The 44,044-nt window shown below is 66.2% G+C and carries 48 protein-coding genes and 1 tRNA gene; 11 read left to right on the top strand and 38 right to left on the bottom strand.

All coding sequences use genetic code 11. The annotated features are described in order from the left end of the window. The 4 genes from VF643_RS00655 to VF643_RS00640 all read right to left on the bottom strand — a co-directional run. Positions 1 to 424, bottom strand: a 424-nt coding sequence (locus VF643_RS00655) for a biotin/lipoyl-containing protein (protein ID WP_331041430.1), incomplete at its 3' end; no start/stop codon positions are given. After that, positions 424 to 1,434: an alpha-ketoacid dehydrogenase subunit beta gene (locus VF643_RS00650; RefSeq protein WP_331041432.1), complete on the bottom strand. Its 1,011-nt coding sequence runs from the start codon at positions 1,432 to 1,434 to the stop codon at positions 424 to 426. The genes VF643_RS00655 and VF643_RS00650, both read right to left, overlap by 1 nt. A 166-nt stretch (positions 1,435 to 1,600) precedes the next feature. Beyond that, complete coding sequence (locus VF643_RS00645; RefSeq protein ID WP_331041429.1) at positions 1,601 to 2,884, bottom strand: 3-methyl-2-oxobutanoate dehydrogenase (2-methylpropanoyl-transferring) subunit alpha; 1,284 nt, start codon at positions 2,882 to 2,884, stop codon at positions 1,601 to 1,603. 92 nt (positions 2,885 to 2,976) lie between these two features. Then, entirely contained in the window at positions 2,977 to 3,978 is a 1,002-nt protein-coding gene (locus tag VF643_RS00640) for a fumarylacetoacetate hydrolase family protein (protein WP_331041428.1), read from the bottom strand. A 132-nt stretch (positions 3,979 to 4,110) separates the two neighbouring features. Between VF643_RS00640 and VF643_RS00635 the strand changes: the two genes are divergently transcribed. From VF643_RS00635 to VF643_RS00625, 3 genes are all read left to right on the top strand, one after another. Then, the gene (locus tag VF643_RS00635) at positions 4,111 to 5,265 is read left to right on the top strand and encodes an acyl-CoA dehydrogenase family protein (protein WP_331041427.1); all 1,155 of its coding nucleotides are present in this window, start codon (positions 4,111 to 4,113) and stop codon (positions 5,263 to 5,265) included. A gap of 86 nt (positions 5,266 to 5,351) precedes the next feature. Then, complete coding sequence (locus VF643_RS00630) at positions 5,352 to 6,638, top strand: M20/M25/M40 family metallo-hydrolase (protein WP_331041426.1); 1,287 nt, start codon at positions 5,352 to 5,354, stop codon at positions 6,636 to 6,638. A gap of 119 nt (positions 6,639 to 6,757) precedes the next feature. Next, the gene (locus VF643_RS00625; RefSeq protein WP_331041425.1) at positions 6,758 to 7,966 is read left to right on the top strand and encodes a DUF5694 domain-containing protein; all 1,209 of its coding nucleotides are present in this window, start codon (positions 6,758 to 6,760) and stop codon (positions 7,964 to 7,966) included. Positions 7,967 to 8,285: 319 nt separating this feature from the next. Here VF643_RS00625 and VF643_RS00620 read toward each other — a convergent pair whose 3' ends face one another. After that, complete coding sequence (locus tag VF643_RS00620; protein WP_331041424.1) at positions 8,286 to 9,263, bottom strand: quinone oxidoreductase; 978 nt, start codon at positions 9,261 to 9,263, stop codon at positions 8,286 to 8,288. An 86-nt stretch (positions 9,264 to 9,349) separates the two neighbouring features. On the opposite strand from VF643_RS00620, the gene VF643_RS00615 reads away from it, so the two are divergent. Beyond that, on the top strand, positions 9,350 to 10,774 hold the full coding sequence (locus VF643_RS00615; RefSeq protein WP_331041423.1) for an aldehyde dehydrogenase family protein: 1,425 nt from the start codon (positions 9,350 to 9,352) through the stop codon (positions 10,772 to 10,774). 25 nt (positions 10,775 to 10,799) lie between these two features. On the opposite strand, the gene VF643_RS00610 is transcribed toward VF643_RS00615, so the two are convergent. The 31 genes from VF643_RS00610 to rpsL all read right to left on the bottom strand — a co-directional run bounded on the left by VF643_RS00610 (position 10,800) and on the right by rpsL (position 36,444). Continuing rightward, positions 10,800 to 14,915, bottom strand: a complete 4,116-nt coding sequence (locus tag VF643_RS00610; protein WP_331041422.1) for a translocation/assembly module TamB domain-containing protein — start codon at positions 14,913 to 14,915, stop codon at positions 10,800 to 10,802. Then, positions 14,912 to 16,855 (bottom strand): autotransporter assembly complex family protein, encoded by a 1,944-nt coding sequence (locus VF643_RS00605; protein ID WP_331041421.1) that lies wholly within the window; start codon positions 16,853 to 16,855, stop codon positions 14,912 to 14,914. Before VF643_RS00605 ends, VF643_RS00610 begins: the two co-directional genes overlap by 4 nt. A 93-nt stretch (positions 16,856 to 16,948) precedes the next feature. After that, complete coding sequence (locus VF643_RS00600) at positions 16,949 to 18,292, bottom strand: HAMP domain-containing sensor histidine kinase (protein ID WP_331041420.1); 1,344 nt, start codon at positions 18,290 to 18,292, stop codon at positions 16,949 to 16,951. 6 nt (positions 18,293 to 18,298) lie between these two features. Next, entirely contained in the window at positions 18,299 to 18,991 is a 693-nt protein-coding gene (locus VF643_RS00595; RefSeq protein ID WP_331041419.1) for a response regulator transcription factor, read from the bottom strand. Between the two features lie 3 nt (positions 18,992 to 18,994). Continuing rightward, positions 18,995 to 19,645: an adenylate kinase gene (locus VF643_RS00590; RefSeq protein WP_331041418.1), complete on the bottom strand. Its 651-nt coding sequence runs from the start codon at positions 19,643 to 19,645 to the stop codon at positions 18,995 to 18,997. 43 nt (positions 19,646 to 19,688) lie between these two features. Next, a complete protein-coding gene (gene secY / locus VF643_RS00585) occupies positions 19,689 to 21,035 on the bottom strand; it encodes a preprotein translocase subunit SecY (protein ID WP_331041417.1) in 1,347 nt (448 codons plus the stop codon). A 219-nt stretch (positions 21,036 to 21,254) separates the two neighbouring features. After that, positions 21,255 to 21,797, bottom strand: coding sequence for a 50S ribosomal protein L15 (gene rplO, locus VF643_RS00580; RefSeq protein WP_331041416.1), 543 nt, complete (start codon positions 21,795 to 21,797; stop codon positions 21,255 to 21,257). 225 nt (positions 21,798 to 22,022) lie between these two features. After that, positions 22,023 to 22,199: a 50S ribosomal protein L30 gene (rpmD, locus tag VF643_RS00575; protein ID WP_331041415.1), complete on the bottom strand. Its 177-nt coding sequence runs from the start codon at positions 22,197 to 22,199 to the stop codon at positions 22,023 to 22,025. Between the two features lie 5 nt (positions 22,200 to 22,204). Further along, positions 22,205 to 23,005 (bottom strand): 30S ribosomal protein S5, encoded by an 801-nt coding sequence (gene rpsE, locus VF643_RS00570; protein ID WP_331041414.1) that lies wholly within the window; start codon positions 23,003 to 23,005, stop codon positions 22,205 to 22,207. A 3-nt stretch (positions 23,006 to 23,008) separates the two neighbouring features. Further along, complete coding sequence (rplR, locus tag VF643_RS00565) at positions 23,009 to 23,365, bottom strand: 50S ribosomal protein L18 (RefSeq protein ID WP_331041413.1); 357 nt, start codon at positions 23,363 to 23,365, stop codon at positions 23,009 to 23,011. Continuing rightward, positions 23,365 to 23,898, bottom strand: coding sequence for a 50S ribosomal protein L6 (gene rplF, locus VF643_RS00560; RefSeq protein WP_331041412.1), 534 nt, complete (start codon positions 23,896 to 23,898; stop codon positions 23,365 to 23,367). The genes rplR and rplF overlap by 1 nt, the downstream gene beginning before the upstream one ends. After that, complete coding sequence (rpsH, locus tag VF643_RS00555) at positions 23,898 to 24,293, bottom strand: 30S ribosomal protein S8 (RefSeq protein WP_331041411.1); 396 nt, start codon at positions 24,291 to 24,293, stop codon at positions 23,898 to 23,900. Before rpsH ends, rplF begins: the two co-directional genes overlap by 1 nt. 10 nt (positions 24,294 to 24,303) lie before the next feature. Beyond that, complete coding sequence (gene rpsN / locus VF643_RS00550) at positions 24,304 to 24,609, bottom strand: 30S ribosomal protein S14 (RefSeq protein ID WP_331041410.1); 306 nt, start codon at positions 24,607 to 24,609, stop codon at positions 24,304 to 24,306. Between the two features lie 133 nt (positions 24,610 to 24,742). Beyond that, complete coding sequence (gene rplE, locus VF643_RS00545) at positions 24,743 to 25,324, bottom strand: 50S ribosomal protein L5 (protein ID WP_331041409.1); 582 nt, start codon at positions 25,322 to 25,324, stop codon at positions 24,743 to 24,745. Further along, positions 25,317 to 25,625, bottom strand: coding sequence for a 50S ribosomal protein L24 (rplX, locus tag VF643_RS00540; protein ID WP_331041431.1), 309 nt, complete (start codon positions 25,623 to 25,625; stop codon positions 25,317 to 25,319). The genes rplE and rplX overlap by 8 nt, the downstream gene beginning before the upstream one ends. A 38-nt stretch (positions 25,626 to 25,663) precedes the next feature. Further along, on the bottom strand, positions 25,664 to 26,032 hold the full coding sequence (gene rplN / locus VF643_RS00535; RefSeq protein ID WP_258890479.1) for a 50S ribosomal protein L14: 369 nt from the start codon (positions 26,030 to 26,032) through the stop codon (positions 25,664 to 25,666). 245 nt (positions 26,033 to 26,277) lie between these two features. Further along, a complete protein-coding gene (gene rpsQ / locus VF643_RS00530; protein ID WP_331041408.1) occupies positions 26,278 to 26,550 on the bottom strand; it encodes a 30S ribosomal protein S17 in 273 nt (90 codons plus the stop codon). A 10-nt stretch (positions 26,551 to 26,560) separates the two neighbouring features. Further along, positions 26,561 to 26,767 (bottom strand): 50S ribosomal protein L29, encoded by a 207-nt coding sequence (gene rpmC / locus VF643_RS00525; RefSeq protein ID WP_331041407.1) that lies wholly within the window; start codon positions 26,765 to 26,767, stop codon positions 26,561 to 26,563. A 1-nt stretch (position 26,768) separates the two neighbouring features. After that, positions 26,769 to 27,203: a 50S ribosomal protein L16 gene (gene rplP, locus VF643_RS00520; RefSeq protein ID WP_331041406.1), complete on the bottom strand. Its 435-nt coding sequence runs from the start codon at positions 27,201 to 27,203 to the stop codon at positions 26,769 to 26,771. 11 nt (positions 27,204 to 27,214) lie between these two features. Continuing rightward, positions 27,215 to 27,922 (bottom strand): 30S ribosomal protein S3, encoded by a 708-nt coding sequence (rpsC, locus tag VF643_RS00515; protein ID WP_331041405.1) that lies wholly within the window; start codon positions 27,920 to 27,922, stop codon positions 27,215 to 27,217. Further along, on the bottom strand, positions 27,922 to 28,299 hold the full coding sequence (gene rplV / locus VF643_RS00510; RefSeq protein WP_331041404.1) for a 50S ribosomal protein L22: 378 nt from the start codon (positions 28,297 to 28,299) through the stop codon (positions 27,922 to 27,924). Before rplV ends, rpsC begins: the two co-directional genes overlap by 1 nt. Beyond that, positions 28,299 to 28,574, bottom strand: a complete 276-nt coding sequence (gene rpsS / locus VF643_RS00505; protein WP_331041403.1) for a 30S ribosomal protein S19 — start codon at positions 28,572 to 28,574, stop codon at positions 28,299 to 28,301. The genes rplV and rpsS overlap by 1 nt, the downstream gene beginning before the upstream one ends. 1 nt (position 28,575) lies before the next feature. Next, positions 28,576 to 29,445, bottom strand: a complete 870-nt coding sequence (gene rplB, locus VF643_RS00500) for a 50S ribosomal protein L2 (protein ID WP_331041402.1) — start codon at positions 29,443 to 29,445, stop codon at positions 28,576 to 28,578. Positions 29,446 to 29,449: 4 nt separating this feature from the next. Beyond that, entirely contained in the window at positions 29,450 to 29,776 is a 327-nt protein-coding gene (locus tag VF643_RS00495; RefSeq protein ID WP_331041401.1) for a 50S ribosomal protein L23, read from the bottom strand. Further along, positions 29,769 to 30,395 (bottom strand): 50S ribosomal protein L4, encoded by a 627-nt coding sequence (rplD, locus tag VF643_RS00490; RefSeq protein WP_331041400.1) that lies wholly within the window; start codon positions 30,393 to 30,395, stop codon positions 29,769 to 29,771. Before rplD ends, VF643_RS00495 begins: the two co-directional genes overlap by 8 nt. A gap of 3 nt (positions 30,396 to 30,398) precedes the next feature. Continuing rightward, positions 30,399 to 31,151 (bottom strand): 50S ribosomal protein L3, encoded by a 753-nt coding sequence (rplC, locus tag VF643_RS00485; RefSeq protein WP_331041399.1) that lies wholly within the window; start codon positions 31,149 to 31,151, stop codon positions 30,399 to 30,401. Between the two features lie 203 nt (positions 31,152 to 31,354). Beyond that, entirely contained in the window at positions 31,355 to 31,663 is a 309-nt protein-coding gene (rpsJ, locus tag VF643_RS00480; RefSeq protein ID WP_095999177.1) for a 30S ribosomal protein S10, read from the bottom strand. Positions 31,664 to 31,867: 204 nt separating this feature from the next. Continuing rightward, complete coding sequence (gene tuf / locus VF643_RS00475) at positions 31,868 to 33,058, bottom strand: elongation factor Tu (protein ID WP_331041398.1); 1,191 nt, start codon at positions 33,056 to 33,058, stop codon at positions 31,868 to 31,870. A 238-nt stretch (positions 33,059 to 33,296) separates the two neighbouring features. Further along, entirely contained in the window at positions 33,297 to 35,372 is a 2,076-nt protein-coding gene (gene fusA / locus VF643_RS00470; RefSeq protein WP_331041397.1) for an elongation factor G, read from the bottom strand. Between the two features lie 98 nt (positions 35,373 to 35,470). Further along, complete coding sequence (gene rpsG, locus VF643_RS00465) at positions 35,471 to 35,941, bottom strand: 30S ribosomal protein S7 (RefSeq protein ID WP_331041396.1); 471 nt, start codon at positions 35,939 to 35,941, stop codon at positions 35,471 to 35,473. Positions 35,942 to 36,072: 131 nt separating this feature from the next. Then, the gene (gene rpsL, locus VF643_RS00460; RefSeq protein WP_029936467.1) at positions 36,073 to 36,444 is read right to left on the bottom strand and encodes a 30S ribosomal protein S12; all 372 of its coding nucleotides are present in this window, start codon (positions 36,442 to 36,444) and stop codon (positions 36,073 to 36,075) included. A 291-nt stretch (positions 36,445 to 36,735) separates the two neighbouring features. Here rpsL and VF643_RS00455 point away from each other — a divergent pair. The 3 genes from VF643_RS00455 to nusG all read left to right on the top strand — a co-directional run bounded on the left by VF643_RS00455 (position 36,736) and on the right by nusG (position 37,757). Continuing rightward, positions 36,736 to 36,812, top strand: a tRNA-Trp gene (locus VF643_RS00455). A gap of 179 nt (positions 36,813 to 36,991) precedes the next feature. Further along, positions 36,992 to 37,195, top strand: a complete 204-nt coding sequence (gene secE / locus VF643_RS00450; RefSeq protein WP_331041395.1) for a preprotein translocase subunit SecE — start codon at positions 36,992 to 36,994, stop codon at positions 37,193 to 37,195. Between the two features lie 25 nt (positions 37,196 to 37,220). Next, positions 37,221 to 37,757 carry a transcription termination/antitermination protein NusG gene (nusG, locus tag VF643_RS00445; protein ID WP_331041394.1) on the top strand — a complete coding sequence of 179 codons (537 nt, stop codon included), beginning with the start codon at positions 37,221 to 37,223 and terminating at the stop codon, positions 37,755 to 37,757. 22 nt (positions 37,758 to 37,779) lie between these two features. Here nusG and VF643_RS00440 read toward each other — a convergent pair whose 3' ends face one another. Beyond that, a complete protein-coding gene (locus VF643_RS00440; RefSeq protein ID WP_331041393.1) occupies positions 37,780 to 39,111 on the bottom strand; it encodes an AarF/ABC1/UbiB kinase family protein in 1,332 nt (443 codons plus the stop codon). A 142-nt stretch (positions 39,112 to 39,253) separates the two neighbouring features. On the opposite strand from VF643_RS00440, the gene rplK reads away from it, so the two are divergent. The 4 genes from rplK to VF643_RS00420 all read left to right on the top strand — a co-directional run bounded on the left by rplK (position 39,254) and on the right by VF643_RS00420 (position 42,382). Further along, entirely contained in the window at positions 39,254 to 39,685 is a 432-nt protein-coding gene (rplK, locus tag VF643_RS00435) for a 50S ribosomal protein L11 (protein WP_331041392.1), read from the top strand. Positions 39,686 to 39,688: 3 nt separating this feature from the next. Continuing rightward, on the top strand, positions 39,689 to 40,381 hold the full coding sequence (rplA, locus tag VF643_RS00430) for a 50S ribosomal protein L1 (protein ID WP_331041391.1): 693 nt from the start codon (positions 39,689 to 39,691) through the stop codon (positions 40,379 to 40,381). A gap of 145 nt (positions 40,382 to 40,526) precedes the next feature. Beyond that, a complete protein-coding gene (locus tag VF643_RS00425; RefSeq protein ID WP_331041390.1) occupies positions 40,527 to 41,777 on the top strand; it encodes an arsenic transporter in 1,251 nt (416 codons plus the stop codon). Between the two features lie 125 nt (positions 41,778 to 41,902). Then, complete coding sequence (locus tag VF643_RS00420; RefSeq protein WP_331041389.1) at positions 41,903 to 42,382, top strand: RcnB family protein; 480 nt, start codon at positions 41,903 to 41,905, stop codon at positions 42,380 to 42,382. Between the two features lie 104 nt (positions 42,383 to 42,486). On the opposite strand, the gene VF643_RS00415 is transcribed toward VF643_RS00420, so the two are convergent. Continuing rightward, positions 42,487 to 44,001, bottom strand: a complete 1,515-nt coding sequence (locus VF643_RS00415; RefSeq protein WP_331041388.1) for a transglutaminase family protein — start codon at positions 43,999 to 44,001, stop codon at positions 42,487 to 42,489. Positions 44,002 to 44,044: the final 43 nt, after the last annotated feature.

The following is a 44,044-nucleotide window of genomic DNA, read 5'->3' as shown; positions in this document are numbered from 1 at the left end:
CCCCCGCAACGGGCGACCCGCTTGGGGCTGCCCCTCCACCACTCGCTTCGCGAGCGGTCCCCCTCCCCGTATCGGGGAGGATTTGCGCCTCCTCCACCCCCGGATTCTCCGCCTCATATTGCTCGGCCATCTCCGCCTGCGCATCGCTCGGCGGCGCCGCCACCACCTCGCCGCCCTCGGCGGCATCGGTCTCGATCACCACCAACGTCGCCCCGATCGCCACCTGATCGCCGACCTCGCCCGCCAGTTCGACAACCACGCCAGACACCGGCGATTCCATCTCGACGGTCGCCTTGTCGGTCATCATGTCCGCGATCTGCTGGTCTTCCTCGATCCGCTCGCCGACGGCCACGTGCCAGGCGACGATCTCGGCCTCGGAAATGCCCTCGCCGATATCGGGCAGGCGAAAGGAAAAGCGAGCCATCAGGCGGCGTCCTTCATGATCTTCTTGAGCGCCTCGCCGATGCGGACGGGGCCGGGGAAATAGGCCCATTCCAGGCTGTGCGGATAGGGCGTGTCGAAGCCGGTGACACGCTCGATCGACGCCTCCAGGTGATAGAAGCACCGCTCCTGCACCAGCGCCGAAAGTTCCGCGCCGAAACCGCCGGTGCGCGTCGCCTCGTGGACGATCATGCAGCGCCCGGTCTTCTTCACCGACGCCTCGATCGTCTCGATGTCGAGCGGGATCAGCGTGCGCAGGTCGACGATCTCGGCGTCGATGCCCATTTCCGCGACCACCGCGGTGCAGACGTGGACCATCGTGCCATAGCACAGGATGGTCAGTGCCTCGCCCGCGCGCACCACCTTGGCGGTGCCCAGGTCGATACGGTAATAGCCGGCCGGCACCTCGCCCGCGGGATGTTTCGACCAATTCTGCGCCGGCCGTTCCCAGTAGCCGTCGAACGGACCGTTATAGATCCGCTTCGGCTCGAAGAAGAGCACCGGGTCATTGTCCTCGATCGACGCGATCAGCAGCCCCTTGGCGTCATAGGGCGTCGACGGGATCACCGTCTTGATCCCCGAGACGTGGGTGAAGATGCCCTCGGGCGATTGCGAATGCGTCTGGCCGCCGAAGATGCCGCCGCCGAACGGCGAGCGCACCGTGATCGGCGCGGTGAACTCGCCGCCCGAGCGATAGCGCAATCGCGCCGCCTCGCTCACCAGCTGGTCGAGCGCGGGGTAGATGTAATCGGCGAACTGGATTTCGGGCACCGGGCGCAGGCCGTATGCGCCCATGCCGATTGCGACGCCGATGATCCCGGTCTCGGTGATCGGCGTGTCGAACACGCGCGTCTTGCCGAATTTCGCCTGCAAGCCCGCGGTCGCGCGAAAGACGCCGCCGAAATAGCCGACGTCCTCGCCCATGACGAGCACGTCGGGGTCGCGCTCCATCATCACCTCCAGCGCGGAATTGATCGCCTGGATCATGTTCATGCGGGTGGTGTCGGTCACAATCCCTCTCCCGTCGGGAGAGGGAGGGAGCAGCCGAAGGCTGCGGAAGGGTGAGGGCAACGAGCGATGCGCATATGGCCGCCCTCACCCTTCCCACTCGGCTGCGCCGAGCGGGCCCCTTCCCTCTCTCGCGGGGAGAGGGAGATACTTACTTGTCCCACGGCCGTCCGCTCGCTGTCTCTTCCGCCATCATCTGCGCCTGCTGTTCGCGCAAGTGCCAGGGCATCTCCTCGAACACGCCGTCGAACAAGGTGTCGAGCGGCTGGTGCAGCCCGTGGCCGAGGATGCCGTTCTTCTCGGCCTCCTTCTGCGCGGCCCTCACCTCCTCGGCGAGTTCCTTGTCCTGTGCCGCATGCCGCTCCTCGTCCCATTCCCGAATCGCGATCAGATGATCCTTCAGCCGCCGGACCGGGTCTCCCAAAGGCCAGGCGTTGGGCTCGCCCGCGCTGCGATACTGGCCGGGGTCGTCGGAGGTCGAATGCCCTTCCGCGCGATAGGTGAAATGCTCGATCAGCGTCGGTCCCTGGTTCGTCCGCGCGCGCTCCGCCGCCCAGGACGTCGCCGCATAAACCGCCAGCGCATCGTTGCCGTCGACCCTGAGCCCCGCCAGCCCGTAACCGATCGCGCGCGCCGCAAAGGTCGTCGCCTCGGCGCCTGCGAAGCCCGAGAAGCTGGAGATCGCCCATTGGTTGTTGACCACGTTCATCACCACCGGCGCACGATAGACGCTGGCGAAGGTGCATGCGGAGTGGAAATCGCCCTCCGCGGTCGATCCCTCGCCGCACCATACCGCGGCGATGCGGGTGTCGCCCTTGGCAGCACTCGCCATCGCCCAGCCGACGGCCTGGGGATATTGCGTGGTGAGATTGCCCGAGATCGAGAAGAACCCGGCCTCCTTCACCGAATACATGATCGGCAGCTGCTTGCCCTGCAGCCGGTCGGCGGTGTTGGAGTAGATCTGGTTCATCATGTCGACCATCGACCAGCCACGCGCGATCAGCAGCCCCTGCTGCCGGTACGACGGGAAGCACATGTCGTCGCGATCGAGCGCATAGGCCGCGGCGACCGCCACCGCCTCCTCGCCCGTCGCCTTCATATAGAAGCTGGTCTTGCCCTGCCGCTGCGCCCGGAACATGCGCTCGTCGAACGCGCGCAGCAGCACCATGCTGCGCAGCATACGCCGCAGCATGTCGGGCGAGAGCCGCGGGTTCCACGGGCCGACGGCCTGCCCATCATCATCAAGGACACGCACCAAAGTATAGGCCAGATCGGTGAAGGCGCGCGCCGGCTCGGCGGTATCGGGGCGGCGCACGGACCCGGCGGCCGGCACCTCGACCTCCGCGAAATCCACCGCGTCGCCGGGCCGGAAGCGCGGCTCGGGCACGTGCAGCGTCAGCGGCGGCAGATTGGCACGGCGGTGGTCGCTCGCCACGGGTTTCTCCTTCGGCGCGTCGATGCTTCTCGGCTCCAACGCTTCCTGCCCTCTCTCGCCCCCGCGTAATTAAATTACAAGCATCTTTGCGCTCAGCCGACCACCTGCTCGATCACCCCGAAGATCGGATGATGGCGATCGTCTTCCGCCCAGATGCGCACGATATCGCCCCGCTTCAGGAACGGTGTAACCGCCGCGCCGCCCGCGATCGTCTCGACGGTGCGCACCTCCGCCAGGCAGGAATAGCCTACCCCGCCATCGGCGATCGCCTTGCCCGGCCCGCCATCGGCGCCGCGGTTCGACACCGTGCCCGACCCCACGATCGTCCCCGCCCCCAGCGCCCGCGTCTTCGCCGCATGCGCGATCAGCGTGCCGAAATCAAAGGTCATGTCCTCGCCCGCCTCGGCGCGGCCGAACGGCTTGCCATTCAGATCGACCATCACCTTGCGGTGCAGCTTGCCGTCCCGCCACCAGTGCCCAAGCGAATCGGGGGTGACGAACACCGGCGAGAAAGCCGATGGCGGCTTCGACTGGAAAAAGCCGAAGCCCTTGGCCAGTTCGGCCGGGATCAGGTTGCGCAGCGAAACGTCGTTGGTCAGCCCGACCAGCCGCACCGCCGCCAGCGCCTCCTCGCGCGACGCGCCGGCCGCGACGTCGCCGGTGACGACCACCACCTCGGCCTCCAGGTCGCAGCCCCAGGCTTCATCCGCCAGCGGGATGGCGTCGCGCGGGCCCAGGAACCCGTCGGATCCGCCTTGGTACATCAGCGGGTCGTGCCAGAACGTTTCGGGCATATCCGCTCCGCGCGCCTGCCGCACCAGCGCGACGTGATTGACGTAGGCCGAACCGTCCGCCCATTGATACGCCCGCGGCAAGGGTGCGGCGGCATCATGTTCGTGGAAGCGCTCGCGCGGGATCGCCGCATGGTCGAGATCGGTCGCCAGATTCGCCAGCGCCGGCGCCAGCATGTCCCAATCGTCGAGCGCTGCCTGCAAGGTCAGCGCGATGTGACCGGCGTCGGCATAATAGGCCAGGTCGCTCGACACGACGACCAGCCGGCCGTCACGGCCGTGCTTCAGGCTTGCCAGTTTCATGTGCGTCCTCTCGTTTTCGTTTCCTCCTCTTACGCCTTCGTTTTGCGCGAAGTCGAGCCATTCCCCGATGCGTCTCGACTTCCGGCGATACGAACGGATAGGGTGCGCAAAAAGCCATCAAGGAGAGGCGCATTGACGCTCGACAGCATCCCCGGCCGCTTCGCCTATGACGAAGATCACGAGGCCTTCCGTCGCACGGTCCGCAGCTTCCTCGCCAAGGAGGGCGTGCCGCACGTCGCCGAGTGGGAAGAACAGCGGCTCGTTCCGAAGTCGTTCTGGCGCGCGGCAGGCGAGGTCGGGATGCTTTGCCCGACGGTGCCCCAAGAATACGGCGGCCTGGGCCTTGATTTCGGCTACAATTCGATCGTCAACGAGGAAATGGCCTACGCCGGCGTCCCCGCCGGATTCGCCCTCCAATCCGATATCGTCGCGGGCTATGTCGAACATTACGGCAGCCCCGAGCAAAAGGCCGAATGGCTCCCCAAGATGGTATCGGGAGAAATCGTCACCGCCATCGCGATGACCGAACCCGGCACCGGTTCCGACCTGCAATCCATCCGCACGACCGCGAAGAAGGACGGCAACCACTACGTCATCGACGGCTCGAAGACCTACATCACCAACGGCCAGAACGCCGATCTGGTGCTGGTCGTCGCCAAGACCGATCCCGATGCCAAGCCGGCCTGGAAGGGCATGTCGATCATCCTGGTCGAAGCCGACCGCGAAGGCTATCGCCGCGGTCGCAAGCTCGACAAGATCGGTCAGGACGCCGCCGATACCAGCGAATTGTTCTTTGCCGACGTCCGCGTGCCGATGACCAACTGCCTGGGCGCCGAGGGTCAGGGCTTCATCCAGCTGATGAGCCAATTGCCGCAGGAGCGGCTGTCGATCGCGGTCGGCGTGCAGGCCTCCGCCCAGAAGGCGTTCGACGAAACCGTCGCCTTCACCAAGGATCGCAAGGCGTTTGCAGGGGTCGTCTTCGATTTCCAGAACACGCGCTTCGTGCTGGCGACGCTCAAGACCAAGCTCCAGGTCGGCTGGGCGCATCTCGACTGGGCGATCAAACGCCATCTGGCGGGCGAACTGACCAACGAGGAAGGCGCCGCGGCAAAGCTCTGGCACACCGAATTGCAATGGGAGGTGATGGACGCCTGCCTCCAGCTGCATGGCGGCGCGGGCTATATGAACGAATATCCGATCGCCCGCAGCTGGCGCGCCGCACGCGTATCGCGCATCTATGGCGGCACCAGCGAGATCATGCGCGAAGTGATCGGCCGCAAATTGTGAGGGCACAAATTTTGATGGCATCGACCGACCCTTCATCCGTTCGTGCTGAGCGAAGTCGAAGCACAAGCGCCGGGATCAACGGCATCATGTTCGCCCTGGCCGCGCTCTCCCTCACCACCCCCGCCACTGCGAAACTTAATCCCGCCGAGGTCAAGATGCAGGCCGCGGTCGCCGCCGATGCCGCCCGGCACGAGGCGCTGCTGGAGCGTCTCGTCCTCCAGAACAGCGGCACGCTGAACCTCGACGGCGTGCGCACGGTCGGCGACATGGTCCGCGCCGAACTGGAACCGCTGGGCTTCAAGGTCCGCTGGATCGACATGACCGAAACCGGCCGCGCCGGTCACCTCGTCGCGGTCCACAAGGGCAACGGCCGCGGCAAGCGCGTGCTGCTGATCGCCCACCTCGACACGGTATTCGAACCGTCCTCGCCATTCACCGGCTGGAAGCGGGAAGGCACGCGCGCGATCGGGCCGGGTTCCGGCGACGACAAGGGCGGCATTGTCGTCGTGATCGCCGCCATGCGCGCCATGCAGGCCGCGGGCACGCTGAAGGCCGCCGATATCGAGATCGTGATGACCGGCGACGAGGAACGCTCGGGCAAGCCGCTCGCCATCGCCCGCCGCGATCTGATCGCCGCGGGCAAGCGCGCCGACGTCGCGCTGGAATATGAGAACCTCGCCACCGAGCAGGGGCGCGAATACGGCTCCACCGCGCGGCGCAGCTCGACCGATTGGACGCTGACCACGACCGGAAATTCCGGCCATAGCAGCGGCGTGTTCGGCCCCTCCCTCGGTTATGGTGCGATCTACGAACTGGCGCGCATCATCGACCAGTTCCGCCGCGACCTGCCCGAACCGAACCTCACCTACAACGTCGGCGTCATGGCCGGCGGCACGCCCGGCGCCTTCGACAAGGACCAGCTCGTCGCCACCGCCACCGGCAAGCCCAACATCACCGCCGCCAGCGCCGTCGCCCGCGGCGACATCCGCGCGCTCACCCCCGAACAGAATGCGCGGGTGATGGCGAAGATGCAGGCGATCGTGGAGCAACACCTGCCCGGCACCGGCGCGACGATCGCCTTCTCCGACGGCTACCCGCCGATGGCCCCGACCGCAGGCAACCGCGCCGTCCTCGCCAGGCTGAACGAAGTGAACCGCGACCTGGCCTTACCCGAAATGACCGAATTCGACCCCGCCAAACGCGGCGCCGCCGACAGCAGCTTCGTCGCGGCGGACGTCGACACACTGGCCGGCATGGGTCCGGTCAGCGGCAACGCGCATGCGGAGGGCGAATGGGTCGACCTGGCGAGCGTGCCGAGGCAGGCGTTGCGGAGCGCGGTGCTGATCTCGCGGTACGCGAGCGAGAAGAGGTAATTGGGCGCACGACGACTTGGCACGCTGTTGATCCGATGAATGAAGAGGACTTAATCGACGTACTGCATCGATGATTTCGGTGCGGCCAACGATAGCGGTCGTGGCCCACTGGCGCATCCGTGGCATTTCAATTAGCGGAGCGGGTGCGCCCCACCGGGCAGCTAAGCCATGAACGGATTGGGACAGCAAACATGCGCCACCTGACTGCAGCGATGCGCACCTTTGCGTCTGGATTGGCCATGATCGGCATGGTTGAACCGGGTGTCGCCCTGTCGGCGGGACGTGCGGTGGAGCCCGTCCATACCCGTCAACGAATGGCGCTTCCGCCCACGCAGGTCATGGTGCTCGGCCTGAGTCATCTCGATGGTGCCGCCAAGGATTTCGAAACGGCGTGGCTGGAGCCGGTACTCTGCCGATTGCGCGCCTATCGCCCCACCGTCGTGCTGAGCGAGGCGATGTCCGGGGAAGAGGTCATGCACCTGGATTCCTATGTCGCCTATCACGGGACCGATCCCGGCAGATATGCCGGGCCGACCTTGAAACAGGCCCGGATCGCCCAAGCCAATCTCGAGATGAGCGCCCCGCAGGCGCTGGTGGCCGCCAATACGCTGGCGATCAAGCATCCCGCCACCCCAGCCGAGCGACGTCGGCTAGCGATATTGTTCGTCGCTGCCGGAGAGCCCTTAGCGGCATCGGTGCAGTGGCTGCGTCTTGCCCCCGGCGAACGCCTGGCAAAGGACGGCGTTGACCTCTCCACCGCCGCGTCCCTCGACCGGTTCCTGTCGAGCCGGAGCGAGCTCATGTCTCTCGCCACGCGCACCGCGGCGGACGCGGGACTTGAGCGGGTCCACAGCGCCGGATCGCACGCCAGCGACGTCGTGCAACCTGCCTGGGACGAGTTCACCAAGGTTTTCGAGGCGGCGCCCGGTCAGAAGGAGAAGGCCAATCACGAGGATGCGCGCTGGCGCAACATGTCTGCCGATCGTCTGACCCTGAAGTCCGCCGACGAAGTCATGCCCGCCTTCAAGATAAGGAATTCTCCCGCTTTCGCGCGGATGGACGCCGACGGTCAGTGGCTGTCGATGCTGCGCAACCCCGCCATGGGCAAGACCGGTCGGCAGTGGGTCGCGGCATGGGAGGCGCAGAATCTGCGCATGGCGCTCGCCATTCGCGAGGCGACGGCGGCCGATCCCGGTGGTCGCGCCCTGCTGATCGTCGGCGCCTCGCACAAGCCGTTCATCGAATCATATCTGCGGCAGCTCGTGGACCTGGAAGTGGTCGATGTGCCGACCATGCTGAACGCCAAACCTGCTGGATGCACGATTTAGGCGCGTCCGCGGCCGACCGCTGAACTTCACCTGCACGTCCATGATTTTCAGGCGTCAGCAGGGCCGCCGGACGGCCATATCGAAGCTGCCTGCCCATTTCCCTTTGTCCTTCGCCGCAAACCCCTGTCCTACAGGCAGCGACCTGTGCCAACCTCGCTCCCGATGTCGATCTCTCTTCCGCTCCATCCGCATGTCGTCGTAAAAGAGTCGGCATCGAGCCGGACAAACGTGTTCGTGACAATGGGATGCGTTTCGCCGGGAATTACCGTCACCTTCGTTACCTTTGAAGCCGCTTAACGGGCCACGGATCTTCCGCGCCTCACACGATCAGCACGTTGCTCCCATGCGTCTCCCCCGCCTCCAGCGCCCGGTGCGCCTCCGCGGCGTTCTCCAGCGCAAACGTCCGCCCGATTTCCGGCCGGATCGCGCCGCGCGCCAGCATGGCGAAGACGCGATCGACCATCGCCTGCTTCTCCGCGCGGCCGATCGCATAATCGAACAGCGTCGGCCGCGTGACGAACAGCGATCCCTTGGCCGCCAGCACGCCCAGATTCACGCCCTCGACCGTCCCGCTGGCATTGCCGTAGCTGACGATCAGCCCGCGCCGTGCCGCCGAGCCAAGGCTGGCCGCCCAAGTCACTCGGCCGACGCCGTCGAACACCACCGGCACGCCCTCACCGCCCGTGATCTCTCGCACCCGTGCGGCAATGTCCTCCTCACGGCTCAGCAGGACGTGCGCCGCGCCCGCCGCCTTGGCGCGCTCGGCCTTCTCCGGCGTGCCCGCCGTGCCGATGACGGTCGCCCCCGCCGCGGCGAGCCAGCCGGTGAGCAACTGGCCGACCCCGCCCGCCGCGGCGTGGACCAGCACGGTCTGGCCACGCTCCACCTTCGCGCAGCGTTCGACCAGGAACTCCGCGGTACATCCTTTCAGCAGCAGCGCCGCCGCGGTGCGCGCATCGACCGCATCGGGCAGGTGGACCAGTTCGTCCGCGCTCACGTTGCGCGCGGTCGCATAGGCGCCACGCGACGGGCCGAACGTCCCCACCCGGTCGCCCGCCACGAAGCCGCTGACCCCCTCGCCCACCGCCACGACGACGCCCGCGGCTTCCGAACCCAGGCCGGCGGGAAAGGCGACGGGATAGACGCCCGTGCGGTGATAGATGTCGATGAAGTTCAGCCCGACCGCCTCGTGGCGGACCGTCACCTCGCCCGCCCCCGGCGGCGGCAGGTCGACGTCGTGCCAGGTGATGACTTCCGGCCCGCCGATCCGGTCGATGCGCGCTACCCTTGCCTGCATGGCGACATGCTCCCTTCGGCGATTCCGGTTGCCAGGCGGGTGCCCGCGCAATACCCGATCTTCAAAGCATAATGCGGAGTGCGGTGATGAACAGCTACCTGAACCACTATATCGGCGGCGCCTGGGTTGCGAGCGAGGGCGGCACGACCCATCACGTCATCGACCCCGCTACCGAACAGCCGGTCACCGAGATCACGCTCGGCACCGCCGCCGACGTCGACAAGGCCGTCGCTGCCGCGCGCCGCGCCTTCGAGACCTTCTCGCAGACCAGCGTCGCCGATCGCCAGGCGCTGCTGAGCCGGATCATCGCGGTCTACAAGACCCGCATCCCCGATCTGGCGCGCGCGATCAGCCAGGAGATGGGCGCGCCGATCGGCCTGGCCTCGGCCGCGCAGGCGCCGGCCGGCCTCGCCCATTTCGCCGCGACACTGAAGGCGCTGGGCGAATTCACCTTCGAGGAGACGATCGGCAAGGCGCGCGTCGTCCACGAGCCGCTCGGCGTCGTCGCGATGATAACGCCGTGGAACTGGCCGCTCAATCAGATCTGCGCCAAGGTCGCGCCCGCGCTGGCCGCCGGCGACACGATGATCCTGAAACCCTCGGAGGAAGCGCCCGGCTGCGCCGCGATCCTGGCCGAGATCCTCGACGCGGCGGGGGTGCCCGCGGGGGTGTTCAACCTGGTGCAAGGCGATGGCCCCGGTGTCGGCGCGGCGCTCAGTGCCCACCGTGACGTCGACATGGTCAGCTTCACCGGCTCCACCCGCGCCGGCATCGCGATCGCGCAGAGTGCTGCGGCGACGGTCAAGCGCGTCCACCAGGAACTCGGCGGCAAGGCCGCAAACCTGGTACTCGAAGGCGCCGATCTCGCCACCGTCCTGCCGCCCACCGTCTCGGGCGTGCTCGCGAATTCGGGGCAGAGCTGCATCGCCCCCACCCGCCTGTTGGTCCATGATAGCCAGGTCGCCGAGGCGACCGCCTTCGTAAAGGCCATGATGGAGCAGACCAAGACCGGCGACCCCGCCGAAATGGGCATGCACATCGGCCCCGTCGTGAACAAGGCGCAGTTCGACAAGATACAGGGCCTGATCCAGTCCGCGATCGACGAGGGCGCGACGCTCGTCACCGGCGGCGTCGGCCGCCCCGACGGCCGCAACGCCGGCTTCTACATCCGGCCGACGTTGTTCGCAGACGTCACCCCGGACATGCGCATCGCGCAGGAGGAGGTATTTGGCCCCGTCGCCACGATCACCGCTTATGGCGATCTGGACGAGGGCGTCCGCATCGCCAACGATACAGCCTACGGCCTGTCCGCGACGATCTCCGGCGATCCGCAAGCCGCGGCCAAGGTTGCGCCGCGCCTGCGCGCCGGCTTGGTGACGATCAACTCGTGGAGCCCCGACGCCGGCGCCCCCTTCGGCGGCTACAAGCAATCCGGCAACGGCCGCGAGAACGGCCGCTATGGCCTGGCGGACTTCATGGAGGTGAAGACGGTCGTAGGGTTGCCGGGGTAACGGTTTTAGCTTCTCCCGCCGGCCTTCAATAATCGCGCGACACGCGCACGTTCGCGCTCTGCCGGCCCAGCGTCGAGATGCTCGACAGCACCGATAGCCAGCGGGTGATCTGGAACTCCAGCCGCGTCGCCGAATAGCCCTGTCCGTCGGTGACGATCTCCGCATACAGCTTGCGCGTCACATATTTGCCCGCCGCGATCGACGTGCCCTGCCCGGTCTGCGGGTCGGCCGGCAGGATGCGCAACCGGTCCAGTCCCGCCGCACGCCGCACGGCGTTGATCGGGTTCAGCCCGCCATTGCCGCCCTGCAACGCTGCCACCGCCGCAGCAAGCTGGAGCGCTTCGGGCGCCGACAGATTGGTGATCGACGTCCCGAACAGCAGCCGGGACAGCAGCTCGTCCTGGGGCAGCGCTGGCGTGCTGGAAAAGCCGATTTCGGGCTTGAGCGCCGTACCGGTGACGCGGATCGACGCATTCAGGCCGGTGCTGTCGGCATTCGCCTCGATGTCCAGCGCCGGATTGGCGGGGACATCGCCCGAAAAGCGGATGATGCCGCGTTCCAGTTCGAACTCGCGACCCGCGAACTCGTAATCGCCGCGGATCAGGTTCGCCCGGCCGGTGATCGCGGGATTGGTCGGCTCGCCCGCGATGGTCAGGTCCGCGGACCATTCGCTTGTAAGCCCCAACCCGCTGACCAGCACCTGACGCGGCGCGCGGGCGTGCAGCGCCAGCGTCCAGGGCCGTGCGGTCGGGCTGTCCTCGTCGTCGGTGCCACCCGGCACGTTGATCTCCCGGACGTTGATCCGCGGGGCGGCCGTGGCAGCGGTCGCCCGGCCGAGGCGATAACGGCTGCTGTCCAGCACGACATTGCCCGAGATCGTCCCTCCCGCGCCATCGGAGGTGAAGACCAAGGGGCCGCTGACGGTCGCGCCGATGTCGTCGCGGGCGATCATCACCGCATGATCGGCCTGGAGCCGCAGGTCGAGTCCGATGCCGCGCCGGGCCGCGAAGTCGAATTTGCCGGTACCGGTCACCCGTCCGCCACGGCCGGCGTCCGCGGCGAAGCGGTCGATCGCCAGCCGCGAACCGCCGAAGCGCCCGCTGGCCTGGACGTTGGTCAGGATCGTGCCCGTCGTCGCGCTTTCGATGCGCGCGCCGCTCGTCCGGATCGTCCCGGCGATGACCGGCGCGGACAGCCGCCCCCGCACATCCGCGCCGATCGCCACCGGACCCGAAAGGTCGAACAACTCGACCCCGGTAAGTCGCCAGAGCGTGTCCGCCGGGCCGCCGTAGCGCAACTGGGCGAACAACGGCGCGTCGGCAATCCGGCGAACCACGTCGCCCGATCCAAGCGGGGTCAGCAATGCCTGCGCGCGCCCGATCGTCCGCCCGCCCGAAGCCGCGACCGCGCGCACCCCAAGCCGCTCGGCGGTAAGTACGCCGGCCAGGCCGACGTCGACCGGGCGCGACGACAGGACCAGCCCCGATCGGGTAAGCCCCCGGATCGTCAGATCGGCACGTCCGGTCGGCGCCGCCCCCGTCCCGGCGGCGAAGGACAGCTTGCCGGAAGCCGCTCCGCCAAGTCCCAGGCCGGGAAAGCCGATGTCGAGCACCGCCAGCGGCATCGCGGTCAGCGACGCTTCCACTGCACCGCCGCCCTTGGTCAGGCGTCCGCCGACCTCAGCCTCGCCACCGCCGAAGGTCAGTCGTGCAGGGGCAAGCCGCCAGCCCTCTTCATCGCGCGTCAACACCGCAGGCGTCAGCAGCGCAAGCCTGCGCCGATCCAGCGTCCCCTGCGCGGCGATTTCGTATCGGCCGGGGGTGACGTGCGTTACCGTCTGGATGTCGAACGCCCGTCCGCGCGATCCGGCGATCGAGGCTCGAACCGTACCCAGGCCGCCGCGTAGCGAAGCGGCGCCCACGAACCGTGCGAGACTCAGCCGATCTCGCCGAAGCCCTTGCCCGCTGACGTTGGCGTCCACGGTCGTGCCCGCAGGATCGAGCATCACTACCGCATCGACGCGCCCCGATCGCAGCGTCGCGCCCGCTATTCTGGCGCCACGGGCGTCCAGGTGAGCCTCCACCCGCTGGATGTCGCCCATCGGCCGGAACAGGACCGCGCCAGAAATGCCGCCGCCGCCGACGGCCAACCGCCCGTCGAACCCTCCGGACATGACGTCGAGTGCGCCGCTCGCCCTTGTTCCGGCGAGGTCGAGCCGCGCGACCGCGATCTGCGCCTGACCGCCGCGTGGCAGCAGGATCGCGCCGTCGCCGCTGAAGGGGCCAAGGACCGATCCTCCCGCGGCCCGGAATGCGAACCCCTGCGGAATCGGGTCGAGATGCGCGCGGACCTGCGACAGCCCCAGCGCGGCATTCGGGCTGGCCAGCAACAGGTCGATCGTCGGCCGAGAAATGTCGCCGTCGAGCACCAGCCGCACCGAGCCGTACCGCGTCTGCCGCCCGACGCCTTCGAAATGGAACGTGCCGTCGCGGCGGCGAAAGCCGTCCCCCGCCAGGCGGATCGACGGCGCGGTCAGTACCAGCCCGCGAAAGTGAAGAATACCCTCGGCGGTACGCTCCAGCCCGGTCGTTATCCGCGGCAATCCGCCCGCCAGACTGCGGAAGAACGCGTTGTCGAGCCGCAACACCCGTGCCTCGCCCCGCCCCACGATCCGCGTGCCTCTGCCCCCCGCCCCCGGCACGACGCTGAGGCGAGACTGCACGTCGACGAGCCCGATGCCGGGGATCAGATACCGTCCGAGCGCGCCGTTGACGCCTACCTCGAACTGCCCGCTGCGCAGGTCGAGCGACAGCGCGATCCGCCCGCTGAGCCTGTCGGACGCCAGCCGCAGATCGTCGCCGGTCACCGTCTGCGGCGTCACCCGCAGCGCCCCCGCGATCGACAGGTTGCGCAGGATGCCGCCGGCGACATTCCCCACGCCGGTGACCCGTGCCGCCACGAAGCGGATCGGCACGAGCACCGGCGCCTTCGACAGCCGCCCCCACCCCCCGGCGCGCACCATCTCGAAGCCGGTCTTGTCGAAGGCGAAGCGATCCGCGCTCAGCCGATAGTCGAACGCCGCAGTTGCAAACGCCCCGTCGAGGATCGCGCGCAACGCCACGCCGCGCCCCGTCATATTGGGGAACAACGCCTCCGGCCGCAGTAGCCGCGCCGCGATCCGGACGTTACGATAGGCACTCGTCGCCAGATCGACCTCCCCGGTCGCCTCCACGGCCATGCTGATGGAGCGCAGCGACAAAGCGCCCGTCAGCCGCCGGTTCTCGAACGTCGCATCACCGTTCACCAACACGCGCGGGCGTGAGAGCCGCTGCAGCTTTCCCCGCACGAACGCTTCCGGCACCAGCGTGCCCGACAGCGTGTAGCGCCCGGCCTGCGCGGCAAGTGCCAGGTCGATCGCGCGCACATCGCCCGCCTGCCCCGCCGCGCGGCCCTTCCACGCCGCCCAACGCCCGTCGCCCGCAACCTCCAGTCGCACGGGCACCCGGACGCCCGCCATCCGCGCCAGCGCGCCCTGCGCACTGCCCCGAGCGGCCAGCGCAATGTCGAAACGATCGCGTGCCGGTTCGGCGTCCACTTTCAGCGTCAGTTGGTCGGTGCCCGCGACGACTGCAGAGAGATCGACCAGCGCCCGACCTCGCCGGATGTCGGCACGCCCGTCGAGGCGCGCAACCCGCGTCTGGCCGAGGACCGGGCTGGCCAGCACCAGACGATCGACCCGCAACCGCCCGATCGCGATGTCGAAGTCCGGCAGAATGGCGGCGCGCGAGGCGCCCGGCCGGGTGCGCGGCTTATGCAGCAGGGTAGCGCTCGGAATGACAAGCGAGCGAATATCCAGCCGATTGCCGAACCAACGCCACGGCCGCCAATCGAGCGCGACCGAGGGCGCCTGAAAGACCAGCCCGTCAAGATCGTACACGCGCAGGTCGGTGATCCGGGTTCTGCCGTAAAGCGATCCGTCGATCCGCCCCACGCCAAAGCGCAGACCGTTGGCGGTTCGCACGGCCGCCAGCCGGTCCGCCACATAGCGGTGGCCCATGTCGGTATCGACCGCGGTCAGGATCACCCCCGCGATCGCCGCCAACCCGACCAGCGCCAGCACGATCCGCCGCAGCCACCTCAAAACGCCTGACCCAGCGACACGTACACCGCGACGCGCGAATCGCCGCGCTGCGGATTGATTGGCGTCCCGACATCCACGCGGATCGGCCCGAAGTTCGAGTAATAGCGCAGGCCCAGCCCGGTCCCGAACCGCAGGCCCGAGAGGTCGGGCAGCCCGGACGTGTAGATATTGCCCGCATCCAGGAACGGCACGACGCCGATGTTGCCGAACAGCTTCACCCGCGCCTCGATCGCGAACTCCGCAAGGCTGCGCCCGCCGATCGGATCGTTGTTGGGATCGCGCGGCCCGATCGACTGAAAGCCATAGCCGCGCACCGACGCGCCCCCCCCCGCATAGAAGCGCCGCGAAGGCGCGACCTGATCGCGCGGCGCGCCCAGGATCGTGCCCAGCCGCGTCCTGCCGGCCAGCACCACGCCGCCGATCCGGCGGTACGCGCTCGCGTCCATCTGCGCGCGCGCATAGCCGAACGCGCTGCCCTGAAGCGACAATTCGGGGCTGAGCCGTCCGCCCAGCCGAAACCCGCTCGCCGGGTTCAGCAGATCGTCCGACCCGTCATAATTCAGGCTGGTCGGCAGTGCTGCGATGAAGAAGGTGCGTCGCCGCGGTTGTCCCGTCGCCAAATCGACATCACGCTCGTCCGACGCCAGCAACTCGGCACCCAGCGACCACGTCCAGGTCTTCTGGAAGAAGATGTTCGTCTGCCGCTCGATCGCCCCGGCCAGCGAAAAGGTCGTGGCCTCATAGGCATCGCGTCGCGTGTTGGCGGCGGCCAGTTGAACGGTTAGTACCCGGTCGCGCGCGTGGAAGTTGTTGCGGCGCAGGACGATCGACCCAAGCTGCTCCTGGGTGCCGAGCACACCCCGCAGGGTCAGCGCGCCTTCGGGTGGGAACAGGTTGCGGTGCGTCCAGCTGACCTCTGCGCGTGCGCCCTCCCCGGTGCCATAGCCCAGTTCGCCCGCGACGGTGCGCGGTGGCGCAGGGTCCATCCGCACCGACACGTCGACCGTGCCGGGTTCGGTGCCGGGCACCGGCTTCACCTCGATCGTGGACACCAGGCTGGTCTGGATGAGCGCGCGGCGCAGATCGTCGAGGACTGCAACGTCGTAAGCGTCGCCGGGGGTGAAGCGCGCGATGTCCTGCACATGACGCGCATCGAACACGCGATTGCCGGGCGCCGTCACGACCTGCCCGAAGCGCAAGGACGCGCCGGGATCGACCTTCACGTCCAACGTGGCCGTGCGCGCGGCCCGATCGACGACGATCTCGGGTTCGCCGACGGTCGCGAAGGGAAATCCCTGCCGCGCCAACCCACCCGACAGCGCGGCCTGCCCGGCTACAATCGTATCGGCGTTCACCACGCTTCCCTCGCTGATCCCGAAGGCGTCCGTCAGCGGCGCAGCCTGGCCGCCCGCTGCCGCGATCCCGTCGATCGTGACGCCACGAAAGCGATAGAGCGTTCCGGGCGTGGCATCGAGCACCACCCGCTGCCGCGCGCCCGGCGTGGCGGCTGCCTCCACACGCGTCGCAACCCGCGCGTCGTAATAGCCCTCCCCGCGCAGGAGGCCGACGAGAAGATCGGCATCCTCGCGCGCCCGCCGATCCAGCTGCGCCGGATTGGCTGCTTCGCCGTCATTGGCCTTCAGGGTAGATGCCTGAGCGAAACGCTCGCGCAGCAGCGGGGATGTTGCCTCGGCGATGCCCTCGATCGCCCAGGTGTATCTTGCCTCGGCCGCGGCATCGGCCACCGGTGCGCCGGTAGCTTCCGGGGCGCCGGTGGCGAGGTCGGGCCACGCCACGCCGATGTCCGGCAGCGACGCCATCGGCGAATCGGGGTCGAGTGCGGCTTCCGGCGATGCCGGGGCCTCTTGCGCGGCAAGGCTCGTGGGCAGGAGGATGCAGACGACCGCACCCCTGCACAGCCGCGCCAAGCGGTACACCATCCGAGCCGCTTAGGCGGTGCAAGCCACGGGAGCAACGCCGGCCCGCGCCGCAGCGGCAGGAGAACGCCGGAGATTTTCAGTCGGGACCGAACTTCACCCCGGCAGCACGATCCGCGCGATCAGCCCGGGCGCATTGTCGGCGAGTTCGAAGCGTCCGTGATGCAGCCGCGCCACCGCCTCGATCAGCGCCATGCCCAGCCCCGCCCCCGGCGTCGAGCGCGCGGCATCGAGCCGCCCGAAGCGCTTGAGCGCTTGTGCACGGTCGTCCTCCGCTATCCCCGGCCCGCGATCCTCGACCTGGATCGCCACCCCATCGACGCCCTGCGCAAGTCGAAGAACCAATGTCCCTCCATTCGCGGCATGTTTCATCGCGTTGTCGATGAGATTGCCGATCGCCTGGCTCATCAACTGCCGGTGCAACGCCATCGCCGCCGGCCGCGCCTCGATCCGGACGCTGAATGCCAGCCCCGCGTCCTCGACCACCGGTTCGTAGAGTTCGGCGATCTCCTCGACCAGTTCGGCCGGCCCGACGCGGGTGAAGCGATCACGCGGCACACTGCCCGATCGGCTGATCTCGATCACCATCGTCAGCATCCGCAGCACGAGATCGGTCTCGACCAGCAATCCCCCAAGCGCCGCCTCGCGGGCGTGCGGATCGGCCAGCGTCACCGCCTGCTCCGTCTTCGTCCGCAACCGCGAAAGCGGTGACCGAAGATCGTGCGCCAGGCTGTCGGTAACCACGCGCAGCTCGTTCATCAGCGCCTCGGTCTTGTCCAGCGTCGCGTTCAGATGCTGGGCAAGCCGATCGAAGGCGTCGTTCCCCCCCGCGACCATCGCGACGCGCCGCGACAGATCGCCCTCGCCGGCCGCATCGACCACCCCGGCGATCCCGTCCAGCCGGCGCGAGACATAGCGGGCCAGCACCAGCGCCTCGAAAATGCCGAGCGCGAGGCTCAGCGTCACCGCAAGCATCAGCGCCCGCTCGATCGCACGCTGCTCGGCGGCGATCAGGTCCATGTTGCGCCCGACCAGCAGCCATCGGCGCCCGATCGGCCGGAGCGAATAGCCGGTGTCGCGCCCCGCCCAGCGCCCATCCGCGCCGAGCCGGGCGACCCGAAAAAGAGTCCGCTCCAGCGGCGGCGCGAAGCGCATGGGCGCGAGCCCCACCAGCCTGTTCCCGCGTTCATCCAGGATCGCGAGCACCTGAGACATGTCGGCAGGGGCCAGCGCGCTGCGAATCGCGGGCGCCAGGATCGCGTCTCCACCGTCGCGCCAGACCGCAATCAACGCATCCGCCTGCTCGATCGTCTCGCGTTGCACCGCTTCCCTGGCATCGCTCTGCGCCTGCTTCCAGACAAAGGCGCTCAGCGCGAAGTTCGAGATGATGGCAAGACCGATCGACAGCAGCGCGATCCTCGCGGTGATCGACAGCCGCACGGTCCGTCAGCTTTCCGGCGACAGACGGTAACCCGCACCGCGCACCGTGTGGAGGATCGGCGTCTCAAACCCTTCCTCCAGCTTGCGCCTGAGTCGACCGATATGCACATCGACCACGTTGGAGCCCGGATCGAAGTGGAGGTTCCACACCTTCTCCAGCATCATCGTGCGCGTGACGACCTGCCCGGCGTGACGCGCCAGGAATTCCAGGAGGTTGAACTCGCGCGCGCCCAGCGGGATCGTCTTGCCCGCCCGTGCGACATGCCGCGCCAGCAGGTCGATCTCCAGGTCACCCACGGATAGCCGGGTCTTCTGCGGCTCGGCCGCGGCGCGGTCGGCGCGGCGGACCAGCGCCTCGACCCGCGCCGACAGTTCGGCAAAGGAAAACGGCTTGCAGAGATAATCGTCCGCGCCCGCCCTCAGCCCGTCGACGCGATTGTCGATCGTGGCAAGCGCGGAGAGAACCAGCGCAGGAGTCGCGATCCCCGCGGCACGGATCGCGCCGATCATCGCCAGTCCGTCGAGACCTGGCAACATGCGATCGGCGATAATGAGGTCGAACACGCCCTCGCTGGCCAGGAACAACCCATCGCGCCCGTCATGCGCCTGTTCGACCCGATAACCCGCCTCGCTCAATCCCTTGGCGAGATAGGCCGCGGTAGAGGCATCGTCCTCGACGATCAGGATGCGACGGGTCATCAATCAGGATTTGTCGAGAATTCCCGCGATCGCTTCGCCGACATGGTCCATGTCCGCCATGCCATCCACACGGCGTACCAACCCGCGGGCTTCGTAAAGCGGCAGGATCGGCGCGGTCTTGGCGCGATATTCGGCCATGCGGGTACGTACCGTCTCGGCATTGTCGTCGGGACGGCGCTTGAACTCTGTCGCGGCACAGACATCGCACACCCCGGCGACTTTGGGCAGCTTGAACCGATCGTGATAGCCCTCGCCGCATTGCGCGCAGGTATAACGCCCCACGATCCGCTCGATCAACGCATCCTCATCGACCTGAAGCTCGATCACGAAGTCCAGCGCCCGATCCCGTTCGATCAGCAATCCATCGAGCGCCTCGGCCTGTGCCGCCGTGCGCGGATAGCCATCCAGGATCACGCCCTTGGCGCTGTCGGGCTGGTCCAGCCGCTCGCCGATCAGCGCGGAGACGATCGCGTCGGAGACCAGTTCACCAGCCTCCATTACCGCCTTGGCCTGAACGCCCACCGGCGTCCCCGCCTTCACCGCGGCGCGCAGCATGTCGCCCGTGGACAATTGCACCATATGCCGCTCGGCGACGAGCCGCGCCGCCTGCGTACCCTTGCCGGCGCCAGGAGGCCCCAAGAGGATGATATTCACGCGAACGCTCTCCCTTCGTCCGTATCGACCAGACGATTCCGGCTTAACGCAGCCGTCCGCCCTTGAGCTTCGACTTCTTTATGAGGTCGCCATATTGATGCGCCAGCAGATGGCTCTGGATCTGGGTTACGGTGTCCATCGTCACGTTGACCACGATCAACAGGCTGGTGCCCCCCAGATAGAAGGGGATCGACAGCGCCGACACCAGATATTCGGGCAGCAGGCAGATGATCGCCAGATAGCCGGCACCCAGCACCGTGATACGCGTCAGCACGTAATCGAAATACGTCTCGGTGTTCTTGCCCGGCCGGATGCCCGGCACGAAGCCCCCGTAACGCTTGAGGTTCTCGGCCGTCTCCTCGGGATTGAACACCACCGCGGTATAGAAGAACGAGAAGAAGATGATCCCGGCGCCATACAGCAGCATGTACACCGGCGAGCCGTGCTGAAGATATTGATTGAGCGAGATGATGAAGTCGCCCCAGGCGCTCTCGCCTGCCACCCGTTCGCCCGCGAATTGCGAGATCGTCAGCGGCATCAGCAGCAGCGAGGAGGCGAAAATGGGTGGGATGACGCCGGCGGTGTTGAGTTTCAGCGGCAGATGGCTGCGATCGGCCTGCATCCCGCGCTGCGTCGCCCGCTTGGGATATTGGATCAGGATGCGCCGCTGGGCACGCTCCATGAAGCAGATGAAGAGGATCAGCGCGACGACAGCGACAATAATGCCGACAAGCCGCAGCGGATCGAGCGATCCCGTGCGCCCGCCCTCCAGCAGATTGACCAGCGTCGTCGGCAGATGCGCGACGATGCCCGCCATGATGATGAGCGACACGCCGTTGCCGATCCCGCGGCTGGTGATCTGCTCGCCGATCCACATCAGGAACATCGTGCCGCCGATCAGTGAGATGATCGCAGCGACGACGAACACCGTACCCGGCTCGGCGACCGCACCACCGGCTTCCAGCCCGCGCGCGATGAAGAACCCCTGCACTGCGGTCAGCAGCACCGTGCCGTAGCGCGTGTACTGGTTCAGCCGCTTGCGGCCTGATTCGCCTTCCTTCTTGATCGCCGCCAGCGTCGGCGACAGCGAGGTCGACAGCTGCACCACGATCGACGCGGTGATATAGGGCATGACGCCCAGCGCGATCAGGCTGGCACGCGACAGCGCGCCGCCCGAAAAGGTGTTGAAGAAGTCGAGAACGCCCCCCTGCGCGCGGTTCGCCAGACCGGCCAATCCGGTCGGGTCGATCCCCGGCAGCGGCACATAGCTGAGCAGGCGGAAGACGATCAGCGCACCGATCGTGAACCACAGCCTCTTCTTGAGGTCGGTCGCCTGCGCGAATTTCGACAGGCTGATGCTTTGCGCCATCTGGTCGGCTGCGGATGCCATGCTCGTGCGATACCTTGGTGACAGAAAACGGCGGGAAACGGAAAGCGGCGGGATGCGCTTCAACCCGCCCCGCCGCTCATATAGGCGCCCGATGGCGCTTGTCTAACCACCTTGCGTCACCCCAGCGAAGGCCGGGGTCCATCGTCATACCATTCCAGCGACCGTTAGGCGCGTACCGGAATGGCCCCGGCCTTCGCCAGGGTGACGTGGCGGTCGGCTTTACGCCTTGAACGAAGCCTTGTGCGCCGCACGCTCCTTGTACTTCACGCCCTTCTTTGCGGCAGCCTTCTCGGCGGCGGGAACCACGTGGATCACATCGACCTTGCCGCCAGCCTTCTCGACCGCCTCGATCGCCCCCTTGGACGCACCCGCAACCGTGAAGTTCAGCACTGTAGTCAGTTCACCCTTGGCCAAGAGGCGCACGCCGTCCTTGCCACCGCGCGCCAGGCCGGCAGCCTTGAACGCTTCATGATCGAGCGTGGCGTTCGCCTCGATCTTGCCCGCATCGACCGCCTTCTGGATCGCGCCCAAGTTCACCTCGGCATAATCCTTGGCGAAGATGTTGTTGAAGCCGCGCTTCGGCAGCCGCATGTGCAGCGGCATCTGGCCGCCTTCGAAGCCCGCGATGGACACGCCCTCACGGCTCTTCTGGCCCTTCTGGCCACGCCCGCCGGTCTTGCCCTTACCCGAGCCGATGCCGCGCCCGACGCGCATCTTGGACTTGCGGGCACCTTCGTTGTCGCGGAGATCATTCAATTTCATATCATGCACTCGCTTTCGCTTTTGTCGCGCTAAAATTCCCTCTCCCATTGGGAGAGAGTGTTGGGGTCGGCCACGCCCCCGGCATGGCCTAAATAGTGCGGGGCACTATTTACCCCAGCACTGGAGCCACTGAAAGCGGCGGAAGGGTGAGGGCGGCCCGGCCGCCCTCACCCCGCGGCGCTTGCGCGCCTAGCCCCTCTCCCGGTGGGAGAGAGGAAGAAGGACTCAGCCCTCCACGCTCACCATATGCTGTACCTTGCGGATCATGCCGCGGACCTCGGGGCTGTCCTCCAGCTCCCGAGTCTTGTGCATCTTGTTCAGCCCCAGGCCGATCAGCGTCGCGCGCTGGTCGCCCTTGCGGCGGATCGGCGAGCCGGTCTGCGTAATCTTGACGGTGGCCATATCGATTACTCCACGATCGCCGCGGCTTCGGCCTCGGCGACGCCCTTGTCGGCGCCACCGCGACCAAGCAGGTCCGCGATCTTCTTGCCGCGGCGCTGTGCGACCGCCTTGGGGGAGGTCTGCTCGCCCAGAGCGTCGAACGTCGCGCGGATCATGTTATAGGGGTTGGACGTGCCGACCGACTTGGTCACCACATCGGCAACGCCCAGCGATTCGAAGACGGCACGCATCGGGCCGCCCGCGATGATCCCGGTGCCCTGCGGCGCCGAACGGACGGTGACGCGACCGGCACCGAAGTGACCGTTGACGTCGTGATGGAGCGTCCGGCCCTCGCGAAGCGGCACGCGGACCATCGCCTTCTTGGCAGCCGCGGTCGCTTTGGAGATCGCCTCAGGCACTTCGCGCGCCTTCCCGTGGCCGAAGCCGACCCGGCCTTTGCCGTCGCCGACGACGACGAGCGCCGCAAAGCCGAAGCGCTTGCCGCCCTTCACCGTCTTGGACACGCGGTTGATGTGGACCAGCTTCTCGATCAGCTCTTCGCCGCCGTCGTCGCTGCCCGGACGCCCGCGGTTGCCGTCGCGACCACCACGACCGCCGTCACGGCCGCCGCGATTGCCACCGGGGCCACCACCGCGATTGCCGCCGGGGCCACCACGGCCGCCACCGCCGCCGCCGGGACCACCACGACCGCGACCGCCGCCGCTGCCCTGATAGCCACCGCCCTGCTGTCCCGCCTGGCCGGTCAAATCCTGCACGACCGTCTCGGGGGCGATCACCGTCTCTGGAATGTTGGTTTCGTCAGCCATGTCTTAGAACTCCAGTCCGGCTTCGCGCGCCGCATCGGCCAGCGCCTTGACGCGGCCGTGGTAGAGAAAGCCGCCGCGGTCGAACACGACCTGGGTGACGCCGGCGGCCTTGGCCGCTTCCGCCACACGCTTGCCAACCTCGGTCGCCGCCGAGATGTTCGCGCCGGATACGCCGCGCACGTCCTTTTCCAGCGTAGAGGCCGACGCGACCGTCGCACCGGCGACGTCGTCGATCACCTGCGCATAGATATGCTTGCCCGAACGATGCACCGACAGCCGCGGCCGGGTGCCTGCCCGCGCGCGCAGCGCGGTGCGGTTGCGGCGGCGCCGCTTGGCGAAAAGAGAGAGACCCTTGGTCATTACTTCTTCTTCCCTTCCTTGCGGAAGATGAACTCGCCGGCATATTTGATGCCCTTGCCCTTATACGGCTCGGGCTTGCGCCAGCGGCGGATTTCGGCGGCCAGCTGGCCGACCTTCTGCTTGTCGGCGCCCGAAATCTCGACCGTCGTGTTGTCCGGCGTCTTCACGTCCAGATCATCCGGCACCACGATGTCGACATCGTGGCTGTAGCCGAGCTGCAGCTTGAGCTTCTTGCCCGTCACATTGGCGCGATAGCCGACGCCGGTGATGAGCAGCTTCTTCGTGAAGCCGTCCGTAACGCCCGTCACCAGGTTCTGCACCAGTGTCCGCTGCATGCCCCAGAAGGCACGTGCGCGGCGGGTGTCGTTCGCCGGGGTCACGGCGATACCGTCCGCCTGGACGTCATAGCTGATGTCGTCCGACAGCTTGAGCGTCAGCAGCCCCTTTGGGCCTTTCACGCTCATCACGCCACCGTCGATCGTCGCGGTAACGCCGGCCGGAACCGGGATCGCCTTCTTGCCGATGCGGCTCATCAGAACACCTCCGCGAGGACTTCGCCGCCGACGTTCTGCTCGCGCGCTTCGTTGTCCGAAAGCACGCCGCGCGGCGTCGAGACGATGGTGATGCCAAGGCCGTTCATGACCCGGGGCAGTGCCTGGCTGCCGCTATAGACACGGCGGCCGGGCTTGGAGACGCGCGCGACATGCTTGATCGCGGGCTGGCCCTCGAAATACTTCAATTCAATGCGAAGGCCCGCGGCGGGGCCCATCTGCTCTTCGCTATAGCCACGGATGTAGCCTTCGCGCTGGAGCACGTCGAGCACCCGGGCACGCAGCTTGGACGCGGGCGTCAGCACGCTGTCCTTGCGAGCACGCTGGCCATTACGGATGCGGGTGAGCAGGTCACCCACGGGATCGGTCACTGCCATCTGTCGGTCCTTACCAGCTCGACTTCGTCAGGCCGGGGATCAGGCCCTTGTTGCCCAATTCCCGCAGCATGATGCGCGAAAGCCCGAACTTGCGATAATTGCCACGCGACCGTCCGGTCAGCTGGCAGCGGTTGCGCACGCGCGTCGGGTTCGCGTTGCGTGGCAGTTCCGCCATCTTGAGGCGCGCGATCAGGCGCTCGCCATCGTCGAGAGTCGTGTCGTTGGCCTTGGCCTTCAACGCCGCGAACTTGGGCGCATATTGCTTGACCATCGCCTTGCGACGCTCGTTCTTCAGTACCGAACTCAGTTTCGCCATTGGACTTAAGCTCTCTTCCTTAGCTCCCCTCCCCTTTGGGGGAGGGGCTGGGGGCGGGGCGGGGCCGCGAGCAAATCGCTCGTTGATAGGCCCCATCCCAAACCCTCCCCCGAAGGGGAGGGGCTCGTTAATACTAAGCCGCCTGCTTCTCTTCGACGGCTTCTTCGATCGGGAACGGGAAGCCGAACAGGCGGAGCAGCTCGCGCGCCTCGTCGTCGGTCTTTGCGGTCGTCGTCACGATAACATCCATGCCGCGCACCTTGTCGATGCGGTCATAGTTGATCTCGGGGAAGATGATCTGCTCCTTGATACCGCAGGCGTAATTGCCGCGACCATCGAAGCTCTTGGGGTTCAGCCCGCGGAAATCGCGAACGCGCGGCAGCGCGATCGTGACGAAGCGGTCGAGGAACTCGTACATCCGCTCGCGGCGAAGGGTGACCTTCACGCCGATCGGCATGCCCTCGCGCAGCTTGAACTGCGCGATCGACTTCTTGGCCTTGGTGACGACGGGCTTCTGCCCGGCGATCAGCTCCATTTCGGAAGCTGCCTGGTCGACGCGCTTCTTGTCCTGGGTCGCCTCGCCGACGCCCATGTTCAGCACGATCTTGTCGAGCCGGGGCACCTCGTTGACGTTCTTGTAGCCGAACTTCTCCGTCATCGCCTTGGCGATCGAGTCGTCGTACATCGCCCGCAGGCGGGGCTTGTAATCAGCCACCGATCGTCTCCCCGGTCTTCACGGCCACGCGGACCTTCTTGCCATCCTTGATCTCGAAGCGAACGCGCGTCGGCTTGCCGTCGGCGGTCACATGCGCGACCTTGGAGACGTGCATCGGCGCCTCGACCTTTTCCAGCCCCCCCTGCGGGTCTGCCTGGGTCGGCTTCTTGTGGCGGGTCGCGACGTTGATGCCGCCGACGATCACCTTGCCGTCCTTGGGCATGGACTGCGTGACCGTACCGGTGCGCCCCTTGTCCTTGCCCGACAGAACGATGACCTGGTCACCCTTCTTGATGCGCATCTTCAGCTTGGGTGCGGCGGTCTTGCTGGCGGTGGCCATCACAGCACCTCCGGCGCGAGGCTGATGATCTTCATGTGCTTCTTGCCGCGCAGTTCGCGCACGACCGGGCCGAAGATACGGGTGCCGATCGGCTCCTCGTTCTTGTTGACCAGGACGGCTGCGTTGCTGTCGAACCGGATCGTCGATCCGTCCGCGCGGTGGATATCCTTGCGGGTCCGTACGATGACGGCGCGGTGCACGTCACCCTTCTTCACCTTGCCGCGGGGCTGTGCTTCCTTGATGCTGACGACGATGATGTCGCCGACACCGGCCACGCGACGCTTGGAGCCGCCCAGCACCTTGATGCACTGCACCCGCTTCGCGCCGCTGTTGTCAGCGACGTCGAGATTGGACTGCATCTGGATCATGGATCCGTATCCTTCTCAAACCTATGGGGCCGATTGCTGACCGGCACCCGCCTAAAAATACAAAGCCCGGCGCGAGGTGAGCCTCGCGTCGGGGGAGCGGCCTGTTAGCCGTTCCCACGTCCGAACACAAGGTCCGGAACCTCTCCTCCGCCCGTCACCCCAGCGAAAGCTGGGGTATCAGGTTAGGGAGAACCACCCCGCCACGAGACCCCAGCTTCCCCTGGGGTGACGGGCGGCGCGAAAACTCAACCCTCGGCCGACGCCCGCTCCGGCGTCGCATGGGTGTTCACCCGCTCGATCACCGTCCAGGTCTTCAGCTTGGAGATCGGCTTGGTCTCTTCGATCCGCACCGTCTCGCCCTGCTTGAAGGCATTCGCCTCGTCATGGGCGTGATACTTCTTCGAACGGCGGATGATCTTGCCGTAGAGCGGGTGCTTCACCTTGCGCTCGACATTCACCACCACCGTCTTGTCGGTCTTGTCGGAGACGATCACTCCGGTCAGCACGCGCTTCGGCATGATACGTTCCTTACTTGGCAGACCCAGCGCCGGTGCGCTGAGTCTGAAGGGTCTTGATGCGGGCGATGTCGCGCCGCACTTCGCGCACGCGGCTGGGCTTCTCCAGCTGGTTCGTCGCCGACTGGAAGCGCAGGTTGAACTGCTCGCGCTTCAGCTGGACCAGCTGCTCGACGAGCTGGTCGTCGCTGGAGCCTTTGAGATCGTCGATACGCGCCATCTTACTCGCCTCCGAGGTGGCTGGTGTCGCCGAGGCGTGCCACCACCTTCACCTTGATCGGCAGCTTCATCGCCGCCCGTTCGAACGCCTCTGCGGCGATCTTGCCTTCCACCCCGTCCAGTTCGAACAGGATGCGGCCCGGCTTCACCCGCGCCGCCCAGAATTCCGGCGAACCCTTGCCCGAACCCATGCGGACTTCGGCGGGCTTCGACGAGACCGGCACGTCCGGGAAGATGCGGATCCACAACCGCCCCTGGCGCTTGATGTGGCGCGTGATCGCGCGGCGGGCCGCTTCGATCTGGCGCGCGGTGATCCGGTCCGGCTCCATCGCCTTCAGGCCATAGGCTCCGAAGTTCAGCGACGTGCCGCCCTTCGCATCGCCATGGATGCGGCCCTTGAATGCCTTGCGGAACTTGGTCTTTTTCGGTTGCAGCATCGGATCGTTCCTTAGCGGCGGTCGTCGCGAGCCGGACGGACACCCGAAGTCTGGGCCTCCATCATCAGCCGGTCGGTTGCCATCGGATCATGGCCCAGGATTTCGCCCTTGAAGACCCAGACCTTGACGCCGCAAACCCCGTAGGACGTGTGCGCGGTCGCCTCGGCATAGTCGATATTCGCGCGAAGCGTGTGCAGCGGAACCCGGCCCTCGCGGTAGCTCTCCGAACGCGCGATTTCCGCGCCGCCCAGACGGCCGCCGCAGGCAACGCGGATGCCATCGGCACCCAGGCGCATTGCCGACTGGACCGCACGCTTCATCGCACGGCGGAACGCGATACGGCGCTCCAGCTGGTCGGCGATGCCCTGTGCCACGAGCCGAGCATCGACTTCTGGCTTGCGGATTTCGACGATGTTGAGCGAGACGTCCGACGCGGTCATCGCACCGATCGTCTTGCGCAGCTTTTCGATGTCGGTGCCCTTCTTGCCGATGATGACACCGGGGCGCGCCGCGAAGATCGAGATGCGGCACAATTTGGCCGGACGATCGATCACCACCTTGGAGATCGCGGCCTGCGGCAGCGTCTTCATGATGAAGGTGCGGATCTTCAGATCTTCCAGCAGCAGACGCGCATAATCGGCGCCATCGGCATACCAGCGGCTGTCCCAGGTGCGGTTGATCTGCAACCGCATCCCGATCGGGTTGCTCTTGTGACCCATTATGCTTCTTCCTGCTCGCGGACGACGATGCGCAGCTTGCTGAACGGCTTGAGGATGCGCGTCGATTTACCGCGGCCGCGCGTGGCGAACCGCTTCATCACGATACCCTTGCCGACCGAAGCCTCAGCGACGACTAGTGCGTCCACGTCGAGGTTGTGGTTGTTCTCCGCATTGGCGATCGCCGAGGCGAGCACCTTGCGTGCATCGACCGCCATGCCCTTGGTCGAGAATTGCAGGATGTTCATCGCATCGCCGACCTTGCGGCCGCGGATCAGGCCTGCAACCAGGTTCAGCTTCTGCGCGCTGCCGCGGATCTGCGTGCCGACCGACAACGCTTCCTTGTCACCGACCTTGCGGGGGGATTTCGGCTTGCTCATCAGCGCTTGCCCTTCTTGTCGGCGGCGTGGCCGGGGAAGTAGCGCGTGGGCGCGAACTCGCCGAGCTTCATGCCCACCATATCCTCGTTCACGCTCACCGGCACGAACTTGCGGCCGTTATAGACGCTGAAGGTCAGCCCCACGAACGTCGGCAGGATCGTCGAGCGGCGCGACCAGGTCTTGATCGGCGCACGCGCGTTGGTATCCTGGGCGGTTTCTGCCTTCTTGAGCAGGTGAAGGTCCACGAACGGACCCTTCCAGACCGAGCGAGCCATGTTAGCCCTTCCTCTTCGTCGAATGACGCGACCGGATAATCATCTTGTCGGTCGACTTGTTGTGGCGGGTGCGCGCACCCTTGGTCGGCTTGCCCCAGGGGGTGACCGGATGGCGGCCGCCAGAGGTACGGCCTTCGCCACCGCCGTGCGGATGGTCGACCGGGTTCTTGGCGACGCCGCGGGTCAGCGGGCGCTTGCCCAGCCAGCGGTTGCGGCCGGCCTTGCCCAGGTTCTGGTTCTGGTTGTCCGGGTTGGACACCGCACCCACCGTCGCCATGCACTCCGAATGGATGTAGCGCTGCTCGCCCGAGTTCAGGCGAACGATCACCATCCCGCGGTCACGACCGACGACCTGAACATACGTGCCTGCGGACCGTGCGATCTGGCCGCCCTTGCCCGGCTTCATCTCGACGTTGTGGACGATGGTGCCAACCGGCACCTGGCCCAGTTCCATCGCATTGCCCGGCTTCACGTCGGCGCGCTTGGCAGCGATCACCTTGTCACCCACGGCGAGCCGCTGCGGCGCGATGATATAGGCCACGTCGGCCTTGCCTTCGCCCTCTGCATCCGCGGCCACGGTGCCGTAGTTTATGAGCGCGATGAACGCGGTACGATTGGGATCATATTCGATCCGCTCGACCGTGCCCTCGACATCCCAGCGACGACGCTTGAAGTCGATATGGCGATAACGCTGCTTGTGACCACCGGCGATGCCGCGGCTGGTCACATGGCCTTTGTTGTTGCGGCCGCCCGACTTGCGCTTGCCTTCGGTCAGCGCCTTGACGGGGCTGCCCTTCCAGAGCGTCGAGCGGTCGATCAGGACGAGGCCGCGCGTCGATGGCGTCGTCGGATTATATTGCTTGAGTGCCATGATCCTAGACCCCCGTCGTCACGTCGATCGTCTGACCGTCGGCGAGCGTCACGATCGCCTTCTTTATGTCGGACTTGGTGTAGGGCGTACCCTTCCACTTCTTGGTCTTGCCCTTCTGGACGATCGTGTTCACGCCTGTCACCTTGACGTTGAACAGCGCCTCGACGGCAGCCTTGATCTCGGGCTTCGACGCCGAGTTCGCGACCTTGAAGACCACGGCGTTATGCTCGCTGAGCAGGGTCGCCTTTTCGGTGATGTGCGGCGCCAGGATCACGTCATAGTGACGGATGTCGGTCGCCTTCTGGGGCTTGCCCCCGAAAACCTTAGCCATTGAAACGGGCCTCCAGCTTCTCGAGTCCGGCGCGGGTCAGGACCAGCGTCTCGGCGCGAAGGATGTCATAGACGTTGGCGCCGACCGCAGGGAGGATATCCACCTCGTGCAGGTTGCCCGCTGCAAACGCGAAGCTCGTGTCCACGATATCACCGTCGATCACCAGCGCACGCTTGCCGAAGCCGAGCTTGGCCAGATCGCCCTTCAGCGTCTTGGTCTTGCCGCCCTCGACCGCCAGGCTGTCCATGACGACGAGCGAACCCGCCTTGGCATGGCTGCTCAGCGCCATCTTCAGGCCAAGCGCGCGAACCTTCTTGTTGAGGCTCGGATCGAAGTCGCGAACGCGGGCGCCGTGCGCCTTGCCGCCGCCAACGAAGATCGGTGCGCGACGATCGCCGTGGCGCGCCACACCGCCGCCCTTCTGACGACCCAGCTTCTTGCCGGTCCGCGCGACATCGGCGCGTTCGCGGGTGCCCCGCGCGGTAGCACGACGCTTCTCGAGCTGCCAGGTGACCACGCGGTGGAGAATGTCGGCGCGCGGATCAAGGCCAAAGACCTCGTCCGAAAGCTCGACCTCGCCTGTGCTGTCACCGGCGAAGGAGGAAATCTTGATCTGCACTTATCAGCCCTCCTGGCCGTCGGTCGCGGCCGGCGCGTCTGCGGTCTCGGCAGGCGTGTCGGATGCGGTGTTCGTGTTTGCGGCTTGCTTCAAGCTGGCCGGATACGGCGCCTCGGCATGGGCCTTGACCTTGACCGCGTCCTTGACGAACAGCCAACCGCCCTTGGAGCCGGGGACCGACCCCTTCACGAAGATCAGCCCGCGCTCGACGTCGGTGCCGACGATCTCCAGATTCTGCTGGGTGCGATACTTGTCGCCCATGTGGCCGGCCATCTTCTTGTTCTTGAAGACCTTGCCCGGATCCTGGCGCTGACCCGTGGAACCCAGCGAGCGGTGCGAAACCGAGACGCCGTGCGTCGCGCGCAGACCGCCGAAGTTCCAGCGCTTCATGCCGCCGGCAAAACCCTTGCCCTGCGTCCGCCCCTGGATGTCGACCATCTGGCCTGCGACATAATGATCCGCCGACAGTTCGGCGCCGACGTCGAGGAGGTTGTCCTCGGTCACGCGGAACTCGTGGACCACCGCCTTCGGCTCCACCTCGGCCTTGCCGAAATGGCCGCGCTGCGGCTTGGCGACGTTCTTCACCTTGGCGACGCCTGCGCCAAGCTGGACGGCGGTATAGCCGTCGGTATTCATCTCGCGGCGGGAAACGACCTGGAGCGCTTCGAGCTGCAGGACGGTGACCGGCACATGCCGTCCGTCGTCCTGGAACACGCGGGTCATTCCCATCTTCTTCGCGATCACGCCGGTGCGCATGACCAAACTCCTCACAGAGGCACGGGAGGGAAATCCTCCGGTGCGTGTCAGCCCGAAATGCGAAGCGTGCCCCCGTCCCGGGCTGGTGTCTCTGAGAACAGAAACAGACGGGAGACGCTGTCCCGACGGCCGAGGCCGGCGGCGGTATCTCTCACATCCGAAAGCGCAGGACGATTCGTCGACTGCGCAGCGGATGCAGGCCGTTAGGCCAACTTGATCTCGACGTCAACGCCCGCGGCCAGATCGAGCTTCATCAGCGCGTCCACAGTCTGCGGAGTCGGCTGAACGATGTCGAGCATCCGCTTGTAGGTACGGACCTCGAACTGCTCGCGCGACTTCTTGTCGATATGCGGCCCGCGCAGCACCGTGAACTTCTCGGTGCGCGTCGGCAACGGAATCGGGCCACGGATGAGCGCGCCGGTACGGCGTGCGGTGTCGGCGATGTCGCCGGTCGCCTGGTCGAGCACCCGGTGATCGAACGCCTTAAGACGAATGCGGATATTGCTGTCCATAGTCCCTACCGATGCGAAAGAGCGAAGACGGGGCCACCCAGTTCATCCCGCCAGCCGGACCAAGTCCAGGACGACGGGGAAGCAAGGGAACCACGTCCGAAAAACCCAAGGTTACAAGGGCCGCAATCGACGGCCCTCACATAAAAAGGGAGCGACCGACCCCGTATCCGGGGCCGGCCGCTCCGCTCCAGACCTTAGCCTATATTACTTCGAGATGCCGCTGACAATCCCCGAACCGACGGTCCGGCCACCTTCGCGGATCGTGAAGCGCTGGCCCACGTCCATCGCGATCGGCGCGATCAGCTTGATGCCGAGCGCGACGTTGTCGCCGGGCATGACCATCTCGGTGCCCTCGGGCAATTCGACGGTGCCGGTGACGTCGGTTGTGCGGAAGTAGAACTGCGGACGGTAGTTGGCGAAGAACGGCGTGTGACGGCCGCCCTCGTCCTTCGACAGCACGTAGACTTCCGATGAGAAATCGGTGTGCGGCTTGATCGAGCCGGGCTTGCAGAGCACCTGGCCACGCTCGACCTCTTCACGGCCGACGCCGCGGATCAGCGCGCCGATGTTGTCGCCTGCCTGGCCCGAATCGAGCAGCTTGCGGAACATCTCGACGCCGGTGACCGTGGTCTTGCGGGTGTCGTTGATGCCGACGATCTCGACTTCCTCGCCGACCTTGACGATGCCGGTCTCGACGCGGCCCGTGACCACCGTACCGCGACCCGAGATCGAGAACACGTCCTCGATCGGCATCATGAACGGCTTGTCGAGCGGACGCTCGGGCTGCGGCAGATACGTATCGACCGCTTCCATCAGCTTCAGCACGGCATCATGGCCGATTTCCGGGGTCTTGTCTTCGAGCGCGGCGACCGCCGAACCACGGATGATCGGGATGTTGTCGCCGTCGAAGTCGTACTTCGAAAGCAGTTCGCGGATTTCCATCTCGACGAGTTCGAGGATTTCCTCGTCGTCGACCAGATCGACCTTGTTCATGAACACGACCATCGCGGGCACGCCGACCTGGCGGGCGAGCAGGATGTGCTCGCGCGTCTGCGGCATCGGGCCGTCGGTAGCCGACACGACCAGGATCGCGCCGTCCATCTGCGCGGCACCGGTAATCATGTTCTTCACGTAATCGGCGTGGCCCGGGCAATCGACGTGCGCATAGTGGCGCGCCAGCGTCTCATATTCGACGTGCGCGGTCGAGATCGTGATGCCACGCTCGCGCTCCTCGGGGGCCTTGTCGATGTTCGCATAGCTGGTGAACGTCGCGCCGCCGGTCTCGGCCAAAACCTTGGTGATCGCGGCCGTTAGAGACGTCTTACCGTGATCGACGTGACCGATCGTGCCGATGTTGAGGTGCGGCTTGTTCCGCTCGAACTTCTGCTTCGCCATGTTTCCTACCTTCTGATTCGAATCCGCCGCCGCATCCGAGGCCACGCGAACGCGGCCCCATAGCGGCTGTTTCTAAGTTGCGCCAGCCTCTCGCTTCGCCGTGACCTCGAAGTGATCCGAAGTTCCGCTTCTTCGAGGGCTGACCGCGAAATGAATTCGCGGTCGTCGGTCCTCGGGCTTGCCCGAGGCCGGCCGGCCTTCGACGTCGAGGGGCTAAGCGCGCTTAGCCCCGTGCGCCTCAGGCCAGCTTCGCCTTGATTTCCTCGGCGACGTTACTCGGAACCTCGTCGTAATGCGAGAACTGCATGCTGTACTGCGCGCGGCCCTGCGTGAACGAACGCAGCTGGTTCACATAACCGAACATGTTCGCCAGCGGCACCATCGCCTCGACCGTCTGCGCGTTGCCGCGGGAATCGGTCCCCTGGATCGCGCCGCGCCGCGAGTTCATGTCGCCGATGACGTCGCCCAGATAATCCTCCGGGGTGACGACCTCGACCTTCATGATCGGCTCCAGCAGCTTGATGCCCGCCTTCTGCGCCGCTTCGCGCATCGCGCCACGGGCACAGATTTCGAACGCCAATGCCGACGAATCGACGTCGTGATAGGCGCCGTCGTACAGATGGACCTCGAAATCGATGATCGGGAAGCCGATCAGCGATCCGCCCTCCGCCGTCTCGCGCATGCCCTTCTCGACCGAGGGTATATATTCCTTGGGAATATTGCCGCCCTTGACCTCGTCGAAGAACTGGAAGCCGGTGCCGCGCTCGCCGGGGATCACGGTCAGCTTGACGCGGCCGAACTGGCCCGAGCCGCCCGACTGCTTCTTGTGCGTATAGTCGATATCGACCTTCTTCGCGAGATATTCGCGATACGCCACCTGCGGCGCGCCGACATTCGCCTCGACCTTGAACTCACGCTTCATGCGATCGACCAGGATTTCGAGGTGAAGCTCGCCCATCCCCTTGATGATGGTCTGGCCGCTCTCCGCATCCGACGACACCCGGAACGACGGATCCTCGCGCGCCAGGCGATTGAGCGCGACGCCCATCTTCTCCTGGTCGGCCTTGGTCTTGGGCTCCACCGACAGTTCGATGACCGGATCGGGGAACTCCATCCGCTCCAGGATGATCGGCGCGTTGAGCGCACACAGCGTCTCGCCGGTCGTCGTGTCCTTCAGCCCCGCCAGCGCGACGATGTCGCCCGCGAACGCCTCCTGGATATCCTCGCGGCTGTTGGCATGCATCAGCAGCATGCGGCCGACCTTTTCCTTCTTGTCCTTGACCGAATTCATCACGACCGATGCGGTGTCCATGCGGCCCGAATAGATGCGTGCGAAGGTCAGCGTGCCGACGAAGGGATCGTTCATGATCTTGAACGCCAGCGCCGACATCGGCGCATCGTCGGTCGGCGGACGCGTGTCCGGCGTCACGCCATCGAGCTTCAGGCCCTCGACGTCCTTGATGTCGAGCGGGCTGGGCAGATAGTCGACGACGCCGTCCAGCAGAGGCTGAACGCCCTTGTTCTTGAACGCCGAGCCGCACAGCACGGGGACGAACGAGAAGTTCAGCGTGCCCTTGCGGATCAGCTTCTTCAGCGTCGCCGTGTCGGGCTCCTGCCCTTCCAGATACGCCTCCATGACATCGTCGTCCTGCTCGACCGCCATCTCGATCAGCTCGCTGCGCGCGGTGGCGGCGGCGGCGGCCATGTCGTCGGGGATCGCGGTGATCTCGAACTTGGCGCCCAGCGACTCTTCGAGCCAGATGATCGCATTGTTCTCGACCAGATCGACCAGCCCCTTGAACCCGCCCTCGATGCCGATCGGCAGGTACAGCACCGCCGGGCGCGCGCCGAGGCGATCCTTTATCATCTCGACGCAGCGCTCGAAGCTGGCGCCGGTCCGGTCCAGCTTGTTGACGAAGCACATCCGCGGGACGTGATACTTCTCGGCCTGGCGCCAGACGGTCTCGGATTGCGGCTCGACGCCGGCGACGCCGTCGAAGCACGCGACCGCTCCGTCGAGCACGCGCAGCGAACGCTCGACCTCGATCGTGAAGTCGACGTGGCCGGGCGTATCGATGATGTTGATCCGGTGATCGTCCCAGAAGCACGTGGTGGCAGCCGACGTGATCGTGATCCCGCGCTCCTGCTCCTGCTCCATCCAGTCCATCGTCGCGGTGCCTTCATGCACTTCGCCGATCTTGTAGGACTTGCCGGTGTAATAGAGGATTCGCTCGGTGGTCGTCGTCTTGCCGGCGTCGATGTGCGCCATGATGCCGATGTTGCGATACTTCTCGAGCGGATGGCTGCGGGCCATGATCGGTGCTTCCTTAGCGATGTGGGGAGCAGGGCATTACGCCCGCTCCCCACGATATAGGTGCAAATGCTACCGGTGGAAAGCCACCGGCCACCGCCTTACCAGCGGTAATGGCTGAACGCGCGGTTCGCTTCGGCCATGCGGTGCGTGTCTTCGCGCTTCTTGACCGCGTTGCCGCGGTTGTTGGCGGCGTCCATGAGCTCGCCCGAAAGGCGGGCCGCCATCGTGTTCTCACTGCGGGAACGCGCGGCCGAGATCAACCAGCGGATCGCCAGTGCCTGCGCCCGTTCGGGACGCACTTCGACGGGCACCTGATAGGTCGCACCGCCGACGCGGCGCGAGCGCACTTCGATGCCCGGTTTGATATTGGTCAGCGCATCATGGAACACGCCGATCGGGTCGCGCTTGGCGCGGGTTTCGACGGTTTCCAGCGCACCGTAGACGATCAGTTCCGCGACGGACTTCTTGCCGTCCAGCATGACCGAATTCATGAACTTCGACAGAACCTCATCCCCGTACTTCGGGTCGGGCAGGATGATACGCTTTTCGGGGCGACGACGACGTGCCATTTCAAATTCCTTATCTGCTTCAGCCTGTTCCGGAACACGTCCGGGGCTTACTGGGTCTGGGGTCCGGAGCCTGGATCCCCGGCAAGCTCGCCTGAGGCGATCTTTCGAGGATGATCATGCCCCCGGCATGATCACTTCGGACGCTTGGCGCCGTACTTGGAACGCGACTGGCGACGATCCTTCACACCCTGTGTATCGAGCACGCCGCGCAGGACGTGATAGCGAACACCGGGAAGATCGCGCACACGACCGCCACGGATCAGGACCACCGAATGCTCCTGGAGGTTGTGCCCTTCGCCCGGAATGTAGCTGATGACTTCGCGCTGGTTGGTCAGGCGGACCTTGGCCACCTTGCGCAGCGCCGAGTTCGGCTTCTTCGGGGTCGTCGTGTAGACGCGCGTGCAAACGCCCCGCTTCTGCGGGTTCTGCTCCATCGCAGGGACCTTGGACTTGGCCTTCTGCGGTTCGCGGCCCTTGCGGACCAGCTGGTTGATCGTCGGCATTGAAGCCTTCACCTTTCATTGGGTTACTTTGCTGGAGCCCTGAACCTTAGGTTCTGACGCCCCTGCGAAGCTCGATGGCTTCGCGAATACAAATAAGGACCACGGATCAGCCTTCGCTGACCCTCGGCCCTGGAGTGCATCCAGCAATGTTCAATCGCCCGTATGGCATGAATGCCGGTCTGGACTGTCGGCGCCTATACGCAGCGACTCCTGTGCGGTCAACGATAACAACGGCGGTGCGTTTGCTGGCTTGTGTCGCGGCATCGGCGGCGCTAACGGCAGCGCCCATACAGGGGCATAGCTCAGCTGGTTAGAGCGTCGGTCTCCAAAACCGAAGGCCCTCGGTTCGAATCCGAGTGCCCCTGCCAGGTTCGACGAAAACGGCGAAGCCGCACATCGAACCGGCTGGCGCGTGGGAAATCGCCCACCCTTGCCTTACGCCGGCGCCGGCGCTATCTGCGCCAACCATCCGACAGCACGGTATCTTCCGCCGCTCCCTCAAACGGGGCGGGCGGGGCGCCGTGTCAGAAAAAGGGCCGAGATCACCGTGGCGAAGACGTCCCCGACCGAATTCTTCCGGCAGGTGCAGGCAGAGACCAAGAAGGTCGTCTGGCCGACGCGGCGCGAGACGGTGATGACCGCCGTGATGGTCGTCATCATGACGACGATCCTGGCGCTGTTCTTCCTGGGCGTCGATTCCATCTTCGAAGCGATCGTCAGGCAGCTCCTGAAGTTCGCGCAGAGCCAATAAGCCAACAAGTCCGGGACAATAACCAATGGCACGCTGGTACATCATCCACGCTTATTCCGGTTTCGAGGGCAAGGTCCGCGATTCGATCATGGCCGAGGCGACCCGCATGGGCCTCGAGCAGCTGGTCGAGCAGATCGAGGTTCCGACCGAGACGATCACCGAAGCCCGTCGCGGCAAGAAGATCGCGGTCGAGCGCAAATTCATGCCCGGCTATGTCCTGGCCAAGCTCAGCATGAACGACGACGTCTATCACCTGGTCAAGAACACACCCAAGGTGACCGGCTTCCTGGGATCGATGGGCAAGCCCCAGGCGATCAGCGAGGCCGAAGCGGCGCGCATGCTGAACAGCAAGGAAGAGGCGGCAGCAGCGCCGAAGCAGAAGATCAAGGTCGATTACGAGATCGGCGACGCGGTCAAGGTGCTGGAAGGCCCCTTCGCCAGCTTCAACGGCCTGGTCGAGGAACTGGATTTCGACAAGTCGAAGGTCAAGGTATCGGTGTCGATCTTCGGACGCGCCACGCCGGTGGAACTCGATTTCGAGCAGGTCGAACGGTCGAAGTAACGCGGGTGGCAGGCGGGTCGGCTTATGCCACCCACTGCGCCGCCATCGCCCTCACCTCCACCCGCGCCTTCAGGCGGGCGGCGAGTAGCGCGGTTCCGCTGATCTTGCGCTGAGCAAACAGCATGGCGGCGGGCGGCAGATGCCATGTCGCGCGGTCCGCGATCATGACCGCGGCGTCTTCGCGCAGCACACCGACGAACGCGCGGTCGCCGAAGTCGAATGGACCTTCCCTGCCCAACTCTCCCAGGATGACGTCGATCATCCGATCCAGCAGCGGGCCATGCCGGGCGGCGGCAGCGGTGCCGACGAACCCCGCCGCGATAGCGGCTTCTCTCACCGCATCGCGGCTGCCTGCCAGACCGGCGCGCAGCAGGTTGCGATAGGCCGCCACCGTCTCCGGCGCGACGGCGCGCGCGGCGCCGAAATCGAGCAGGACGATGCGCCCGCTGTCGTGCTGATACCGGTAATTGGCGAAATTGGGGTCGGTCTGCATCCAATCGAAGTCGAACAGCTCGCGCAGCACCAGCTCGATCAGCGACGCCATCACGCCGTCGCGCACGCTCTGGTCGGCGCCGTCCAGCGTCTCGATCGCGACGCCGTCGACGAAGTCCATCGCCAGCACGCGGTCGGTCGTGAATTCGCGGTCCAGCCCAGGCACGACGAACTTGGCAGACCCTGCCAGCAACCCGCCGAACCGCTCCAGCTGCGCGCCTTCGCGGACGTAATCCGCCTCCTCGTTCAACTGCGCCTTCGCCTCCGCCAGCAGGGGCGCAAAGTCGAGCCCGGCGGGCAGCAGCCCGGAAACGCGCAGCAGCGTGGCGACATTGTCCACGTCGGCGTCGATGCTGTCGGCGACACCGGGATATTGCACCTTGATCGCCAGCATGCGCCCGTCGTGCGTGCTGGCGCGGTGGACCTGACCGATCGAGGCGGCGGCGACCGGCGTCGCTTCGAACCGGGCGAAGCGGCGGCGCCAGTCGCTGCCCCATTGGCTCGCCAGCACGGCCTGCAATTGCGCGGGCGGCATGTGATGCGCACCGCTGCGCAGCCGTGCCATGATAGACGTCAACTCGGGCGGCAGGACATCGCCTGCGTCCATCGAGATCATCTGCCCCAGCTTCATCGCCGCGCCGCGCAAGTGCGAAAGCTGATCCGCGACGCGCGCGACGTTGGCGGGCGTCAGCAACATCTCTCTGATATTGGGACGCTGACCATCGGCGAGGCGCCGGGCGCCTTCTGCCATCATGCCCCCCGCGACTCCGCCGGCCATCCGGCCGAACACGCCCAGTCGGGAAAGCCGCCCGCGCGGAACGGCGCGGCCCGCCGGCCGGCGACGATCGTCTTGATTGTCCATAGCCGCGATGTGGTGGCGACACGGGCTTTGCAGCGCAACGCTTTTCGGCTATGCGCGCCGGCTTCCACCGTCATCGTTGGATAACAGCCTGCGGGAGGCGCGTTCGCGCGTCGCTATCACCGCTAAACCTGAAGAGAGTGACATGGCAAAGAAGATTACGGGTTATATCAACCTGCAAGTTCCCGCCGGCGAGGCGAAGCCTGCGCCGCCGATCGGGCCTGCACTGGGTCAGCGCGGCGTTAACATCATGGAATTCTGCAAGGCGTTCAACGCGCAGACGACCGATGTCGACAAGGGCACCCCGCTCCCCACGAAGATCACGGTCTATGCCGACCGCAGCTTCACCTTCGAGACGAAGACGCCACCGGCCACCTTCCTCATCAAGAAGGCGCTGAACCTGAAGTCCGGCTCGAAGGAGCCAGGCAAGACGTCGGCGGGCAAGATCACCCGCGCGCAGCTGAGCGAAGTGGCGCAGATCAAGATGAAGGATCTGAACGCCAACGACATCGACGCAGCGACGAAGATCATCGAAGGCTCCGCCCGCGCGATGGGCCTCACCGTGGTGGAGGGCTAAGACATGGCGAAGCTGACCAAGAAGCAGAAGGCGAACACCGTCAATCCCGAGGCGCTGCACGGCATCGACGAGGCGATCGCGATGGCGCGCGCCGGCGCGACGTCCAAGTTCGACGAGACGATCGAAGTCGCATTGAACCTGGGCGTCGATCCGCGTCATGCCGATCAGATGGTTCGCGGCGTGGTGAACCTGCCGAAGGGCACCGGCAAGACGGTGCGCGTCGGCGTGTTCGCACGCGGCGCCAAGGCCGACGAAGCACGGGAAGCGGGCGCCGACGTGATCGGTGCCGAAGACCTGATGGAAACCATTCAGGGCGGCACCATCGATTTCGATCGCTGCATCGCGACCCCGGACATGATGGGCATCGTCGGTCGCCTGGGTAAGGTGCTCGGGCCCAAGGGCCTGATGCCGAACCCCAAGCTGGGCACCGTCACGATGAACGTCGCGCAAGCCGTTAAGGACGCCAAGAGCGGCCAAGTCGAATATCGCGTCGAAAAGGCCGGGATCATCCATTCCGGCATCGGCAAGGCGAGCTTTCCTGCCGAAGACCTGCGCGCCAATTTCGACGCGCTGCTCGACGCGGTCGTCCGCGCCAAGCCATCGGGCGCGAAGGGCAAGTATGTCCGCAAGGTCGCCATTTCGAGCACGATGGGGCCGGGCATCAAGGTCGATACCGCCGAGGTAAGCGCAGCCTAAGCCGCGCGATGCGCCAGCCAAGCGCGGGCGCATATCTTCGGCGCCGCCGGCACGGGTGTGAATTCCGCTCCACATCCGCGACGGTACAAGCGAGAAGGCCGGGAGCGATCCCGGCCTTTTTCATGAGCGCCTGCCGGTATTTCCAATGACGGTCAACGCCGCCATCTGGATCATCTGCTTGATCGCGACCGTTGGCGTCATCGCGCGGCCGTTCAAGCTTCCCGAAGCGATCTGGGCCATTGCCGGTGCGCTGCTGCTGGTCGTGGCGGGCCTGCTTGCGCCCGACGCCGCCTTGTCGGCGGTCCGAGGAGGCGGCGACGTCTATCTGTTCCTGATCGGCATGATGCTGTTGTCCGAGGCGGCTCGCATCGAGGGGCTGTTTGACTGGCTTGCGGTTCACGCGGTCAACCGGGCGCGCGGCTCTCCCCGCCGGCTGTTCGCACTGATCTTCGGCGTCGGCGTGATCGTGACGACCTTCCTGTCCAACGATGCGGCCGCAGTCGTCCTGACCCCGGCCGTCTATGCCGCGGCGCGCAAGGCGAAAGCAAAGCCGCTGCCGATGCTGTTCGCTTGCGCCTTCGTCGCGAATGCCGCCAGTTTCGTGCTGCCGATCTCCAACCCCGCCAATCTCGTGCTGTACGGCGGGCGCATGCCGCCGCTGGGCGCGTGGATGGCGTCGTTCGCTCTGCCATCGCTGCTGTCGATCGCGGCGACCTTCGTCATGTTGCGCTGGGTCGCGCGCGACGATCTGGCGGGATCGTGCGAGCTCAGGGTAGAAGCGGTGGCATTGCCGCGCGGCGGAAAGGTCGCGCTGGCCGGCATCATCGTCACCGGCGGTCTGCTGATCGCCGTCTCGGCCCGTGACGGCGCTTTGGGCCTGCCGACATGCCTTGCGGGCGTGGCGACGACGACGATCGTGTGCATCGCCGGTCGCAAATCGCGGCTGACGATCGCCCGCGCGGTGTCGTGGTCGGTCTTGCCACTTGTTGCGGGGCTGTTCGTGCTGGTCGAGGCGCTGGCGACGACCGGAATCATCGGCGTGCTGGCCCGCGCGCTGGCCGATGCGGCGTCACGATCGCCGCAAGTGACAGCGGGTGTCGCCGGGACAGCGCTCGCCATCGTGTCGAACCTGATGAACAACCTGCCCGCCGGCCTGATCGCGGCGACTACCATCGCTCACGCCCGTCCGCCGCAGATGGTGACAGACGCGCTGCTGATCGGGGTCGATCTCGGCCCCAATCTGTCGATCACCGGATCGCTGGCGACGATCCTGTGGCTGACGGCGATCCGCCGGGAGGGGGAGGACGTGAGTTTCTGGCGCTTCCTGAAGGTCGGCGCACGGGTGATGCCCCCTGCCCTGCTCTGCGCGATCGGCGCCCGGCTGGCGATCGGCTGAGCCGGCCGAGAACCAACTTCCTGTCGGATCGCTGACGGCGCCATTCCGCAACGGTTCACCGGGCGATGCGTATTTGCGATCCCAGGCCGATGCCCAAAGCACGGTTTGAACCAGGAGTATCGCTTATGCGTAAATTCATCCTCACGGCGCTTGCCGCCTCCGTCCTTTGCCCCGTCGCAGTCAGCGCACAGAGCTATGGCGAAGTCCGCCGGAACCAGCGCGAACTGCGCGAAGATCGTCGCGACTTGCGCGAGGCGCAGCGCCGCGGCGACCGTGGGGACGTCCGCGAAGCCCGCCGCGAGTTGCGCGAAGATCGGCAGGAAGCGCGCGAAGATTGGCGCGACTATCGCCGCGCGCACGCCGACGTGTACCGCCGCGGCGGCTATCGCGGGCCGCAGGGCTATCGCTATCGCCCGATCGCGATCGGCCACCGCTTCGCGCCTAGCTATTACGGTCGCCAATATCGCATCGACGACTATCGCACCTATCGCCTGGCCGCCCCCCGCTACGGCTATCAACGCTGGGTGCGCTACGGCAACGACGTCGCCCTGGTCGACACACGGTCCGGCCGCGTGGTCGCCGTCCACAATCGCTTCTTCTACTGATCGAATCGCCCCGGCCCGGACACCCCGTCCCGGCCGGGGCCTTGCCGGTCAGCCAGGCAGGCCCGACTCTCCTACTCCTAAGACCCTACTCCTAAGACCCTACTCTAAGACGGCGTCTTGTCCTTGGCCGGCGTCGACGATGCGTCCCGATCGGCGGCATGCCCCTGACAGGGCGGCGTGGCGCCGGCGAATTCATCGAACGTGCCGAAATGGTTGCGCAGGGTATCCGCCAGCCCGGTCAGCTTCGGCAGCCCGCTCCCGCGCCCGGATACTTCCGACACATAGGCTTTGTTGTTGTCGAAGCCGGCGATGGCGCTGTTGACGGTCGCTGCTTCCGCCGCGCTGACTTCGGGCACCATGACGCGCCGGCTCTTGGCCATGCGCGCCACGCCATTCTCAAACGAAGATATCCGCCAATAGGCAATCCCACCAAGCATGCGATCGACCGGATTCGACGAATAGGACCAGTGCAATCCTTTCCCCGCAGGCGGCACTTTGACGGTTGTGGCATAGCACGTGAACGCAGGATAATCGGTCGCCCAGGCGGCGTCCTGCGCTTGATCCTTGGGGTGTTTCATTTCCGCAGGTGGCGGAAAGCCCGCGCCCAACAGGTAATGGGTGTGGCCGGTCTTGTCGTCGCCCTCCCAATCGACCTTGCCCTCGCCCTCCATCGTCAGGACAAGCAGACGCTTGTCCTCGTCGAAGCGCCAGGTGGTACGTGACGGCTCAACGTTGGGCATCTGCTGGCGCCAATAGGCAGCCTGCATCCGATCCGCATCCGCGGGAGCCAGCCCCGCGAGTTGCGCACGGATGCCGAGGATCTCGTCCCCGCGCATCGTCTGCTGTATCTTGTATTTCCCGGGATTGGCGAAGCCGGCGGATGCGTCGATCTCGACGACCTGCACCATCTGCGGGTATTTCGGCGGCAGGACGGCAACAGGTTCGAGCGATGCTCCTGCGGAACGCAGCGGCAGGACGAAGCGCGACCGGGGCGCGTCCAGATCGGCCAGATGGCGATCGCCCGATCGTGTCGCGTCGAGCCAATATGCGGCACCGTCGATGGTCGCGCGGACCACGACATGATCGAAGACGGCGGGCGTCGGCAGCCGCCGATCGATCCCGTCACCGCCCTGCGCGCCGACCAGGACCGGCTCCGCGGCAATCCCCAGTTCGCGCAGCAGGGCGACCAGCAACACCGTCTTGGCCTTGCAGTCGCCGAAGCGACGCCGCCACGTATCGTCGGCATTCGCTGGCCGGTAATTGCCCCCGTCCAGTCCCACATAGACGTAGCGGATGCGATCCTCGACGACGCGCAGCGCTGCTTCCGCGCGGCGGGCTGCATCCGGCGTTTCCTTCGCGATCCGGCTTGCTTCCGCCTTCACCGGTGAGCTCGGCGACAGCGCCGCTGCGCGCACGAAAAGTGGATCGAAGGTGCGGGAAACCGCTGCCCAATCGGGATAGCTGCTGAACTGCACTTGGCGAACCGCGCCATACCGCGGGGGCGCGCCTTCCGGGATGATCGCGGACGCGGGATCGGTGAGCAGATACTGGCGATCCGTCTCCGTGCCCAGATCGGTCACCACCGCAGCCGGCAGGTCCGCAGACGCACGATATGCCATAGCGCGATCCTTTGGCTGGACCACGCGAAGACGATAGGCGCCG

It is taken from the genome of Sphingomonas sp. (assembly GCF_036387595.1).
Taxonomy (GTDB): Bacteria; Pseudomonadota; Alphaproteobacteria; order Sphingomonadales; family Sphingomonadaceae; genus Sphingomonas.
The sequence above is the reverse complement of the archived record's forward strand: the minus strand, read 5'-3'. Positions and strand labels throughout refer to the sequence as shown.

What these genes read in the sequence shown, in the direction of transcription:
- rplP (WP_331041406.1), bottom strand. Translation starts at nt 27,203, where the DNA reads ATGCTGCAACCGAAAAAGACCAAGTTCCGCAAGGCATTCAAGGGCCGC.
- tuf (WP_331041398.1), bottom strand. Translation starts at nt 33,058, where the DNA reads ATGGCGAAGCAGAAGTTCGAGCGGAACAAGCCGCACCTCAACATCGGC.
- secY (WP_331041417.1), bottom strand. Translation starts at nt 21,035, where the DNA reads ATGGCATCCGCAGCCGACCAGATGGCGCAAAGCATCAGCCTGTCGAAA.
- rpmC (WP_331041407.1), bottom strand. Translation starts at nt 26,767, where the DNA reads ATGGCGCGTATCGACGATCTCAAAGGCTCCAGCGACGACCAGCTCGTC.
- fusA (WP_331041397.1), bottom strand. Translation starts at nt 35,372, where the DNA reads ATGGCCCGCAGCCATCCGCTCGAGAAGTATCGCAACATCGGCATCATG.
- VF643_RS00420 (WP_331041389.1), top strand. Translation starts at nt 41,903, where the DNA reads ATGCGTAAATTCATCCTCACGGCGCTTGCCGCCTCCGTCCTTTGCCCC.
- VF643_RS00415 (WP_331041388.1), bottom strand. Translation starts at nt 44,001, where the DNA reads ATGGCATATCGTGCGTCTGCGGACCTGCCGGCTGCGGTGGTGACCGAT.
- rpsL (WP_029936467.1), bottom strand. Translation starts at nt 36,444, where the DNA reads ATGCCGACGATCAACCAGCTGGTCCGCAAGGGCCGCGAACCGCAGAAG.
- rpsG (WP_331041396.1), bottom strand. Translation starts at nt 35,941, where the DNA reads ATGGCACGTCGTCGTCGCCCCGAAAAGCGTATCATCCTGCCCGACCCG.
- rplB (WP_331041402.1), bottom strand. Translation starts at nt 29,445, where the DNA reads ATGGCACTCAAGCAATATAATCCGACGACGCCATCGACGCGCGGCCTC.
- rplO (WP_331041416.1), bottom strand. Translation starts at nt 21,797, where the DNA reads ATGAAATTGAATGATCTCCGCGACAACGAAGGTGCCCGCAAGTCCAAG.
- rpsE (WP_331041414.1), bottom strand. Translation starts at nt 23,005, where the DNA reads ATGGCTGACGAAACCAACATTCCAGAGACGGTGATCGCCCCCGAGACG.
- rplR (WP_331041413.1), bottom strand. Translation starts at nt 23,365, where the DNA reads ATGACCAAGGGTCTCTCTCTTTTCGCCAAGCGGCGCCGCCGCAACCGC.
- VF643_RS00605 (WP_331041421.1), bottom strand. Translation starts at nt 16,855, where the DNA reads ATGGTGTACCGCTTGGCGCGGCTGTGCAGGGGTGCGGTCGTCTGCATC.
- VF643_RS00615 (WP_331041423.1), top strand. Translation starts at nt 9,350, where the DNA reads ATGAACAGCTACCTGAACCACTATATCGGCGGCGCCTGGGTTGCGAGC.
- rplX (WP_331041431.1), bottom strand. Translation starts at nt 25,625, where the DNA reads ATGCGCATCAAGAAGGGTGACCAGGTCATCGTTCTGTCGGGCAAGGAC.
- rplF (WP_331041412.1), bottom strand. Translation starts at nt 23,898, where the DNA reads ATGAGCCGCATCGGCAAGAAGGCGATCCCGGTTCCGGCCGGCGTTACC.
- rpmD (WP_331041415.1), bottom strand. Translation starts at nt 22,199, where the DNA reads ATGGCCACCGTCAAGATTACGCAGACCGGCTCGCCGATCCGCCGCAAG.
- VF643_RS00495 (WP_331041401.1), bottom strand. Translation starts at nt 29,776, where the DNA reads ATGGCTAAGGTTTTCGGGGGCAAGCCCCAGAAGGCGACCGACATCCGT.
- VF643_RS00425 (WP_331041390.1), top strand. Translation starts at nt 40,527, where the DNA reads ATGACGGTCAACGCCGCCATCTGGATCATCTGCTTGATCGCGACCGTT.
- rplA (WP_331041391.1), top strand. Translation starts at nt 39,689, where the DNA reads ATGGCGAAGCTGACCAAGAAGCAGAAGGCGAACACCGTCAATCCCGAG.
- rpsC (WP_331041405.1), bottom strand. Translation starts at nt 27,922, where the DNA reads ATGGGTCACAAGAGCAACCCGATCGGGATGCGGTTGCAGATCAACCGC.
- rpsH (WP_331041411.1), bottom strand. Translation starts at nt 24,293, where the DNA reads ATGGCAGTGACCGATCCCGTGGGTGACCTGCTCACCCGCATCCGTAAT.
- VF643_RS00440 (WP_331041393.1), bottom strand. Translation starts at nt 39,111, where the DNA reads ATGGACAATCAAGACGATCGTCGCCGGCCGGCGGGCCGCGCCGTTCCG.
- VF643_RS00595 (WP_331041419.1), bottom strand. Translation starts at nt 18,991, where the DNA reads ATGACCCGTCGCATCCTGATCGTCGAGGACGATGCCTCTACCGCGGCC.
- rplC (WP_331041399.1), bottom strand. Translation starts at nt 31,151, where the DNA reads ATGCGCACCGGCGTGATCGCGAAGAAGATGGGAATGACCCGCGTGTTC.
- VF643_RS00650 (WP_331041432.1), bottom strand. Translation starts at nt 1,434, where the DNA reads ATGAACATGATCCAGGCGATCAATTCCGCGCTGGAGGTGATGATGGAG.
- nusG (WP_331041394.1), top strand. Translation starts at nt 37,221, where the DNA reads ATGGCACGCTGGTACATCATCCACGCTTATTCCGGTTTCGAGGGCAAG.
- rplN (WP_258890479.1), bottom strand. Translation starts at nt 26,032, where the DNA reads ATGATCCAGATGCAGTCCAATCTCGACGTCGCTGACAACAGCGGCGCG.
- VF643_RS00640 (WP_331041428.1), bottom strand. Translation starts at nt 3,978, where the DNA reads ATGAAACTGGCAAGCCTGAAGCACGGCCGTGACGGCCGGCTGGTCGTC.
- VF643_RS00630 (WP_331041426.1), top strand. Translation starts at nt 5,352, where the DNA reads ATGTTCGCCCTGGCCGCGCTCTCCCTCACCACCCCCGCCACTGCGAAA.
- VF643_RS00620 (WP_331041424.1), bottom strand. Translation starts at nt 9,263, where the DNA reads ATGCAGGCAAGGGTAGCGCGCATCGACCGGATCGGCGGGCCGGAAGTC.
- rplV (WP_331041404.1), bottom strand. Translation starts at nt 28,299, where the DNA reads ATGAGCAAGCCGAAATCCCCCCGCAAGGTCGGTGACAAGGAAGCGTTG.
- rpsS (WP_331041403.1), bottom strand. Translation starts at nt 28,574, where the DNA reads ATGGCTCGCTCGGTCTGGAAGGGTCCGTTCGTGGACCTTCACCTGCTC.
- rpsJ (WP_095999177.1), bottom strand. Translation starts at nt 31,663, where the DNA reads ATGGACAGCAATATCCGCATTCGTCTTAAGGCGTTCGATCACCGGGTG.
- rpsN (WP_331041410.1), bottom strand. Translation starts at nt 24,609, where the DNA reads ATGGCGAAACTGAGTTCGGTACTGAAGAACGAGCGTCGCAAGGCGATG.
- rpsQ (WP_331041408.1), bottom strand. Translation starts at nt 26,550, where the DNA reads ATGCCGAAGCGCGTGCTGACCGGAGTGATCGTCTCCGACAAGACCGAC.
- rplK (WP_331041392.1), top strand. Translation starts at nt 39,254, where the DNA reads ATGGCAAAGAAGATTACGGGTTATATCAACCTGCAAGTTCCCGCCGGC.